The organism is Helicobacter saguini (assembly GCF_000762875.2).
GTDB lineage: Bacteria > Campylobacterota > Campylobacteria > Campylobacterales > Helicobacteraceae > Helicobacter_A > Helicobacter_A saguini.
On the sequence record NZ_JRMP02000020.1, the window covers coordinates 1 to 46,333 of the forward strand.

The window sequence follows — 46,333 nt, forward strand, 5'->3', positions numbered from 1 at the left end:
TTAAATTTATCGGAAATAATAATATAACTACAGAGATGAGTATTAACAACATACATATCAAGCAATCTAATATAAACTTGCCAAAGCTAAATTTATTCATAATTTATCCTTTTGATTATTAAAGTGCTTGTTAATATATATCATTTTTTCTGTCTATGGTTTGAATAATCGTTAGTGAATAATTATTTTATTAAAATCTTTATGGGATTATTCAATAGTTTCTAAAGTACATAAAACTTCATATATGTTTTTATCAATTAACATAATATACAGCATTATAGGGAATAGTTTTGGATTCCAAGTATTATTGTGATACAGAATCCTTATTTACAATAAAAAATAGATGGAAGGATGAATTGTAGTCATAGCTCAAAAATATTTCATTTCATAAAATCAACAAAACTTAATATAAAATCCAACAAAAACTTATATAATTTCATTTAATTTTAAAAAGGATTTGTGCGATGGATTTACTAGATTCTGTATTAAATGGTAAGATTTTTGAAAATTTTGATATTGCAAACGCCCAAGATAGCGACTTTGAGCGACTTTCTAAAGAGTTAGCCAAACTTTATGATTACGACATTTTTACGCTTGGGGATGCAGCAGATTCTATAAGGCGAAAAATGTATCAAAACAAGGTTTTTTTTAATATGAATCGCCACATAAATCCTACGAATATTTGTGCGGATACATGCAAATTTTGCGCATTTAGCGCTAGTCGTAAGAATCCAAATCCTTATGATATGAGCATTTCGCAAGTCGTTGCTGAGTGCGTGGATGCGTATTCTCGTGGGGCAAAGGAGGTGCATATTGTATCTGCGCATCATCCAGAGCATTCATATTCGCACAATTTGGAGATGTTTAAAGCGATAAAAAAGGCTGTCCCAAAGCTGCATGTAAAGGCGATGGGCGCGGCAGAAATTGATTATTTAACGCGGAAGTTTGAGTTGCCGCTGCAAAAGGTGCTAGATGATTTGGTTGAAAGCGGCGTAGATTCCCTGCCTGGTGGGGGTGCGGAGATTTTCCATCCTAGCGTTAGAAAGAAGCTCTGTCATGGCAAGGCGGACGCGGCGCGCTGGCTAGAAATCCACAAGGCGTGGCATAAAATGGGGCGGATGAGCAATGCTACGATGCTTTTTGGGCATATTGAGGAGCGTTGGCATAGAATCGAGCATATTTTGCGACTTCGTTTTGCGCAGACGTCTTTGGCTGCGGCGAATGCGAAAAGTGGTGGTTTTAACGCGTTTATACCGCTACTTTATCAGCGATACAATAACTTTTTGAAGGCAAAAGATGCGCCCACTGCGCAAGAGATTCTAAAAACGATTAGTATCGCTAGAATCTTGCTAGATAACATCCCGCATATTAAGGCGTATTGGGCGTCTTTGAGCTTTAATCTGGCGATTGTCGCACAAGAATTTGGCAGCGATGATATGGATGGCACGATTGAAAAGGAAAGTATCCAATCCGCCGCGGGCGCGAAAAGTCGCAATGGTGTAAGCAAGAGTGAAATGATAAGCCAAATACAAAACGCAGGTTTTATCCCGGTTGAACGCGATAGTTTGTATAATGAATTGCGTGTTTTTGAGAGCTATGAAGATTCTAAGAGTGAAGATTCTAAGGTGCAAGATAGAATCTTGGCGGTGTGAGATAGGATTTTAGTTTGTTGTATTATTCAAAAAGGAGAGAATATGCTAATAGTTTTTGACTTTGATTCTACGCTGTTAAATGGCGAGAGTATCGATATTTTGGCGAGGCGATATAAGGTTGAGGCGGCGGTGAGCTACATTACAAAGGAGGCGATGGAGGGCAAGCTTGACTTTTTTGAGAGTTTGACTAAGCGCGTGGCGTTTTTGGAGGATATGCCGCTTAGCCTTGTCAAAGAGAGTATTGAGAATGATTTTAAGCTTATGAATGGGGCGATTGAGTGTGTGAAAACGCTGCGAGACCGCGGGCATATCGTGGTTTGTTTTAGTGGCGGCTTTCGCATAATTACCGAGCATTTTAAGGATACGCTTGGGCTAAATGCTACTTTTAGTAACATTTTGCATTGCAAAGATTCTAAGCTCACAGGCAAGGTCGGCGGCGATATGATGTTTGGCGATTCAAAGGGCTATATGATGCAAAATTTGCAGGGCGTGCTAGGGCTTGATAGGACGCAATGTGCGGCAATAGGCGATGGCGCAAATGATATTTCGATGTTTAATCACGCCGATATTCGCATTGCCTTTTGTGCAAAAGAGATTCTAAAAAGCCACGCCACGCATTGCATTGATAAAAAGGATTTAAAAGAGGTGCTAAATATTGTGCCATAAAATTATATTGTTATACTAATTTTTAAAATCTAAAAAGGGGCAAGTATGTTTAGAATCTTTTTTATGTTGGTATTTTTTAGTGGTGTAATATTTGCAAATGCACAGCCAAAGTGCGCTGATAAGGCGACTTTAGATGAGCTAAGAGTGGAGTTTAGCAAAGCGGTGTCAAATGAGTTCGAGGAGGGAATGTATGCAGAAATGCAAGATAGCGAGGTCTCATTCCTTAAAGAGAGTTTTAACACAAAAGAGGGCAAAGCCGTGATAAAATCTAGTGAAAATCTTTTCACAAATGTGAAATTTAATAGAATCTTAACAGAGGGCAATATAGGGCAAAAAGTGCTTTGCAAGGCGACTTTAGCCGACTTTAGTGTATCTAGGGGCACACTTGAGAAAATCTTTATTTTCATAATGATTCAAGCGATGGAATATGAGCAAAAAGGCGCGTCAAAAAATAAAGAAATGCTAGAGGCAGGTAAAAGTATGATGAAGCCCTTTATAGACGAGGCAATGGATAGCCTAAAAGAATTAAAGGGCGAAGATATCCACTACAGCACTCAAAGAAGCGATGATGGCTACATTGTGGTTGAAATCCTTGATAAATAACTTTTTAGATTCTAAAGTTGCTAATTTGATAGTTTTATAGAATTTTTACTTGTTTTATAAATATCTTTATGGGGTAACAGAATCTAACTTCTCACTCAACTCAAAAAAACGCTCCATTTTAGAATCTAGCTCGTTTTTTGCAGATTCTAAATCTTTACTTAGGGCTTGAATGCCGTATTTTTCGTATTCTTTTGGGTTTGATAGTCTTTTTTCTAGCACTTTTATACTAGATTCTAAAATCTCTATTTCTTCTTCCAAATTTTCATATTCTAGCTTTTCTTTATAGCTTAATTTTCTAACTTTATTCTTAGAATCTTGCGAATTTTCTAACTTTTGCTCTTTTTTAAACTCGACTTTAGATTCCAAAATTTCATTTTCCACTTCTTTTAAATCACTTTTTGCACTCAAATATTCACTATATTTTGCATGTGTAATTATACAATTAGATTTTTCATTACTTTCCACCCCATTAGATTCTATAATTAATAACCTTTGAGCCAGCCTATCCACAAAATATCTATCATGACTTACAAAAATTATCGCGCACTCACTGCTATACAAATAATCCTCCAAAATATTCATCGTAGCGATGTCAAGGTCGTTTGTCGGCTCATCTAAAATCAGGCAATCATAGCTTTTGGAAAACAGCAATGCCAAAGCCACACGCGATTTCTCGCCACCACTAAGCATACCGATTTTCTTATCAAGGTCTTCTTTTGGGAATAAAAAGCTCTTCAAATACCCAAAAACATGCATATTTTTCCCACGCACATCGACCCTATCGCCGCCATTTGGGCAAAAAGTCTCAATCAAACTTTTAGAATCTTGCAGTATTTTTTTATGCTGGTCAAAGTAGCCTATCTTAATTTCACCGCATTTATAATTCCCAGAAATGCTAGTATTATAAGAATTTTGTGGCAAAATATTAGAATCTAGGCTTGTTTTTGGCAGATTTACTAGAAATTTTAAAAGACTGCTTTTCCCACCTCCATTTTTACCTACAATTCCTAACTTTTCTCCCTGTAAAATTCTAATATTTAGACTTTTTATAAGATTTTTTTCACCGATATTTAGCGAAAAATTCTCTAGCTCAAAAAGCATTTTTTTGGTGTTTTTTATAGAATCTTTTGGCATTTCACTCATGGTTTTTTCTAGCGTTTGGCTTACATTTCTTAGCAAACTAGGCATTTTTTTTACTTTTTCTCGCAACTGCATTAGCCTTTCTTTGCGTCCTTCATTTCTTTTTCGCCTTGCTGAAATGCCCTGCCTTAGCCACTTTTCTTCAACTTTTAGAATCTTTTTTAAACTCTCGCTTTCTTTTTGCATATTACTTAGCATTAGCTGTTTAGATTCTAAATATGATAAGTATCCACCTTGAAAGTTATGAATTTTAGAATTATCAATCTCAACAATCCGCTCCGCAATATTATCGATAAAATACCTATCATGGCTTATAAACACGATACTTGCGCGCATATTTTTAAGGTAATTTTCCAAAAATTCGACCATCTCAACATCCAAATGGTTTGTTGGCTCATCTAGCAAAATAATATCCGCGCTCTTAATTAGCAAACACGCAAGGGCGACTCGCTTTTGCTCCCCACCACTTAAAATCGCAATTTTTTTATCCAAAAAGTTAGATAAATTGAAACTTTGCGTGATAAAATCAACCTTAGATTCTATATCCCAGCCATCATGCCTATCGATATAATCATTGATTTCGCTATATTCTTTATTTAATAACTTATCATCAATAAAGTTAGGAATATTTGATATTTCTTGCAATCTAGTATGTGCTTTTTGTAAGTTATAAAGACTAGATTCTAAAATTTCTTTGACATTTTTATCAGGTGGAAAATCAATTTTTTGTCCCAAACTTAGAATCTCAATACCATTTTGCACAATTCTCTCTCCAGAATCTTGCATAAAAACATCATTAGATTCTATATTTTTTATAACTTTAGAATCTATTTTATTATATTTTTTAGAATCTTGTGTATTAAAATCGCTAGAATCTATTTTAGATTCTATAAAGTTAGTATTTTTAGAACTTTCACTAGGAAACTCAAAGTTATGATTTTTAGAATTTATAGAATCTAGATTAGAATCTTTAATGCTAGATTCTATAAAGTTATAATTTTTAGAATCTTCTCCTGCAATAATTCTTAAAAGCGTGCTTTTACCACTCCCATTTTTGCCGATAATTGCAATTTTCTCCCCCTTTTCAATATTTAAATTCACGCAATCAAGTATCACATTACTGCCAAAATGCTTACTTACATTCAATAACGATAACAACGCCATTTAAACCCTTAAATACATTATAGAATCTAGCCTATACAATATCCTCATTTCGTATCCTGCCTTTGTTGCGTTCGATTTGATATTGCTCTTGGGTGAAAATATTTAGAATCTCTCCCTCATTTATCTGCACTACGCGACTTGCTAACTCTATCGTGCTTGGGCGGTGGGCTACGATTATTAAGATTCTGTCTTTGCACATTTCTTGCAGAGTGTTTTTTAGTGCCTCTTCTGTTTGCTCATCTAGGGCACTTGTGGCTTCATCTAAAATTAAAATATCTGGGTTTTTATAGATTGCCCTTGCGATTGCAATTCTCTGCCTTTGTCCGCCGCTTAAATTTGTGCCAAATTCATCCAAAATCGTGTTTATTCCATTATCAAGCTGCAAGACAAAATCAAGTGCCTGTGCCTTTTTTAATGCCTCTATTACGCGTTCCTCATCAATTTCTAAACCATAAGCGACATTACTTGCAATGCTTCCTTGAAAGATAAAAATGCGTTGTGTAACGATAGAAATATTCGCACGCAAGCTAACCTGCGTCACATCCTTTATATCAATATCATTGATTAGAATCTTCCCGCTGCTAGGCTCATAAAGTCGTAGTATTAGATTCATTAAAGAGCTTTTGCCACTGCCGCTTTTGCCTATTACAGCGGTCACACTATTTCGCGCAAACTCTAAATTTATATTTTTCAAAGCGGTAAAATCATCATATTTTAACGTTACATCCTGCACTTTTATAGAATCTATGGGCGCTTTTAGCTCAATATTTCCATCTTTTATCTCTGGCTCTCTATCAATTATTTGGCTTAATCTTTCATTTGCAACAAGGGCTGGTTGAATCCCAGCAAAGCTACCATTGATTGATTTTATCGGCTTATACATTAATAGCATCGCAGTTAGTAGGGAGAAAAATTCGCCTGTAGTCATACGATTATGCAGCACCTCAATGCCCCCCACAATAATCACCAACGCCATACCTATCGCGCCAAAAAGCTCCATAAATGGCGAGGTCAGTAGCCCCACACGCGTAGATTTCCTACTTAGGCGAAATAGCTTGTCACTTCTTTCTTTATACGTGTTAAACTCTAGCTTTTCCCCACTACTAGCCTTTATAATCTCAATATTATTTAGAATCTCTAAGGTGCGAGAGCCCATATCCACGCCAACATCAAAGCTTTGATTAGCTAGTTTTCTTAGTTTTCTAGCGATGATTCTAATAGGAATGACAGATAACGGCATAATGCAAAGGGCAATAATTGCCACAATAGAGCCTTGATACACCACAACAGCGCCATACGCAATAGTCGTTAAACACACGCTAGTAAAGCTAATTAAATGCGAAGTAGCAAACATCGCGGCGGTATTAATATCGCCCATCCTAGCTAAGACCTCGCCACTGCGATTGCGATTAAAAAAATCAAGCTCAAAACTTAGAATCTTTTTTAGCATTAGCTGACTTACAAGGCGAGAAGTATTCGCGCGGATATAGTCCATATAGTAGCCTTGAATGTAGCCACCCAAGCCCTTTATAAAAAACACGCCAATTAAAGCAAGTGGCATAGCAAAAAGCATAAGCTCACTTTTAGCATTAAAAACCTTATCAATCAAAGGCTGCACCACCCACGCAGACCCGCCAGAGCCTACAGCTGAAAGCACCATACCGATAACAACCATAGTGTATTGAAACTTGTGCATTTTCACATAAGGGAAAAACCGCTTATACACGAGCTTTATATCTTTTCGAATGTTTAGTTTATCGCTTTCTACTTTTTGGAATGTCCCAGCCATTTCGCGTCCTTAAAATAAATTTTAGATTCTATCACATAAATGTTTGTATTGTGTTGATTTTACAAGGTTTTTAGGAAAGATTCTAAGGCGCTGAGTTCATCTTTGGTGAGATTCAAAGGCTTTATAAGTGGCGTGGTGTGCGGGATTAAAGGGTCGTTTTTATCAATTTCTTTTGGCAAAACAAAGGGAAAGCCCGCATTATACATATTTAGCACGCCAGCTAAATGCGGAAAGATTCCATTGTGCATATAGGGCGCGGACTTTGCGACTTGTATCAAGCTTGGCGTTTTAAATGCGCCGACATCGCTTGGGTCGCGCGTGATTTCATATCGCCCTAAATCCTGCAGTTTGCGACCATAGAAACTAAGCCCGATATTGTGAAACTTGCCATCGCTCAAAGCAGCGCCATAGTGGCAATTCATACAACGTCCGCTTGTGCGAAAAATGTGCAATCCATAGATTTCTTTATCGCTCAAAGCGTTTTTATTTCCTTGCAAAAAGGCGTTGAAACGCGTATTTTTGGGGGTCAAAGTCCGCTCAAAAGTAGCGATTGCTTTTGCAATATTTTCAGCATTTATCAAACTTTTTGCAGTGGATTCTAAGGTTTTATTTAGTGGCATTTTAGGCGTTAAAAAGGGCATAGAATCTATATTTGGATTTTGCATTAAGGTTATTTTTTGCGTGGCTTTTGTGATTACAGATTCTAAGTTTATAGAATCTAAATTTTTGTAGGCTAACTCGCCATTTTTTAAAGTTCTAGATTCTATAACTTTTTTAGAATCTAGCTCAAATAGAGTAGGGTAGTATTTTATGATGTTACTTTTTAACGCGCTATCGCCAAAGGCAAGGATAAAAAACGCGTAATATTGCGGCGTATTTTGCAGGGTTTCCACCATAGAATCTAAATCATTTGCCATCTCTAGCGGGTCTGTAATTGGCATTAGGGCTTGAGATTCTAAGCTATCAGCACGTCCATCCCAAAAAAGTGGCTCAAAAAAGCTGCTAAGGGCGATATTTGGCGAATTGCGTCTGCCTTTAGCGCGATTATGCCCAAAGCTAGTGGATAGCCCATCGCCAAAGGCTAGCTCGGCATTATGGCAACTTGCACACGCGATTTGCTGTGACTTTGAAAGGCGTCTCTCAAAAAATAAAAGCTTTCCTAACGCCGCTTTTTCTTGGCTAAAAGTGTTATCCTTGCTATTTTGCTGAATCTGTGGGCTTTGCGGCAGGGGCTGCATTTCTTGCCATTCTTGTTTGATGCTATCATCGATATTTGGGGCTTCCCATTTGCTAATATCTTGTGAGTAAATTTCGCGGTAATATGCGTAGTTTATTTGCTTTTTAGATTCTGCATTTTGGTTTGATTGTGCGGAATCTTGCGCGTTTAACGCACTTGATAGATAATAAAACCACGCGAATGTTACAAATATTAAAGTTATAAAAATACTAACTTTTTTATGTTTTAGAATCTGCATTATGATAATGTGCCTTAAAATAAATTTTAAAAGTAATTATATCATATTTTATAATTTTTTTTCTATAAAATTAGATTATTTGAATATTTTTGATTCAAAACTATTAAAGTATAAATCGTTAGCATTTTTTAAGCTAAGATTTATATTTCCTATTTTTATGCTTTGTGAAAAATCTCCTAAATTTAAGCCGACTTTGCCTATGCAGTAGCACTCTAAAGATTTTTGGCGCGCGATTTCTTTTATAATTCCTAGATTATGTGGGAAAACTTCGCATACGACTTGAGTGTGATTTTGCGAAAAAAGTGAAATAGATTCTATATTGCTAAAGATTATAAAATCTCTAATAATTTCATTTATTAGAATCTTTTCATTATTTTGCATATTAGATATAGAATTTAAAAGATTATAAGTTATAGAATCTGTAGCTTTAGTTTTATTTAAATTAGTATTAAAAATTGATTGTATAGAATCTATAAAGGTTGAATTTATAGAATCTTTGGAGTTAGGAATTTTAGAACTTTTTTTAGATTCTATATTTTTTTTGCGTTTTGTAGTTTGGCTTTGATTTGAAAGGGTAGAGTAGGGCGATTTGTTTTGTTTTGTGCTAGATATTTCGCTACGCTCAATATGACCAGATTGCATAAAGATTCTATAACTTTCATTTATAAAAATCTCAAATTCTTTTTCATCGAACTTTTGATAGATTCTAGTTATGATATTTTGAATTTGCCTTTTATACAAGTTTAGAATCTTAGAATAATCAGTATTTAAAATTTCTTTTAAATCCACAAACGCAGAAATGGGCTTATTTCCTAAAATCGCCATTTTTGCTAAAGCTATTGCAATGCCGCCCTGTCCTATATCTTTAGCGCTTAGTAATAGCTTAGTTTGCGTGCATTCCTTTAAAAAATCCCATAATTTCAATTCATTTTCTAAATTTAGATTCTGTAATTCACCGCTTAATTTATTATTTAGAATCTCTTGCAAGGTTGAACCGGCTAAATTTAGATTCTGTAAAAAGTTATCTTTTTTAGAATTTTTTACATTAATAAAGCTAGATTTTATATCTTTCCCAACAATGCAAATAAGCGTATTATTTCCTACAAAATGACTAGCAATTGCGTTGCTATAATCTTCCAAAATGCCGACATTTACAATCGTTGGGGTAGGGTAGATTGCGTTATTTCCTGTTTGATTGTAAAGCGAGACATTGCCGCTAATTACAGGCGTTTTTAGGGCTTCACAGGCTTCTTTTATCCCTTCGCAAGATTCTTTAAACTGCCACATTACCTGCGGATTTTCTGGACTGCCAAAGTTTAGACAATCACTTATTGCAAGGGGTTTTGCGCCACTTAATGCGACATTTCGACCACTCATAGCCACCGCGATTCTTGCGCCCTCTCTTGGATTTAGAAAGCAGTATTTTGGGTCGCATTTTACGCTCATTGACAAGGCTTTGGAACTTGCGTAATTTTTAAGGCTAATAATGCTTGCATCGCCCATGCCACCGCCCTTTATCGTGCTTGACTTGATTGTAGAATCATATTGTGAGTAAATCCATTCTTTATCGCAAATATTTAACGAGCTTAAAATATCCTTAAAAATGGCGTTTAGAATCTCTTTATTTTGCAATGCGTTTTGAATTTCTAGTTTTTTTGGAGTTTCGAAATTTGTAACTTTTTTAGAATTTTTGATTTGTTTTTTGTGGATTACCACGTCTAAAGACTTAGATTCTAAATTAGCTAATATTTCAAGTAAAAACTTATTATTTATAGAATCTAATTTATTTATATCAATATCAATTTGTAACTTTTTTATAGAATCTAAATATGCTGGTTTTTCCACAGGTCGATTTAAAATAGGAGCAGATTCTACAATGGGCGCAATGGGTAGCTTTGAAATCACGCTATTTTCCCACATTAAAACCATATCATTAGAATCCACAACTTCGCCGATTACTTCGCACTCTAAGTTATAGAATCTAAATATTTCTTTTATGCGATTTTCGCTCCCCTTTTTAGCGCATATTAGCATTCGCTCTTGGCTCTCGCTTAGCATTAGCTCATAGGCATTCATTCCCTTTTCGCGCATCGGCACTTTATCAAGGTGCAAAATCATACCACTTTTGCTACGAGATGCCATCTCAAAGCTAGAGCTTGTAAGCCCGGCTGCGCCCATATCTTGAATACCTACGATTAGATTTTCAGCAAAGATTTGCAAACAGGCTTCAAGTAGTAATTTTTCAGTAAAAGGGTCGCCGATTTGCACTGCTGGACGTAAATCTTTTGGGTGTTTAGATTCTATATTTTCAGTAACTTTTTTAGAATCTAAGTTAGGATTTTTAGAATTTTGGCTTTTAGATTCTATAACTTTAGAATCTAGATTTTTCGCTTCGTTTAAAATGACGTCGCTTTTTTTAGAATCTTTTTTAGATTCCACGCCTTTAGAATCTCCAAAGCTATCGCTACTCATAACCGCGCCGCCTAGCCCATCTCGCCCACTTTTACTACCTACATAAATAATAAGATTGCCTACACCACTTGCTTTTCCCTTAAAAATTTGCTCGTGTTTGACAATGCCAAGGCTAAACGCATTTACCAAAATGTTGCCATTGTAGCAGGGATTAAAGATTGTTTGACCGCCGATAGTTGGGATTCCCATACAATTACCATAATGAGAAATACCGCTAACAACGCCTTTTAGCAAATGCTTTTGCAAGGATTTTAGTTTGGAAACTTTTTTATGAGATTCTATAATCGAAGAATTTTGCAAGTTATGATTTTTAGAACTTTTTATAGAATCTGCCTGTTTAGATTCTAAATTTTTACCAGCACTAACTTTAGAATTTTTAGAGTTATAAATTTTAGAACTTTTAGAATCTTTTCCCACGCCAAAACTAGCATTATTTTTAGAAGCATTATTTTTAGAAGCATTATTTTTAGAATCTAAAATATCACCAAAACACAAATAATTTAAATTTGCGATAGGATTAGCCCCCATTGTAAAAATATCGCGTAAAATGCCGCCTACACCGGTTGCCGCGCCCGCATTTGGCTCAATGAAACTAGGATGATTATGCGACTCTATTTTAAAAACGGCGGCTAGTTTTTCCCCACGCCCATTACTGCCAACATCAATAATGCCGGCATTTTCCCCCGGACCCTGCAGCACCCACGCCGCATTAGTTGGAAAATCACGCAAATAAATCTTGCTAGACTTATAACTACAATGCTCACTCCACATCGCAGAAAAGATTCCAACATCCACCAGATTTGGCTCTCTGCCTAAGATGTTTTTTATTTTTTCATAATCTTTAAAATCTAATTTGTGTTTTTTCAACACAGATTCTAAACTCTCACTTTTTATTTCAAAATTAGATTCCATACTTTCGCCTTTACATTAATATTAGATTCTATAGAATCTTAACGCCTTTTTAGCATTACTCTTAGCTTTTCATGGCTTATCGCTTCGCCATTTTCTAGCTCTTTCCTTGCCTTTATCCACGCCCTTTTATTTGCTTTTGTAAATTTTGTATCATCAAGTGTTCTAACTTTCACATTTGCTAATCTCGCCATTGCCCTTATTGCTTTAATTAGCTCTTTATTATCTGTTTCTAAACTAACTATCATTTTTTGCCTTTACATTAATGTATAGAATCTAGATTCTATATTTTCGCTTAGCTCATTGCCTAAATGCCCACCCACCACCCCTTTTTGATAAGTGGATAGAATCTAGATTTTACAATCTCGCATACTTTTTCTTAAACTCGCTTAAGCTTATCGCTTCGCCATTTTCTAGCTCTTTTCTCGCCTTTATCCACGCCCTTTTATTCGCCGCTGTGAATGCCGTGTCGCTATTTTTTTTCATTTTCACCTTTGTATTTGTCGCCTTTGCTATCGCCTTTAAAGCCGTGATAAATTCTTTATTATCCGTTTCTATCGTAAATATCATTTTTTTACCCTTTTTTTGTGGATTTATCTTTTTTGTATATTACTTACATCACTTCACACCGATTTCGTTATATTCTCTATATTTATCACAGCCGAATTGATAGCCATAATCGCAGGCTTTGCCGAAGTATTCTTTTGCTTTTTCGTGGTTGCCTTTGACATCGGTGCGGTTTTGGTATAGCACGCCCAAATTGTAGCAACCAAGCGCTTCCTTGCCGCTGCACGCCCTGCCATAGTAGTCATCCTCGTGCTTGAAACTCTGCCGCACGCCCTCGCCATTGCCATACATCACGCCTAGCTCGTAGCAGGACGCGCTATTTTTGAGCTTACAGGATTTTTCATAAAACTCTTTTGCCTTGAAAAAATCGCGCAAATAAAAATAATACGTATCGCCCGCACTCCCGCAGCCACGCACATCGCCCTCCTCGCACAAACGCTCAAAATAATCAATTGCCTCATCATATCGCCCAGCAATCATATAGATAATGCCTATCGTGCTGCATTGCGGTCCATAGCAGTTAATTGCGGAAGCCAAGCCATTTTCAATTAGATAATTGCACGCATTTGCGTTATTTTGCATACAAAAGTTGTAGGTGTATTTCCACTCTTGCTCAGTTAGTGCGCCAAAAAGTGGCTCAACCTGCGGTCGCTGCGTGGTTTGCGCATAAGAAAATAGCGTGAAAATAAGGGCAAAAATATAATATTTTAGATATTTCAAAACGCACTCCTTTTTAATACGAAATGATACACAAATATCGGTATTTTGTCTATTATATTTAAAGCTCTTTGTATTCATTTTTAAAGAATGCAATAGTAAAATTTTACATTTATAAAAGCACAATATACAACCTAAAACTTTTTCTTATTCACATCCTCTAGAATCTTGTTTGCGACAGAATCTACGGCGGTGCTAATGTCTTGGCTGTGGTTTGCTATTTCCACATTTTTTTGCGTGATGGTTTCTAGTTGTGATATGGCTTCGTTTATTTGAGCGATACCTGCGGCTTGTTCCTTAATAGATTCAGCCATATCATTGATACTTTGCACTAAGATATTAGTATTCGCTTCAATTTCGCCAAGTGACTTTTGCGTTCGCTCGGCTAATTTTCGCACTTCATCAGCTACGACTGCAAAGCCACGACCATGTTCGCCAGCACGCGCTGCTTCAATTGCCGCATTTAAGGCTAGTAAATTCGTTTGGTCAGCAATATCGCGGATTATACCGATAACATTTTTAATATCCTCACTTTGCCCTATCACTTCACCAGTCCTGCCACTTACGCTCTGCATAGATGACGTAATTTGCTCTACCGCCGTAGCCGTCTGCTCCAAAGAACTAGCTTGTGTATTTGTAGATTCACTTAACGTTTTTACCGCTTCCTCTAAATCCTTACTTTTAGATTCTAACTCAGTGGCAAAACTAGCGCTCGTTTTAAGCATAGCCCTAATTTCTTTCCCCAAAGTGTTTGTAACCAAATCCACACGCCCGCTTGCATTTTGTATCTCAGTGCTAAAGTCAAGCTTAATATAGCTATCAAACACGCGATTTATCTCATGCAAATCACGCCCGATAGCCGTGCATAGCAGCTCTAGCAGCTCATTTACAGAATCTTTCAAACGATTTAAATTTGGATTACTCCCACTTAAATCAATTCGCTTCGTAGCACTCCCAGCCTTAGCCGCATCGATAGCCTGCAGGGCATTTACCACGAGCGCGTTATCCTGCTCTATATGCTCTTTTGTGCGAGTGATATTGCGATTTATCGCCTCTGCCATATCGCCGATTTCATCCTTGCTAGTGATAGTTACTAATTTTGGCGCTTCTTTACTCTCATAATTTAGATATTTAAAGAATCCTAAAAGTAGATTCTTAATCTGCGTCACAGGCGCAATCGCCCATTTGATAAACACAAAAATCACCGCCGCGCCGATAAGTAGCGAAATGATTGCCACAAGAAGTGAAGAGAATAAATTGTCATTCAAAGCGTCTGTATAGTCGTGCTGCTCGGCAGTTGAGACTATCGTCCAGCCAAAAGGCATTTGTTTATAGTAGCCGATTTTCATATAGCCATTTGAGCTAAGGTAGTCGATTCGCCCTTCTTTACTTTCCTTTAGCTTTGCTTGCAGGGCTTGTTCCACACTTGTTAGCGGTTTATTATCGCCGACATTGATTAGATTCTTATTTTCGTGGCTTACGATTTTACCGGTATCATCGGCGATAAAGGTCGTTAAACTTGGTAGCTGCGGGCGTTTAAAGGCATTCAAACGCTCTTGAAACACCTCCACATCGCTATCAAACGCCACAACGCCCACAAACTTCCCATTTTCCATAAGCGGCGCAGTAGCAGTCGCCACAATCTTGCCATCAGTAGCGCCCCCAACCGCCTTATACACGCTAATGGCAATGTCATTTGAGCCCACACTCTTAGTTTTCACATACCACGGACGCGTGCGTAAATCGGTGCTAAATTTATCCCAGTCATTAAGATTTGTATTATTCCCGCTAGGCATAAGCCCACGTCCATCATCATACACGACAAAAATTAGCGGATAGCCCGTTAGCTGCATCGCCTGATTTAAAAAAGCTCTTTGCGTTAAAATATCATCGCGCGGAATTTGTAGTATGTTTTTAGCAATGGCGTGCAAATGCTCCTTTGCCTCAAGCCCCATGCTGATATTTATCGTGTTATAACTAGCAGCCAACGCCACTTGCTGTATGCCTGTGTAAAGGTCGTTAATTTCAATCGTATTTTTTTTATAATTAAAAAAGCTAACACTTGCAATAATCACCACAAAAATGGCAGTGACGCAAATCACAAGCTTACTACCAAGGGACATATTTTTGAACATAACAGGCTCCTTTTTTATTTTATTTAGAATCTTTTTTATAATCCTATACGAAAAAAATAATAAAGTTGTAATTTTACTTTTTTATTTCTTATTTTTTGCTTATAATTAATATAAAAATTAAAAATTTTGAAAAATCTTTAAATAATATGCTTAATGATAATGCATTTATGCAAAATTCTTATTAAATTTGTATTTAAAAAATCAAAATTTAATATACTAGAGTTACATTAGTAGTAGTTATGTTTTTACTAATTAGTATTCATTATCGTTATTTTATGATATAATTCCGACTTTTATTTGTTGATTTAGACATAAGAAACGCAAGAAAGATTCTAAGAATTATAGAATCTAAATAAGAAGATTCTAAGGAGATTTTGATGTTTAAAAACAAGTCGATGTGGATGAAAGTGCATACCTACCTTAGTTTATTTTTTTTACCTGCCGCGCTCATTTATGCTTTCACAGGCGCGCTTTGGATACTGAATGTGCGCGCTGATGCGGGGGCGAATATCACTGAGTTTCAGGTGCAAGATGTGCAAAAGGGCAAGGAGCAGGAGCTGATTTTAAGCGAGCTAGCCAAACGCGACCTTGAAATCCCTACAAACACGCACCTACGCGAGCAACGTGGCAACCTAACAATGGGCAATATCGCCTATAGCGTGACCTTGCAAAAGGACAAAAATGGCGAGTATAAAATCCGCGTGGTTGAGCGTAGTTTGTATGGAATCTTGCTGCTTATGCACTTAAGTAAGGGCAGTTTTTGGTTTGATATTATTGCGATTGGCTTTGCGTTGTCACTTATTATTTTTTATTTTAGCGGACTTATTATGACTTCTTTTTGCAAAAGAAAAAGAAAACCTGCGTTAATTACATTCTTTGCAGGACTTTTTATCACATCTTTGATGGTTTATTTGAGTGTGGTGATGTAGATTATTTAATATTATAACATTCAAGATTTATGATAATATTATCAACAAAATCTTAAGAAAAACTTACAATTTTTATATCTTTATATTTACATAAAATCGATAAAATTAAAAATTTTATTTGCGGATTAAGAATGGATTTAGAATCTAAAGGGTAGAATCTAGATTCTAAAGTTATGAAATTTGTAAGTTTAGATTCTAAAAGTAAGGGGTTAAAGAAATGTCAAAATGGCTTTTAAAAATGAAAAATCTAAAAAATAAAATTGCAATCTTTTTAGCGAGTATATTGACCTTAGCAAACGCCACACACGCGGCGCCAAATGATACTAGCGACTTTTTTTTAAACGCAAATATGCAAGAAGCAAACCTAGCACAAAAGGAAGCAAAGGCGACTGAACTGCAACTTGAATCTGTCTTGCGGGCAAATACCCAAAGTGGCAAGACCCTAAGCGAGCTACTAAAATCTGCTGAAAATAACTACTCACTGCAAGGGCAAAAGCTCCTTGATACACAGGCACAACGCGATTATTTGGTATCCCAACTTGCCTTTATCCCGACCCTTGATGGCAAGTATAATTTCTCAAAAACATCCACAAGTGCGAATTTCGGCTATCAAAGTCAAAATTTTCAACTTGCGTTTAACTGGACGCTTGACTATGCTACTTATGAAGCGATGCGAGAAAAGGGCGCGACTGCCAAAAAGGCAAATTATGACACGCAATATGCCCGTCAAAGCGTGTATTTGCAGGTAGTCCAGCAGTATTACACTTATTTTAATAATGAATCAAGTCTCATTACACTCCAGCAAAAGTTAGCCCAGATTCAAAGCGATGTGGATAGAGTGCAAAAGCTTTACGACCAAGGGCTTCGCACCATTGCGGATTTGGAGTCGCTAAAATCGCAGGCGGCTACGACAAAATATGAGATTGACAATGCGACGTTGGCGTTGATTCAAAGCAAACTTATGCTTGAGTATCTCACAAATGAAAAGATTGATGGGCTAAAACGCACGAATATGCAAGACCCAAGCCTTGAGCTGAATGATAGGAGCGATATAAAGTCCCTAGAGTTTCAAATAAAGGCACTGAAGCACCAAAACGCCCAGCTGCACTACTATCCTAGCTTTACGCTGCAGGATACTTACACTTATAATGCGCAGGTGCCAGACTTTGTAACGCAGATGATGGCACAAGGCGGTGGGAGTGCGGGGCTACTTGCGAATTATGCCACGCATAACAATGTTTTTGGTATGAATGTGACTTATCAAATCTTTGCAAAAATCGGGCTTAGCGTGCAAAAGCAGAGCTTTCGCCTTGCCACAATCGCAAATGAGAAAAATCTAGCCTATAAAAAAGCCGAGCAAAAAAAGGACGAAGAGCTTTACAGAAAGGCAATCGAAGTGGCGAAAAATCAAATAAATAGCGCAAAAGCGTCATTAATTTCGGCAAATCTATCCTATGATAATATGAAAAAGCGATATGACGCAAATTTGGTAACTTTCACTGAATATCTAACCGCACTAAGCACAAAATATGACGCTGAATCTACATTTATACAAGCGTTAAACAACTACGAGATTCAAAAAGCAAACTACATTTTTTACAGCGGACAAGATATTGAAAAGTATGTGAAGTAAAGGATAATTATGGAATCTAAAAGTATAAAGAGAAAAGATTCTAAAAATACGAAGTCTAAAGATTCTAAAGTTATAGAATCTGCAAAATTACAGAATCTAGATTCTAAACGTATCAAAGATTCTAAGTTAGTTTCTAAAGATTCTAAGGGCAAGAAAGATTCTAAAACAGATTCTAAAAAAGAAAAAGATTTACATAAAAATTTGCGTGTGGATATGCTATTTGCAAAAATTCATCGATGTAAAGTGACAGAGGCAAACTTAAATTATGTCGGCAGTATTAGCATAGATTCTAAGCTAATGGACGCCGCAGGGATAATGGAGGGAATGAAAGTTGATGTCGTAAATATCAATAATGGCGAGAGATTTACCACCTATGCAATCCCTGCAAAAGCAAATAGTGGAGTTATTTGCATAAATGGCGCAGCGGCGCGAAAAGCCCATAGCGGCGATATTGTCATAATAATTGCTTATGCAAATATGAAATTGAAAGCGGCGAAAAATTTCAAGCCAAAAATCGTGTTTGTAGATTCCAACAATCGCATAGTTACAAAAGGAGAAGTTGATGTTTGACCCAAAAGATTTGCAAAACCTGCTAGGCAGCGTGCAAGACCAGCTAAAAGAGTATGATGAAAAGGCAAAGCAAAAGATTATCACAAGCAAGAGCGGCGGTGGGCTAATTGATGTGAAATTTAATGGGGTGGGCGAACTTGTCGATATTAATATTGATGATGAGCTGTTAAGCGATAAGGCTGCGTTGCAGATTCTATTAATTAGCGCGATAAATGAGGGCTACAAGCAGATTGAGGAAGAAAAAAAAGATGATTTATTCGAGCAGGTGAAAAATCTAAATCCTTTTAAATTTCAATAATGGAGTTTGATATGTTAGAATTTAATTTTATAAAAGTTATGAAATACAGAATCTTAAGTGTTATTTTACCTTTAATTTTTGCAACTTTTGCAAATGCCGCCGATGATTTAAATAACGCAAATGATTTAGAGAGCGAGTTTAATAAGCTGAACTCAACTAAGATTCCAAGCACGATACAAGCCCCAGAGGAAAATGTGGTAAATAGCAAGAATGTCGAGGTGCGCGAGAAAGATGGAATGCTGCAAAGTAGCGAGCAAGAAGTAATCGACTTGTATGGCAATACGCAGGTGCAAGAAAAGGTTGATTTTAGCCATTGTGCGACTTTTTACAAACAAGCAAGTGTGAATCTTGGCAATAATTTATATGCGATTCGCCTTAAAAATGGCGCTGTAGTCGGCTATAATCCTACCAGACCTGTGGTTAAAGGCTTGGCAAAATATGACCCATTTGTCGGGCTTTTTGAAATTCGTGAAAGTATCGGCTCAAAATATGCGTATGAAATGGCTGATATTGATGATTATGCCCTTAGTCAAGAGCTTGCTAGCACGGGTATTAAAGGGGCTAAAGTAGGGCGATTTGAGGAGCATCAAAAAGGCTTTTTAATACCAGCGAAATTTTCAGTGCCAACGCAAAAAAATGGCGTAATTAGCAACATTTGCTATAGAATCTATGGGCTAAGTGTCGGTGGAAATGGCTTTATTGAAAAGCGTTATATTGATAGATTTTTGAGCCAGGATAAGCCTTATTATGGCGATATAGGCGTGCGTTTTCAAGAGGTGGATACTGAAAATGCGACATTTGTTGTCCAGTTTGCCGACCCATTTTTCCCTAATAATCCTTTTAAGAGAGGCGATGTGCTAATTTCGATAAATGATTCCGCGCCAAAGGACTGGGGCGATTTGGAGTGGAAAATTGCGAATTTAGAGCAGGGCGAGGAGGCAGATATTAAGATTAGACGCGGTGAAGTGCTAAAAAATATGGTGGTGAAAGTTGGTCGCCGATATGGTGGGATGCTGCTGCCTGATAGCTTTTTAGAGCGGTTTAACTTTGATATTTCAAGTGATTTTGTGGTGCAGAAGTCGCCTAGCCAGGGCGCATTTTCAAAATTGCGTAAAGGCGATAAGATTTTATTTATAAATAACATTGACTTGCGGCAGCTACGTGTGGCAAATACTGCGCAAAAAAATGAGCTACTGCGTGAGCTTTTTACGCGTTTGCAAAATAATCAAGTGGATTACAGAGAGGCGCAAAAATCGCACAAAAACGCCAAAAAGAAATATGGTAGCAAGGATATACTAGAGCAGTTTCAAAGCAAAGATTCTACGCAAAATCGGCAAAATAGCTTTTATCGCAAGATGAGCGAAAATATGGATGAGTTTATCAATGCTGAGAGCAATAAACGTGGGCAAATGCCGTCTTTGACCCCTGATACAAGTGGGCAAAATGACTTGCATTCATTTAGCGGCGATGGAATCTTGCGTGATAGCGGCACGCAAAGTATGCGAACCATTTATGATATGTATGACGCAGGCAGCGAAGTAGTCAAACCTAAAAAGGATAAAATAAAAAACTATGATGAGCTAGAAGAATACGGCGGCAATATCAACTTTTTAATTGATAGACAGGGCTTCCAATTCCGCGTCCCACTAGAGTAGTTATGAAATCAAATATATTTTCTAAACAAGATTCTACACAAAAATAAAGTATAATTAATATTTAATCTTATTTTTGCTGAATTTTTTGTGGAAGCAATAAAGTTAGGGAATTTAGAATAATGTTAAGAAAAAATATTGATATTTGTATGTTTTTTGTTATTGTTATTTTGTTTAGTAGTTGTGCTAAGATTCCAAGTGAAGAAACTCTACTTAATAAAACTAATGTGCCAAATAGTTTTAGAAATGCTAAGTTTTTATTAGAATCTAATATGGAATCTAGTTTGCAAAACTCGCAAGATAAAATATTACAAAAAGCAGATTCTATAAATAAAGCGAGTTTAGATTCTAAAGATTCTATAAATTTAACACAAATTACAGAATCTAAAACTACAAAAGATTCTAACTTAGCAAATTTGCAAGAAATATCTAGTAAAGATTCTAAAAATACTAATAATATAGAATCTAAAAACGCAACAGAAGATTCCATAAAAGTTATAGAATCTAAAACTAAAGATTCTAAAGAAACGTCGGCAAATGCGACAAAAGATAAACTAGATTCTAAAGATTTTAAAAATACAGAATCTAAAACAAAAGATTCTAAAACCACAAAAGACAAAATAAAAAACAAAAACACCTACACCGACACATTTTTCTCCATTTTTGACGACCCGATTTTAGTCGATTTAACAAACAAAGCACTAAAATCAAACACAAACCTGCTAACGCTAGAATCCGCCATAAGACAAGCAAGAGCCACCGCCAAAATCAACACCGCAGCGATGTTTCCACGCGTTACTGCTGGGGCAAACTACAATTATAGCGATAACAACTACCGCAGCATCCAAACCAACACGATTAACCAAAATAGTGCAAATGCGTCCCTTACATTTAGCTGGGAACTCGACATTTTGGGCAAACTAAACGCGCTGCGAATGGCAAGCGACCAAAATACGCTAAGTGCGCTGCAAAATCTAAGTCAGGCTCAAGTCGTGCTAATCGGCGATGTGGCTAGCTTCTATTTCACCATTCGCCAGCTTAGCGAGGCGATTGCCCTAAACCGCGAGATTACCGCGAATTTGCAAGAGATTTACGAGCTAACGCAAAGTCGCTATGATTTGGGCTTAATCGGGCTAGATTCCCTTGCCACCACGAAAAGCAACTATCTAAATCAAAAAAATACGACACTAAATTTGGAAAGCACTTTGGAGCAAAATATTAACGCGTTACTTGTGCTGCTAAATGCCCATGAGCTAGGCTTTTCGCTTGATTCTAGCTATGAGTTTAACGCGCCTTCCTTGCCTAGCATTACCGCCCTGCCAGCTGATATAATTTTCAATCGCCCCGATGTGCGAAGTAGCGTGTATAGCCTAAATGCGAGCATTTATCAGCGTTATAATAAGAAAATGGCGCTTTTTCCTAGCCTTAGTTTGAGTAGCAATTTGGGGCAGATTCTAATGAGTCCTACGCGCGCTGTAGGCGACCTTGCTTGGCAAATCGCGGGTAACCTTTCTATGCCGCTAATCAATCGCTATAGCATAACGCAGGATTATATCATTAGTAAGGAAGCCACAAAACAGGCGTTTTACACCCTGCAAAACACGATAAACACGGCACTTGGCGAAATCGAAAATGCGATGAAAAATATGGAAGTGACTGCCTTAAGCCGCGATAATACCGCGCAAAGCTATGATGTGAATAAAAGCACTTATGAGATTATGGAATCGCAATATAATCAAAAGCTAATTGATGATATTTCAAAGCTAGAGTATGCGAATACTTACTTGCGCGCACGCGTTTCGCTATTGTCTGCGCATTTGAGTGAAAATCAAGCCGCAATTGCGTTGTATAAAGCATTTGGCGGGGATTTTAATCCTAGCGTTTTTGCAGATTCTAACTTGCAGACCACCGCCGTGCCAAAGGAAGTTGATAGTGAAATGGAGGACATCGCCGATGGCGTATGATACCATTTTTATATAATGTGTTAAATATAATTCCATACTTCGTTTAATATTTTTACAACTTTTCCACACATTCAAGGACTTTTTGAGCGTGCCCTTTAGCCCGAACATTGTAAAAAGATTCTAAAATCTTGCCATTTTTAATGATAAAAGTGCTGCGAATTATGCCCTGCACTTCCTTACCATACATCATTTTTTTGCCAAAAGCGTGATATTTGCTAGCCACAGCCCTTTTTTCATCGCTTAGTAAAATAATGTTTAGGTTTTTAGATTCTATAAATTTTTTATGCGTGCTAGTTTTATCAGGGCTAATGCCGATAATTACGCAATCTAAGCGTTCAAATTCCGCTTTTAACGCACTAAATTCTTGTGCTTCAGTTGTGCAACCACTCGTATTATCCTTAGGATAAAAATACAAAATAATCGTTTTTTCCCCCAAATCACGCAAGGAAATTTCGACATTATCTTCATTAGGCAAACTAAAATCTGGGGCTACATCGCCTTTTTTAAGTTTAGATTCCATAAAACTCCAAAAATTAAAAGAAATTAAGTATAAAAATTATAAAAATACTAATTTACGGGTGTAATCATACCTTCGGCAATCTCACACAATGCAATATCGCAAGGGTCCATTCTCTTTAAATACTCCTTAGAATACGACAGCAAGGGCGTAGCACCATTATTAAGCTCTTTTACCCGCGCAAAAACAAGCACTGAAAGCCTATATCTATCGTTGTCGGTTTGTGCTAAAGCCTTTGAGATTACTTGCTCTATTCGTAACATTTTAGCTCCTTTTGTAAAATTTTAAGGTTATTTTAAGTTAAATATGCAATTTTGTTTAAACTGATAATTATAGCAAAAAAATTGTTTAGAATCTACTATTTTGTGTCAAAAAATTTTTGATTTAAAGAATAAAATAAGGCGTCAGCGGTGAGGTAGTAGCCTTGTGGGGTTAGATGGACATCTTTTTTGCTTAGATTATTTTTTATCCAAATGTCTTTTGTGGTTTTTATGGAATCTTGCATAGCGTTTTTATTTCCAACAGGGACGTTTTTAGCGTTTTTGGCTGTGTTTTTAGTGCTTTTTGAGTTAGTGTTTTTAGAATTTTTTGCCTTATTTTGTTCTTGTTTTTCTAACTCTTTATCTAATTCATCTTTGGCAGAAGATTCTATAAATTCACTCATATTAAATAGTAGCGTGTGTTCTTTTCTTGCTAGTTTAATAACGGCGGCATTTACCGCTTTGTTATTTCTTGTTTCCACATATTTTTTCTTTTCCATTTTCAAAACAGGCGGCGGGGCGACTAAAATAAATACGCACTCTTTATTATATTCACGCAAAAGTGCGATAAAATCGGCATAGTTTTTTATAAATTTCTCTTCATTAAACACATCATACATCGCATCATTTGAGCCATAACTAAGAATGATAATGTCATAATCTAAAATATCTAATTCACTTTTTAAAATCTCTTTATCCCACTTAAGCCAAATATCGCTACGCACGCCATTTAAGCCGATTGATTCTACGATATTATTGTCATTATTTTTGTAAAAAAAGTAGCCACCAAGCATTGCATTTTCACTTAATGCAGTGATATTTATAGGGAAATTTAGCTCTAAAAGTTGCATTTCCCATTTATTTATTTCCTTTGTTTGCAAAATAAATGAATTTTTAGAATCTTGCACTAAAAAAGCTGGATTTTTGCTGTCATTTTTGTAGATAATTTGTGTAATAAATGTGTCATTTTTGATATTTGATTTAGGATTTATATCTAGTTTTATAAATGAGTTAGATTCCGTATTTTTCGAGCTTTTAGCACTCTTAGCGGCTTCATTTATCTCATTTATTTTTGGATATGCGATTACTCCACCTAAAGGAAAATTTAGCATTTCTAAATTTGGTAAATTTTTTAATTGACTTAAAGGCATTCTAACATCTAAAATATTAAAATTTTTTGCTTCATAATTTAAAATTAAGCTTTGATGAGATATCGGCTGGAGCGGATATGTAAAGCCTAGTGCGTTAATATTTCCTAGCAAATTTCTAAATTCATTTGCGATAAAATCACTAGCGATATGAGAGTCGCCAAAGATTCTAATTTTTAGATTTTTTTTACTTTTCCATTTAGTCGCAACTTTTTTTAGAATCTCTTTATTTCTTTTATCGCTAAAATCATGCAAAATTGCTTTTTCTAGATAGCTTTTATATTGTGGATTTTTATAAAGAAATGAGTTTTCTTGCACCTTAAAACTCTCGCAATTTAGGGCGTTTAAGCTTAATATTAAAAATACTAAAAATATCTTTCTAATTGCCATTTCTTACTCCTTTAAATTTACTCAATATTATTAAAAAATGGATGATTTTTTAGGGCATCTTTGCTTATATTTTCATCATTTTTTTCTAAATTTTCATTAGATTCTATATTTTTTATTTCTTTTATTTCTTTTTTAGATTTTTTTTGCTCTTTTTGCTCTAAATTCTCTAAATTTATAGAATCTTTTTGCTTATTTTTATTTAAATTTTCATTAGATTCTATGTTTTTTAAATCAGATTCTATATTTTTTAAATCAGTTTGATTTTGCTCAACATGACTATTTTCATTAGAATCTTTAGAATCTTGCAAGATAGAATCTTTAGAATCTGTCCCTAATTTTTTATTACGATTTATTATAGATTCTATAAGTTTATCTTTATCTTTACTTTCAATATTTATAATTTCTGGCTTAGAATCTTGTGAGCTAGATTCTATAATTTCTAAATGTGAAAAAAGCGAATCACTTAAAATTTTCGCACCACTTTTTGTAAAGTGAATATTGTCATCAGCCCTTACCTGCACGCTTTTCCCACTAGAATCTTTAAGAAATTTCACATATTTAGAATCTTGCAAAATATTCTCACTTGAAATAAAAATCCCCCCATTTTCACGCACTTTCTCCCTAAAAATCTCATTTAAAACTTTCAGCTTATTATTTAGGCTTTCTTTTTTTACCGCAGGGACTTCAAACCACATCAGCGCCGCATTATTGCCCTTCGCCACATCGATAATTTCTTGCACGCGCGACCCATACACATCAATCCAGCCAGCCGAGCCAAACTTATGCGTGCCGCTATCCCAAATATCCCAGCCATCATTCATACCCAAACACACGACCAGCACGGCAATCTGCGGGTTTTGCTTAAAGGCATTTTTGGCTTCCTTTATCCAGTTAAAACTTTTCAAAAGCACAAGCCCGGTGCTTTGTTTTGCGATATTTTTGACCTTAAATCCAGCGTTTCGCAAGTCCTTATTTAACGCAAATCCTATGCCCTGCATTAATGAATCACCGATTAGCAAAAAATTTGCGCCTTTTTTTATATATAACTTATCATTTTTTATTTCCCAACCTTTAGAACTTTTTTGATTAAAAGTATTAAAATTAGTAACTTTGTTAGAATCTAAGTTAGCAGATTCTATCTTAGAATCTTCTTTAGATTCTATATTATTTTCCGCGATAGAATCTTCTTTGATTTCTATATTAGAATCTTGCGAAATTTCTAAGTTATTTTCCAAAATATTATTAGATTCAGTATTTTTAGATTCTATAGAATCTTCTTTAAATGTTTCACTTACATTAGAATCTAAATTGCTAGAATCTATATCTTTAGAATCTACTTTAGAATCTAGCTCACCAGATTCTACCCCCAAAGTTGAATCTTTATCAAGTAAGAAGATTCTATACTTTTCAAGCTCATTAGTTACATTATTTGCAATATTGAATATAGAATCAGTTTCATTTATACTAATTTCATAATGATATTGTTGTGCTACAAAATTCACCAAACTTTTATAAAAAAAGTAGCTTAAAATCAGCATACAAACAACGCAAATATATACAAATTTTACAAATTTCATATCCTACAAACCCTTTATACACCGCGATTTTGGCGAGTCGAAAAGCGAGTTGAAAACCGACTTTAAAACAGATTCTAAAACAATAGCAAACATTAAAACCCCGCATAAATAAAATTTGGTATCCCACTAGGAGAAAAGCCGATAATTAAAATTAGAAAAAAACTAAAAATAAATGGCTGAATAATAAATGGAATCTTAGTTAGGAATATACTAATTTTTCGCTCAATATCTTTCAAAAATGGATATAGTAAAAAAGCTAAAATTAGGATTAATAGAATTGTTACTTCATTATCACTAACTGGCATTGCGACATTAAAATAAAAAGATTCTAAATAAAAAATCGCATCACTAAAGCTCTCAAAATAAAAAAACACCCACGCAAACATCACAAAATTTATTGTTAAAAAGCTAGATAAATAAGGCAGCGAAATGCTAAATTTATAGAATCTAAAAATGTTAAAAACCACGAGTCCTACGCCATGCAAAAGCCCCCAAATAAGAAAATTTAGGCTATTTCCATGCCAGATACCAGAGATTGCAAAAGAAATTAGAATAAAAACCTGCGTTAAAAAAAAACCACGTTTATTGCCACCTAGCGGAATGTAGATAAAATCGCGGATAAAATGCGAGAGAGTAATGTGCCATCGCCCCCAAAAATCGCGGATATTTCGCGCCGCATAAGGCATATTAAAATTTTGCGGCAGATGAAAGCCAAGCATCAAAGCAAACGCGCTAACCAAATCCACATAGCCGCTAAAATCGCAATACAGCCGCAGTCCATAAGCATAGATTCCAAGCAGGAGCGAGATGACGCTAAAATCGGCTGGATTTTGCAAAATATTATCACTAAAGCCCTGTAAATAGGACGCAAAAAGCACCTTTTTTGTCAGTCCAAAAATGATTAGCACAAAAATTAGCTCCATTTTGGAGAAGATTCTATACTCGTGCAGCTGTGTGAAAAAAAAGCTAGATTTCATAATAGGACCTGAAATAAATGTTGGGAAAAATGAAAGATATGTGGCTAAATCTTTCAAATTTTCTAACTTTCTATTTTTATAAACTTCGCTTAAATAAGTGATAGATGCAAAAGTGTAAAAACTAATGCCAAGCGGAAAAATGATAAAATCCGCTAGGAAATCTAAACCAACAAAGGCAAAAATGGCAATCACAGAATCTTTTATGCTAGAAAAATACTTAAAAAAACTCAAAATTAACACCAAAATGCTAACGCAAAAAAGCAAAATAATGCCATAATCAAAGCGATAAAGTAAGCGCGAAAAAAGATAAATCACAAGCGTGTAAAGCCCGACTACAAGGGCAAAGTAAGGGTTTATCCATATTAAAATCACATAATTAAAAATTAAAATACTGCTATTTTGCGCTTTCACTCCATAATGTCGAAAAATCCACCAGTAAGCGCACACAAAAATAAGCAAAACAATAGCAAACTCTGGAGAAAAATAAATCAAAACCACGCCTAAAATGAAGTTAAAAAACAAAGGATTATAGTTTAAAAATGTTAAAGTTTAGAATCTTTAAAAACCTAATAAACTAAATAAATTTAAAAAAGTTATAAAATATTTAAATTAATCTAAACTCTTTTATTATAATTGCTAGATATTTTTACACACATAAAGGATAGTTAATGAAAGTTATTGATGATAATAAATATAATGTGGGGGGGGGGGGTAATCCTATTTTAGAATCTAAAATAGATTCTAGAAAAATCATAATTGCTGGAAATGGTCCTAGTGTAAAAGAGATTGACTACAAAAGAATGCCACTTGATTGCGATATATATCGCTGCTCTCAATTTTACTTTGAAGATAAATATTATTTAGGGAAAAAGATTAAGGGTGTAAACAGCGTACCTTTCGCAGTGTATAATCAATTTTACAATCTATGCCTTTTACTTCAAAACAAAGAGTATTTTTTCGAAGAGTTAATTATGACAGGGATGCCAGAAGAGTTTAAGTCTTTAGATGATTTTAAACGAGATTACCCAAATGCAATAATTGGTTATAAGTTACTAGAAAGAATACCTGCTTATTTTAATTATATAAATTTTTATGAATTATATTTTGGGCAAAGGCCAACTAGTGCAGTGCAGTTATGTGCTATAGCAGTAGCTAGAGGCTATAAAGAGATTTATGTAGTAGGTATTGATTTTTATGAGAAGGGGCAATATTCATATTTTTACGATTTTGACAAGACAAATTTAGGGCAGTTTTTACCAAAATATGATATTACAGAAAGAGAATGTCACAATAAAACTTTAGATATAAATGCTTTAGTATTTTTGCAAGAACATTACAATGTTAATATATATTCTTTGTGTCCAAATAGTCCTTTTAGTAAGTATTTTCCATTAGCACCTAATATAGATTCTAACTTCGTGGTAGAATCCAAGAGTGAACACAATCAAACAGATATTATTATACCTAACTTACAACATGTTAAAAGCAATAAAAATAGGTTTAAAGAAATAAATTCTTTAAAACATGGTTGGCGAAATAACATCTATTATAAAATCTTTAAAGATTTATTTAGATTACCAAGCGATGTAAAAAACTACCTAAAAGCTAAGAAAATATGAGATTTTAAGGAGCAAATATGATTGCAAAATATGGTAAAAAATTTGATAACAAAGCGATAAAAAGGACGCCAAAATGGCTACAAGATTCTATGAAAAACTCTAAAAAAATTGCAAAAAGCTTTGCAAATAAAGAGCGTAAAAATCTTACAAAATGCCCTATGTGTGAGAGTAATAAGGCTAGATTCTATGTGAATATCTATGATTTTAAATATGTAGAATGTCAAAACTGCCAAAATATATATTTACAAAATCCTATTTTAAACACAAGTGAGCTATACACAAATGATGGCAAGGATAGCCATTATAGTGGCGTTTATCTTAGTGATTCTATCTTTTTTAATCGTGTTAAAAATATTATTTTTCCTAAGATTAAGTTTATAGATTCTGTGGTTAAGGCTGAGTCCGCTTTGCTGCAAAGCAAAGCGGAAAAATTTTTAGAATCTAAAATGTGGCTAGATATAGGCTCTGGCGGTGGCGATTGTCTTTATTGTGCTAAGTCTTTGGGGTATAAGATTAGTGGGTTTGAATCTGATTTGCAAGCACTAAATTTTTCAAATGCAAAATTAGATTCTAAAAATATAGAATCTAATCCTGTAAAACAAGGCTTTTTAGATATTTTTAACTGCGATAAAGATTTGCTAGATTCTATACAAAAAGCAGATGTGGTTTCATTTTTTAATGTTTTAGAGCATTTAGATTATCCAAGACAAACAATAGAGTTTTTTGCTAAAAATATGAAAAAAGATTCTTTTTTGGTGCTTGAAGTGCCTAAACATAAAAGTTTAGCTAGCTTTGCAAATCTCAATGCACCAAATCGAGTTTATCGCCATTTTATCGCACCATTTCATTTGAATATTTTTTCGCTTAAATCTTTAGAGATTGCATATTCAAATAATGCGGATTTTATGGATGATAATGCCGCTGTTGCTACGGGGGGGGGGGGTAATGCCTACTCTAACTCATAAAGGCTTTAATCTTGTAGGGAAATGGGAGTATGGACAAGGCTTTATGGATATAATCCACGCCTTCCCTAGATTCTATAAAGATAAGGAAATATACGAAAAGCTAAGTAGCATCTCAAATGAGATTCAAAAAATCATTGATAAAGCTGGCTTAGGCGACTTTTTATTAATTGTATTAAAAAAGGAGTGATTTATAGAATCTAGATTTTATAGTCATTGCGAGCGAAGTGAAGCAATCCATACCTTTAACATAGATTGCCACGAATTGACTTCGTCAATTCTCTCAATGACATTTTTATAGAATCTAGATTCTATAAACTTTATAATTAAAGGAAAAATATGCAAATAGAAATTGAAAATTTAATTATTTCAAATGATACGCCACCATTGATTGTCCCAGAAATTGGCATTAATCATAATGGTAGCTTAGAAATAGCAAAACTTATGGTAGATGCTGCCAAAAGGGCAGGGGCAAAAATCATAAAACATCAAACGCACATTATAGAAGATGAAATGAGTAGCGAAGCCAAAAAAGTAATCCCGGGAAATGCAGATATAAGCATATATGAAATAATGAAAAAATGCGCTCTAAACTACAAAGATGAACTAGCCTTAAAAGAATATACAGAATCTAAAGGCTTGGTATATCTTAGTACCCCATTTTCAAGGGCTGCGGCAAATAGATTGCAAGATATGAATGTATCCGCCTTTAAAATCGGTAGTGGAGAGTGCAATAACTATCCATTGCTAAAACATATCGCAAGTTTTAAAAAGCCTATAATCCTTAGCACAGGTATGAATAATTTAGAATCTATTAGCAAAGCAGTAAAGATTCTAAAAGATAATGAAATACCTTTCGTGCTACTTCACACTACAAATCTTTATCCTACACCTAAAAACTTAGTGCGTTTAAATGCGATGCTAAGACTAAAAGAATTTAGCCCACTTTATGGCTTAAGCGACCACACAACTGATAACTTAGCCGCACTAGGTGCGGTAGCTTTAGGAGCATGTGTAATCGAGCGACACTTTACAGATTCTATGGATAGAAAAGGACCTGATATTATTTGCTCAAATGATGAAAACACACTAAAAGATTTAATACAAAAAAGCCAAGAAATGTTTATTATGCGTGGTAGCAGTATAGAATCTAAAGAAGCTGCTAAAGAAGAGCAAGTAACAATAGACTTTGCATTCGCAAGTATCGTAAGCATAAAGGATATAAAAAAGGGCGAGATTCTAAGCACGGAAAATATTTGGGTAAAGCGACCGGGAAAAGGTGGAATAAGTGCGGAGTATTATGAAAGTTTGCTAGGTAAAAAAGCTACAAAAGATATAAACCAAGATAGGCAGTTAAAATATGACGACTTTGAGTAAAAGAAAAAAAATAGTGTTTGTAAGCGGGACAAGGGCTGATTTTTCTAAGATGAAAAGCCTTATGAAAAAGGTAGAAGATTCTAAAGATTTTGAAGCAATCATTTTTGCGACAGGAATGCACTTAAGCAAAAACTTTGGCTTAACCGTGCGAGAAATAGAAAAAAGTGGCTTTCAAAACATATATCGCTTTATAAACCACGATAAATATTATCAAATGGATTTAGCCCTATCAAGCACTATTGATGGTTTTTCTAAATTTATAAATGAATATGAGCCTGATTTAATTGTAGTGCATGGCGATAGAATTGAGCCTTTGGCTGCTGCTATTGTAGGAGCGTTAAATAATATTTTAGTCGCACATATTGAAGGGGGAGAAGTAAGTGGGACAATAGATGATAGCTTGCGTCACTCTATATCAAAGCTAGCACATATTCATTTAGTAAATGATTCTAACGCGCAAAAAAGGCTTTTGCAGCTAGGGGAAAATAAAGATTCTATATTTATTATAGGTTCGCCTGATTTAGACATTCTAGCGCATAATGATATTAGTTTGGATGCGGCAAAAAAGTATTATGATATTGACTTTAGCGATTATGCTATCGCTATTTTTCATCCCGTGACAACGGAGCTAGATAGTTTAGAATCTCAAATTAATGAATTTGTAACCGCCTTGATTGAAAGCAAGCAAAACTATATTGTGATTTATCCAAATAATGATTTGGGTTTTAATATTATTTTAAATGCTTATAAAAGGCTTGAAAATAACGCACATTTTAAGCTTTTTCCATCATTGCGATTTGAATATTTTATTACGCTTTTAAAGCATTGCAAATTTATCATAGGAAACTCAAGCTGCATTCTTAAAGAAGCAGTATTTTTTGGAGTGCATGGTATAAATGTCGGCACAAGGCAAAATAATAGAGCAGGGATAAATAATAAAAATATCACAAATGTAGGTGCTAAAAGCAAAGAGATTCTAAACGCCATAAAAAATATAGAATCTATAGAATCTAAACACACAGATTCTGCACATAATACGCAAAATACAGAGCGAAGCGACACCAGATTCTATAATCTGCTAGAACAAGGCAACATATTTAACATTAGCAAACAAAAGACTTTTAGAGATATTTTTTAATGAAATGAGTTACTAATTTTTAAGAAATAAAATGGTATTATTTCAAAATATTAAGTTTATATAAACTTAAATGAAGCAGTGGTGTAAAGAATCTAGAGGCAATAAAAATAGAGAAGTGAAATGCAAGATAATAGTTACAGGCAGAATGTTGCGGCGATTGTGCTTAGTGATAAGTATCCTAATGTGTGCGAGTTTTTTTTGGGGGAGCGGCATGATTTGAAGGGCATTTGGCAGTTTCCGCAAGGGGGCATTGATGATGGGGAAAGTCCGCAGGATGCGTTATTGCGTGAGCTTGGTGAAGAAATTGGCACAAGCGAAGTCGAAGTCCTAGCAAGCCTGCCGCAATGGCTAAGTTATGACTTTCCACCAGGTGTAAAAGAGCGGATGAAGCCTTACGTGGGGCAGAATCAAAAGTATTTTTTGGTGAAATTAAAAAAAGATTCAAGTGTGAATATACAGACGGCTGAGCCTGAGTTTTGTCGGTATGAGTTTGTCGATTATGAGCAGCTTTTGGAGCGGATAAATCATTTTAAAAAGGGCGTTTATATGAAGGCGTTGAGCTATTTTCGTAAAGAAGGGTATATATAGAATCTAGAATTTTAAAGGTAAAAAGCTATGAAATTTGAAATATCATTTTGGAGAAAGTTATGCTAATAGTGCAGAAATATGGCGGGACTAGCATGGGCGGCGTGGAGCGGATAAAAAATGTCGCCAAAAAAGTTATTGCTTCGTTAAACTATGAAGATTCTAATATTTTGGAATCTAAATTAGAAAATTCGCAATGTTTAGATTCTAAAGATTCTAAAAATGCTAAGTTTATAGAATCTAATATTATAGAATCTAAGGGCGATAAAGATTCTAAAATAGATTCTAAGTTAGAATCTAAAAATGCTAAAAATTCTAAAGTAGATTCTAAAAAAGATTCTAAAAGCCGAAAAGATTCTAAAAATTCTAAAATTAACAATAAAGATTCTAATAAAGTTATAGAATCTAGTAGAAAAGATTCTAAAAATAACGCACAAAATATAGAATCTAAACACAAAGATTCTAAAAATCACGTAGATATTTCGCATTCGCTCAATATGACAAACACTAGCGATAAAAAAAATAAAAATTCCCTTGTAGTCGTGGTTTCCGCCATGAGCGGCGTAACAGATGAGATTCTAGAATGGGCGAAATTTTTCACCCCCTTGCCAAATGAACGCGACTTAGATATGGCATTAAGCAGCGGAGAGCAAATTAGTGGCGCACTTTTAAGCATTGCCCTTAACTCGATGGGACACAAAAGTATTTGTCTTAATGGGCGTCAGGCGAAAATCTATACAGATTCTAATCACACAAAGGCGCGCATTCAGCACATTGACACAAGCCATATAAAAGAGCTGCTAGAGCAGGGCTACATTGTCGTGGTAACGGGCTTTCAGGGGCTAAATGACAAGGGCGATATTACGACTTTGGGGCGCGGTGGGAGCGATTTGTCCGCTGTGGCACTTGCAGGGGCGTTGAATGCCCAAGCTTGCGAGATTTATAGCGATGTGGATGGGATTTATACAACCGACCCGCGTATAGAATCTAAGGCACGCAAAATCGAGCAAATTAGCTATGATGAGATGCTAGAACTTGCCAGCATGGGCGCAAAGGTGCTATTAAATCGCTCTGTGGAGCTTGCAAAAAAGTGGAATGTCCCCATTTTTGCGCGTAGCACTTTTAGCGATGGCAAAGGCACACTAATCACAAGGGAGGATAAAATTATGGAAAAGCCTGTTGTAAGCGGCATTGCGTTAGATAAAAATCAGGCGCGCGTAAGCCTTAGCGGTATCAAGGATAAGCCCGGCATCGCAGCCGAGCTATTTAGCAAGCTGGCAAATGCGAATGTGAATGTGGATATGATAGTGCAGACTATCGGGCGTGATGGCAAGACGGACTTGGACTTTACCGTGCCAAAAAATGAGCTTGAAAAGGCGAAATTGACCTTGAATGAGTTTAGTCAAAATGCGGATTTTATCGATTTTGATAATGAAGTAGCAATCGTCTCAATTGTCGGCGTGGGTATGAAAAGCCACAGCGGCGTAGCGGCAAAAGCCTTTGAATCTTTGGCAAAAGATAATATAAATATAAGAATGATTAGCACGAGTGAGATTAAAATATCCATTCTAATTGATTTAAAATACGCCGAGCTAAGTGTCCGCACACTTCACAGCGCGTATAATTTGGATAGATTCTAGAATTACTTTAATTTATGTGGTTTTTGACCTTGCAAATCACTTTAGCGATTTATAGCTTACTAAACCAAAATATACAATACAGAATATTTAACACATTAGATGAGAAATTTTAGAATATTAACTTAAAAAATATCAAAGATTCTAGAATTTAAATTCTAGAGCCAAAAATACTTACAAAGTATATGATAGCAAGGGACTAAACATTAGTCCTCAAGCTAACTTTTGGAGTGAACTACTTGGCTTCTGCTGGAGTGCTCTCAGCTGCTGGAGCGGTTTCTGCTGGAGTATCAGTGTGTCCCTCATGTCCTGCATCAGTAGCTGGTGCATCAGTAGTTGGTGCTTCCGCTGGAGCGGCTGGTGCTGCTGCTTCCGCTGGCTTCTCTGTTTTTGTCTCTTCTTTTTTAGCTTCCTTTTTGTCATCACACGCTACAAACAAACCTGCTAAACTCAAAGAAAGAGCTAATGCTAAAAACTTCTTCATGGTAAAAACTCCTTAAGGAAAAATTAAAATAGCTTGAATGATACCATAAATTAGGTAATTTTCATAAAAAAATAAGTTTTTTTTGTATTTTTTGATACATTTAATTCTAAAATATCATTATATATTTAAAATGAAATTACTATCTTTCCTTTTGTGTTTCACTATAAAGTTTTCGCAAAGTTTCCATGTCGTAATTGCGGATTTTAGATTCTGTGATTTCTATGTATTTATCGATATTTTGTGGCGTTAAAATGTGCAAATTATTAGCGATAGATTCTATCTCATAATCATTCATCCACGAGTTAAAATGCGTCAAATCGTGGTAATTCCCCAAATTATCAGGGAAATCCATATCATCAAATCCATAAACTTTCATATTTTCTAACTTACTAGCCTTTAAAACTAGCATTTTTAAAACTTCTCCCCATTCATAAAAATCCTCCACCTCATCCATCAGCCGATAAGTCAAACGCGTGTGCGGCGGCAAAACAAGATAGAATCTAGTCGCTGGATACGCCCTTGCAAGGCAAAAAATATATTTTTCCAAATAATCATTGTGCCGCTTTATTTTTGCCGCGTCAAACTCGCGTTTCTTAAGCACAAATGGATACTTCTCGTAATCAAGCAATTTTGGCATAATCCTGTCATTTTTATTTCGCTTAAGCCACTCTTTTGCACCTTGTAACGCGTCAATTTTAGGCTCAGGACTTCGCGCATACTGCCGATTTAAATGCGTCTTAGAATCACCTATGCAATCGCTTGACTTGCTCCAAGTAATCGCACACCACACAAATCGTGGATTTAAGTAAAGTTTAATGTTATTTGCCGCGCTCTCATCGTAAAGATACGCGATTTTTTCGCTGCTGCCGAGTGCGACATAAAACCACTCAATTGAAATTAGCGTGGCTTTTAAGCCCTTTTTACGCAAAGCGTAGTCTAAAATCGTGCTTTTTTCAGGCAGCCCTAGCCCACCAGTGCTTATATTTAGCCACTTCCCACCAAGTAGAGAATCCGCTAGAGCCTCCGAGCTTTTAAACAAAAAGGAACTGCCTAGCATAAGCGAGTCAAAGTCGTAATAATCAATAATGCCCTTTGCCTGAGCCCTGTTATTTGCGGCACTAAAGAAGGTTGGCTCACGCCAAAAAGGCTTATGCCACACCTGCATAGGGTCGTAAAGATAGAGCAAAGTCGCAATAATGGCAAAAAATGGGAGTGGAAAAAGTAAGATAATAAGAATGAAATTTCTGTATTTTTGTGGGGTAAAAGTTATGGAATTTGGAAGTTTTTTAGAATCTTTATTATTCGTCATTGACGGACTTTGCGTAGCAAAATCGTGGCAATCTATATTTGAATTTTTAGAATTTTGCGAAGTAGATTCCATATTTTTTGCATTAAAATTGTTGTTAGATTCCATATTTTTCCTTAAAAATTAAAGTAGATAAATTCGCTATATGGATTTATAATCATAACGATTAAAGGTATCCAAAATAACGCCATAGTCGCAATAGTTGTTTTTTTATTTGGCTTAAAATCACGCGTAAAATCTACACTATTTTTAACACACAAACACAAAATAAACGCCAGCACGATATAAATCAGCGTCTCATTTCGCCCTTGCATATTGACTAAGAAATGCGGGATAAGCCGCGCTTTGCTTGAAATCTCTGGCGTGTTGATATAAAACATACTTTTGATTAGCTCAGTCGCACTTGTGAGATTTTCCGCACGGAAAAATATCCAGGTTATGTTTATAAAGTTAAATGTGATAAACCAGCATAGAATCTTGTATATTTTAGATTCTAAAAAGGCTTGTAATTTTGGGCTTTTGGGCGTTTTATTTTGTAGGGTGGTGGGCGTTTGCTTAGATTCTATATTCTCACTTAAAAGGGCGGTGGGTGGGTGATTAGGAAAATTAGATTCTGTGTTTTCTTTAAAATCCATTTTAGAATTTTGTAAATTAGAATCTACTTTATTTATTTTAGATTCTATTTTAGAATCTTGCGACTTAGATTCTATAGAATCTGTCAAATAATTTACATTTATTTTAGAATCTTTCAACTTTATTCCAAAAAAAGATTCTAAAAAATATCGATAGATTCTATGAATGCACATTGCAAGTCCGTGTAAAATACCCCAAATTACAAAACCAAGTCCTGCGCCATGCCACAAACCACTGATAAACGCCACGATAAACAAATTCCGCAAAGTTAAGATTCTATTTAACACAGAATCTGTGTGAAAATCCGCTTTTTTCGCAGTCTTTTCATTCTTACAAATGGGTGGTTGGGTGGGAATAGATTGCAAAGACTGCGAAAAAAGCGGATTTTCAGTTGCGTTATTTGTGTGATTTTGCGAGTTAGAATCTTTGTTCTGCACCTTAGAATCTTGCCTAAAATTACGATTACCACCAAGCGGAATGTAGATATAATCACGCAAAAAGCGACCTAAAGTAATGTGCCATCGCCGCCAAAACTCAGCGATATTTAGCGACTTATAAGGCGAGGCAAAGTTAATCGGCAAGGCGATATTAAAAAGCAGCCCAAGACCGATAGCCATATCGCAATAGCCGCTAAAATCAAAATAAAGCTGAAAAGTGTAAGAGAACGAAATCGCCCAAGATTCAAAGATATTCAAAGTCACACCAGAATCAAGTGCGGCATAACCAGCATTCGCCCATTTAGCGAATGTATCGGCAATAAAGACCTTTTTAAACAAGCCGATACTGAAAATAAAAAGCCCACGTGCGATGTTATCATACTTTAGAATCTTATTGCGTAATTGCGAAAATTGCGGCATCATCTCTGCGTGATGCAAAATAGGACCAGCAATCAAATGCGGGAAAAATGTCACAAAAAGTGCGTAATTTATGATATTTCGCTCCACTGCCCTACCCTCATAACAATCCACTAAATACGCAATTTGCGTTATTGTAAAAAAGCTAATCCCTAAGGGCAGTGCTATGTGTAATAACGCCGCATTTGTGTGAAACAAAGCATTAAAAGATTCTATAAAAAAGTCCATATATTTAAAGTAGCAAAGCAGGCTTATATTAAAAATCAAAGCAATGATAAGCAAGATTCTACCGCTATTGTTTTTTATTTTTTGGGAGTTTTTAGAATCTTTAGAATCTATTTTTTTATTTTCATATAGCAAATGTGCCTTATCTCCCTGCGTTTCACTAGAAGGGTGGGCTGGGTGGGAAATGTGTAATGCAGGGGGATAAGGCACATTTGCGTTTTTAGAATCTAGATTCTTAGAATCTTGTGAAATTTGTAAAGTAGATTCTATATTTTTAGAATCTAAAGTTAGATTCCCCCCCCCCCCCCGTTTAGATTAGCACGTGTGCGTAAAATAAGCCCAGAAATAAAATAATTAAAACTTATAGAAATTAGCAAAAGTGCAACATTTTTATACTCCCACCACGCATAAAAAACTATACTTGCTAAAGCCAAAAAGCCCGTAGCAAACGCATATTTCTTATAATGATTCAAAGCAAAATAAACACAAAAAGTAATCGGTAAAAATATAAAAATAAATTGATAAGAATTAAAAAGCATATTTTTCCTTAAATTAAATAATCTTTAAACATAATAAAGTAATCAACAAACAAAATACTATCAAAAATTTGATAATTTTAAAATCTTGTTTTTGCATAATTCACTCCAAAAGCCCAAAAGTAAAACCCTGCTTTATCCAGCTATCTATAAGCTGCTCTAAGCCCACACGTGTGCTGCTTTGCGGCTTATTAAAATGATAGATTAAAATATCGCCATTTTTTACTTTCGCCCCGATTTTTAGAATCTTTTGTAGCCCAAAAGTTGCTCCACCATCGCCCACCACACTAAATCCAGCGATTTTATAGCCCATATCTCGTGCAATATCCATTGCCACATCATCATAAAAGGCAGTGCCAGAGCGGAAATATCGCGGTTTCTTGCCACTAAGACGCGTCATAATCTTGTCATTTTCATTGATTTCATCAAAGACTTCTTGGATATTTTTCGTGCCTTGAATGCCATAAATTCGCGCGCCATTCACGCTTAAAGGCTTGTGTGTTGTGCCGTGATTTTGCAGGGAAAATAGCGGATTTTTCGCAAGTTTAAGAAAGTCGCTTTCATGCTTTTTTATCCAACGCGCATTAATAAAAAGCGTGGCTTTTATATTATTTTGTATCAAAAAATCAATCAACTTAGAATCATACTCGCCACCGCAGGCATCAAGGGTTAGATATATAATTTTTTGTGATAAATTATTATGATTTTTAGAATCTAGATTCTGTGTAGGGTTATGATTATTGATAGAATCTTGTGGGGAAAATTTAGATTCTAAAGCTGGGTTTTTTGTATTAGAATCTTGGTTAGAATCTTTAGAATCTAGATTTTTAAAATCTTGTAAAATCTTAGAATCTTGTCTTTTAGAATCTTTAAAATCTTGCTCTAAATCAGCGGCGGTATTTATGCTCCCTTGCGGATTTTCAGCCCAAATCTTTGGCTTTTTATCCTTATATTTTTGCATTATAGAATCTAGCAAAATTTTATCATTTTTCTCTCGCTCTTTAGAATCTATATTGATAGAATCTATATTAATAGAATCTTGCCTTTTTTCTAACTTTTCTACATTTTTATTAGTATTTTTAGAATCAATCTCCTGCTTTTTATAATTATAATAAAGTGCGTAAATCAAAAAAATAAAACAAAACACGCACGTCAAAGCTAAAGTATGCAATGGCTTCATTTATTACCTTTTATTTTGTTTGGATTATATAATTTATTATTTAAGAATTATATGTATGTTATAAATTTAGTTGTGTATGCAGATAAATGTAGTCTCCATATTTTGCCTTTTATCATATCTTTATATAATGGCAATTGTCAGCTTAGTCAATGGACGTTTTTAAAGGGATTCTAAATCTTATTTTGAAACTCATCATATAGATTCTAGCAAAGGCAATCATTTTAAAAATCTCCTAGTGGTTAGCCCAAATATTCACGCACAATTTACCTACGCACATCTAAAACAAGAATTTGATAGTAATGTCGCTTTTTATATATTTTAAATCATTGATAGCTTGGAAAATATAGAATTTGTTAAATATCGATAGTTACGTAATTTGTAAGCATATTTGTGTAGTAGTTTTTATTGTAATGGTTTTTATATTTTATTACATTTATAATTCCACTAAAATTCTATCCATTTATCATTTTTTCATAGAATCTAAAAAAAAGATTCTAACAAAGGATTAAAATGAAATATTTTCTAAGCTCTATTATTATTGCGGTGGTGGGGCTACTTATCGCGTTTTTTATTGGGAGTTATCAGGCGATTTATATTTGTGCGATTTTGTCTGTGCTTGAAGTGAGTCTAAGCTTTGATAATGCCGTGGTGAACGCAAAAGTGCTAAACACAATGGAGCCAAAATGGCAGGATAGATTTATCATTTGGGGCATTCCTATTGCGGTGTTTGGGATGCGGTTTGTCTTTCCTATTTTGATAGTGGCTATTGCCGCGCGTATGGGGATTTTGGAGACTTTGCACTTGGCTATTTATGAGCCTGAAAATTATCATAAGGCGTTGGAGACTACGCGATTTGAGATTTATGCCTTTGGTGGGGCGTTTTTGCTTATGGTGTTTTTGCATTTTTTCTTTGAAAGTGAGAAAGAAGTGCATTGGCTTTCGTTTTTAGAAGATAATGTGATTATGCGTGCTTTGCGGAAATTTCCTAACATTTCATTTATGATTGCGATTACTTTTGGCATTATTTTGCTTTATATCACGCGAAATTATGTGATTGGAATGGCGTATTTTAGCGCACTCGCACTCTATTTGCTAATTCATTCAGCCGATAAGTTAATGAGTAGTGAAAATGGCGTGCGAAGCGGTGTTATGGGCTTTTTGTATCTTGAGATTTTGGATGCGAGTTTTAGCTTTGATGGTGTGATTGGCGCGTTTGCATTGAGCGAAAATATTTTTATTATTATGATAGGGCTTGGCATTGGCGCGATGTTTGTGCGAAGTCTCACGCTTTATTTCGTGCATAAAAAGACGCTCCAAAGCCTTATTTACTTAGAGCATGGCGCGCATTATGCAATAGGCGTTTTGGCTGCGATTATGTTTATTAAGATTTTTAGCGAAGTTAGCGAAATTATCACAGGGCTTGTTGGTATGGGCTTTATAACTGCTGCGTTTATTAGTTCGAAGATGGTGAAAAATAAACAATAAAACACATTTACCAATCGTTATTAATAGATATTTTATATAACTATATTGAAATACGGATAAAGGCGCGGATTAAAGTGTAGTTATTACCACCATAGAAGTTAATCGCTGGAGAGCTATTATACACACCGATACCGCTAATGCCGACCTTTCCTGTCATATATGTGCGATAGATTCCATCAGCGCCCCTTTGTCGCCATATAGGAAAATTCGCCTGCCCTTTAACCTCAAAGCTAACCACATTTCCATTTGGCATAAAAGTGCCTCGCACCCCAGCCTCCACCTCAAAGATATGATTCCAGTTTAGCTCACTTGCCGCATAAATGCTAACCGCATTACTCCAAAACATACCGACATTATACTCAAAAGGCGTGTTATGCCCATAATAGTCAATTAGCTCCGCACCAGCCCCGCTAACGCCGATGATACCGACCTTCCCCTCAATCAAATCATACCATTTGATTCCTTGCTCTAGCCAGGCAATACCGCTCATATTTTGATTAGTGCGACCAGCCAAAGCGGCTAGTTCAAACTTATGATTCAAACCAACGGGTAAAATCGTAGGATAATATTTCGAATATCCAGCGATATGCAGCCGCGTGTGTGCGGACAAATTCGGCATAAAATTATAATCAATGCTAGTCTTCATCCCAAAAGTCGTAAAATACCCTGTCGCATAAACATACGGCTCTAAGTCAATGTGATAAGGCAGATAGAATCTAGCTCGCATAAGGTAAGTCCCAAAGCTACTTAAATCACTCCTAAACGCCGTCACATACTCATTTAGCACCATAGCGCTACCATAGCTAGCAGTAAGATTCAATGAAGCAAGCTGCCCTATATCATAGCTAACACCAAAGCCTTGCGAATAATATGTATTCCACTCCTCATTTGCCTTGTAACGCCCAGCCACAGCCTGCAAGCCTAGCTTATCATTCTTATAATCTACAAAGGCTGAATTTAGCAAAAATATCTGCTTTACATCATCATAAGTCTCAGCACTCTGCCCACGAATAGTAAGAAGCGGACCTGCTAAAATAAGCCCTAAGCCGCCGCTTACGCCATTAAATCGCCCCGTTTGATAATACGCTAGAAAGCTACCATCAAGATAGGTCAAGTCATCGCCAAAAGCCTGTTGATAAAAAAGCATAGCAGATAGCTCGTGTGCTGCCTCGCCCCAGAAGACGTCATAAGCGGTTTGGGCTGGGCTTTTCTCTACAAAGACACTTGGGGCTATCGCCCTTAGATTCTCACCTAGCCCCACAATGCCTATACAAAACGCGAATATGAGTGATTTTACTCTCAATCGTGCAAACATAAGATTCCTTATTATTTGGATATTTTGCTAACATTCACATAAAAAAGCTAATTTCATTCCTTAAATTTACTTTTGGGATTTTTGGTAAGAAAAGTTTTTGGTTTAGATTCTGTGTTTATATAGAATCTAGAAAAGATATCAAAACAAAATTAGATTCTATAAAATTACAAAATAACTTTTTTTAGATATAATTCAAAATTTTATAAATAATTTTATATAAACTTAGCATAAAGAGAAGTATATGAGAAAATTAATTGTAGTTTGTTTAATATTTTGCCTTATAAAATTAGCCGCTAGGGAGCAAACCATCTCGCCGCTGCCTGTCCCAACGCAAGAAGTAATAAGCCTTTCAGTTAAAAAATGCTCCAAAGGCTGCCTTAAAAAATTGATTGAAGAGGATTATTTTTTTAGCTTTCTAAGCGAGTTTAACGACATAAAAGATTCTAATTTAGAATCTATTTTTAATGAATTAGCAAGCAAATTTGACATTTACACGCCGCCTACTAGCAGCCTTGCAACACTTGAGATAGATTCTAAAAGTGGCGTTAGGGTCGCACTCCTTATGCCGCAAAAAAGCATTGGGCGATATTCTGTGACTAGCGCTGACTCGCTACTTTTGTATCTTATTTCGCGAGGCGATGACTTTGAGTTTGGCGCATTTGATTCTATAAATGAGGATGTGGATAACCTTAAAAACGCCTATAATGCGGCAAGCAGCGCTGGGTTTAATGTGATTATTGCGATTTTAACGCCAAAGGGCGTGACAAATTTGCTTTCTAGCACGGATATTACCACGCCGCTATTTATCCCGAGTGTGAATAAGAAGCAAGCAGGCGAGTTTAGCGAGAGTAAAAATGTCTTTTTTGGGGGCATTGACTATGATAAGCAGCTAGATATGATTGTGAGCGTGGCGGAGGGCAAGGGGGCGAATGTCATTAGCCTAAATGATGATGGTAGCATTGGCAAAATGCTTGGCAATTCGCTAAAAACAAAGTCAAAAAGAATTATTTTTAATATGAATATAGATACTAAAACTTCGAATAATTTTAAGGAAATAGTTCCAAAATTTAGAAGTAATATAAAAAGTTCTATCGTTGTGCTAAACACTTCGGTGATAAAATCTGGGCTAATTGTCCCACAAATTGGCAATACAAACACAATGCCTATTGCCTTTCTATCAACGCAGATAAACTACAATCCATCCTTGCTAAATCTTATGCCAAAAGAGGACGCGGAAAAAATGTTTGTGATTAGTGCGATAAATCCTAGTATTGATTCTAAGATTTTGGCGTTTGGGGAGCTTATGAGTGCGGATGTGCTGTATGATTGGGTCAATTATGCGACTGCATTAAGCCTTGATGTTTTTTTATCAAAAAGTAGCAAGAGACACAAACGCTTTTTTGAAGAGAATCTAAATGGCAATCAAGTCGAATATAATGATAGATTCTATGGCGCAAAAGATTTCCACTTTGTGCCTGTGAAGTTGAAGTAGATTCCACGCATCAAATATAGTTCATGGGAAGTTTGTTAATAATTATACACGTTAAGGAATAAAGTGAAACAGAAAGCAAAAATAAACATAGTAGATTGGTGGAAAAGCCTTAGTGACGCGGACTTTTATGATAATTATTTTATAAAACTTTTAAGTCAAAAATACGAAGTTATCCGCTCAAATAACCCCGATTTTTTATTTTTTAGCCACGGCGGAAATAGCCATCTTGACTACAAATGCGTGCGGATTTTTTTCACAGGCGAGAATATTCGGGCTGATTACAACATCGCTGATTATAGCATTGACTTTGATTTTATGGAGTTTGGCGATAGACATTTGCGGCTGCCGCTACCTTTTTGTGAGTATAAATATGATTTTGGTGCGAGATTTAGTGATAAAAGAAGCGAATTTTGTAGCTTTTTAGTGAGTAACAGCAATCGTTTTGCTACTTTTCGTAACACTTTTTTCCACAAATTAAGCAAGTATAAAAAGGTAGATTCTGGTGGAAAATACGCAAATAACATTAATTACCGCGTGGAAAATAAGGTTGAATGGCTAAAAAAATACAAATTTAATATATGTTTTGAAAATTCTAGCTATCCGGGATATTTGACTGAGAAAATCTTTGATGCGTTTGCGGCTGGGTGTGTGCCGATATATTGGGGCGATACGAGTTTGCGTTGTTATAAAATGCCAGATTCTATAACTTTAGATTCTAACAAGTTAGAAAATATAGAATCTAATACTGCGTTTTTATCTAAAAATCATAATAATATTTTAGAATCTAATTGCAATTACCCCCCCCCCCCGTTTTAAACGTCAAAAGTGAAATAAATATGCAAATTCCGCGTATAAATCCGCAAGATTTAGAATACATTTTAAACCCAAAGGCGTTTATAAACGCGCATGATTTTCCTACTTTGGATGACTTGGTAGATGAGGTAAAACGCCTTGATAGCGATACTTTGGCGTATAAACAAATGCGCGAACAAGATATTTTCCTAAATAATTTTGAGCCTTATAAATATTATGCAAATAAGACTTTTGCGTTTTTAGATTCTATAATTTCACAAGGGCGTGAATGTGCCTTGCGACGTGGCGTTGGCGCGAAGCTTTATGGGCATGAACGCGATTTGCGTTACGCAAAAATCGTAAATAACGCATACAAAAAAATCTTTTACAAACCGCGAAATACTTTCCGCTCCTTCCGTAGCGGAATTAAAAATATATTTAAAAAATAATTTTAGATTCTATGTTTCCACATTTTTGCTACATTTCTAAACACTATTTTTTGTTACTTTTTATTGCAAAAGTTAGTTTTTCTTATATGATATATAAGGGTTTTTAGAATCTAGATTCTATAAAGTCAACTTTTAAGCAAGGATTTGAGGGCGTTTGAGTGGTTGTGTTTTGCCACATTTGCCACAGCTACGACAGATTTTGCCACAGGTTATAGCAAATTTAGCCTACTAAAATCCTATTTCTATACAAATAGGAGCTTAAAGATGAAAAGCAATTTTAGCATAGATTTAGAGCTTTTATCTAGTCTATCGATAAGTAAAAGTGAAGCCATAGTTTTAGATATGCTGGATTACATAAACAAAAATCCACATTTTCCTGCGTTTAAAGTTAGCAATGTTAGTTTAAGTGAGCTTTTGCAAATTTCCCAAAGTCATTTATATAGAATCTTAAAAAAGCTAATTGATAAAGAATTAGTTTATAAAGAATTTAATATCACAAATTTTAGCATTCCAAAGGCTTTTTATCCGCAAATTAAAGAGTTTCTAAGTGATTATATAGCTAAAAGTAGCGAGATAAAACTAAAGCCTACAACGCTTAAAAAGCTAGATTCTAAGACTATAAACGAATTGATTGAATATATTAGTAATTTTAATTATTTGATACTGCCAAAGGCTAAACAAGACTTTATAAATAACTTAGAATCTATGATAGAAAATGATAGCTTAAGTGTGAATTTAAGGCTATGCAAGGCTAATAGCGAGTTAGTAATAGCTAATCCTAGCGAATTAGATTCTATGAAACTTCAGGCTTTAAAGTATGTAAAAGAGTTTTTTAATCTGCTATTAGTTAGAATAAATGTAACTAAAAAAGGCTTAATACAACAAATTAAAGAAGTTTATAAAGATAAACTACTAGATTTTATAACCACAAACGTTATTTAGCAAAAAGATTCTAAAGCTTTAAAAGAATTTGAATCGTTTGCAAATGAACTGCTAGAGTTTGCGAAACTTGATTCTAAAGAAAACATAGAATCTAAAAATGTAGTTTGTAAATAATAAA

Annotated in this window: 40 protein-coding genes and 2 pseudogenes; 21 read left to right on the top strand and 21 right to left on the bottom strand. The window is 35.3% G+C overall.

Translation table 11 applies throughout. The features are described 5' to 3' along the window. The first annotated feature begins 464 nt into the window (after positions 1 to 464). Genes mqnE through LS64_RS10220 form a run of 3 tightly spaced genes read left to right on the top strand, consistent with a single transcriptional unit; the run spans position 465 to position 2,921 of the window. Positions 465 to 1,652, top strand: a complete 1,188-nt coding sequence (mqnE, locus tag LS64_RS10210; RefSeq protein WP_052062703.1) for an aminofutalosine synthase MqnE — start codon at positions 465 to 467, stop codon at positions 1,650 to 1,652. Positions 1,653 to 1,694: 42 nt separating this feature from the next. Continuing rightward, entirely contained in the window at positions 1,695 to 2,318 is a 624-nt protein-coding gene (gene serB, locus LS64_RS10215; RefSeq protein ID WP_034573761.1) for a phosphoserine phosphatase SerB, read from the top strand. A 45-nt stretch (positions 2,319 to 2,363) separates the two neighbouring features. Then, positions 2,364 to 2,921, top strand: a complete 558-nt coding sequence (locus LS64_RS10220) for a hypothetical protein (RefSeq protein ID WP_034573763.1) — start codon at positions 2,364 to 2,366, stop codon at positions 2,919 to 2,921. Between the two features lie 66 nt (positions 2,922 to 2,987). On the opposite strand, the gene LS64_RS10225 is transcribed toward LS64_RS10220, so the two are convergent. From LS64_RS10225 to LS64_RS10260, 10 genes and pseudogenes are all read right to left on the bottom strand, one after another. Next, positions 2,988 to 5,225, bottom strand: a complete 2,238-nt coding sequence (locus LS64_RS10225) for an ABC-F family ATP-binding cassette domain-containing protein (protein ID WP_034573766.1) — start codon at positions 5,223 to 5,225, stop codon at positions 2,988 to 2,990. A gap of 31 nt (positions 5,226 to 5,256) precedes the next feature. Continuing rightward, the gene (locus LS64_RS10230) at positions 5,257 to 7,014 is read right to left on the bottom strand and encodes an ABC transporter ATP-binding protein (protein ID WP_052062704.1); all 1,758 of its coding nucleotides are present in this window, start codon (positions 7,012 to 7,014) and stop codon (positions 5,257 to 5,259) included. A gap of 59 nt (positions 7,015 to 7,073) precedes the next feature. Continuing rightward, positions 7,074 to 8,489: a cytochrome-c peroxidase gene (locus LS64_RS10235; RefSeq protein WP_052062705.1), complete on the bottom strand. Its 1,416-nt coding sequence runs from the start codon at positions 8,487 to 8,489 to the stop codon at positions 7,074 to 7,076. 75 nt (positions 8,490 to 8,564) lie between these two features. After that, positions 8,565 to 9,992 carry an AIR synthase related protein gene (locus tag LS64_RS13840; RefSeq protein ID WP_337190600.1) on the bottom strand — a complete coding sequence of 476 codons (1,428 nt, stop codon included), beginning with the start codon at positions 9,990 to 9,992 and terminating at the stop codon, positions 8,565 to 8,567. Positions 9,993 to 10,250: 258 nt separating this feature from the next. Further along, positions 10,251 to 11,204 (bottom strand): annotated as a pseudogene (locus tag LS64_RS13845) (AIR synthase-related protein); the annotation flags it as partial. A 222-nt stretch (positions 11,205 to 11,426) separates the two neighbouring features. Next, positions 11,427 to 11,873 (bottom strand): annotated as a pseudogene (locus tag LS64_RS13850) (AIR synthase related protein); the annotation flags it as partial. 38 nt (positions 11,874 to 11,911) lie between these two features. Continuing rightward, complete coding sequence (locus LS64_RS10245) at positions 11,912 to 12,118, bottom strand: hypothetical protein (RefSeq protein WP_034573769.1); 207 nt, start codon at positions 12,116 to 12,118, stop codon at positions 11,912 to 11,914. Between the two features lie 109 nt (positions 12,119 to 12,227). Next, positions 12,228 to 12,440 carry a hypothetical protein gene (locus tag LS64_RS10250; protein ID WP_118949298.1) on the bottom strand — a complete coding sequence of 71 codons (213 nt, stop codon included), beginning with the start codon at positions 12,438 to 12,440 and terminating at the stop codon, positions 12,228 to 12,230. Positions 12,441 to 12,488: 48 nt separating this feature from the next. Further along, complete coding sequence (locus tag LS64_RS10255; RefSeq protein ID WP_052062731.1) at positions 12,489 to 13,157, bottom strand: tetratricopeptide repeat protein; 669 nt, start codon at positions 13,155 to 13,157, stop codon at positions 12,489 to 12,491. Between the two features lie 131 nt (positions 13,158 to 13,288). Next, positions 13,289 to 15,289, bottom strand: coding sequence for a methyl-accepting chemotaxis protein (locus LS64_RS10260; RefSeq protein ID WP_034573922.1), 2,001 nt, complete (start codon positions 15,287 to 15,289; stop codon positions 13,289 to 13,291). Positions 15,290 to 15,666: 377 nt separating this feature from the next. On the opposite strand from LS64_RS10260, the gene LS64_RS10265 reads away from it, so the two are divergent. The 6 genes from LS64_RS10265 to LS64_RS10290 all read left to right on the top strand — a co-directional run bounded on the left by LS64_RS10265 (position 15,667) and on the right by LS64_RS10290 (position 22,335). Beyond that, the gene (locus LS64_RS10265; RefSeq protein ID WP_034573924.1) at positions 15,667 to 16,218 is read left to right on the top strand and encodes a PepSY domain-containing protein; all 552 of its coding nucleotides are present in this window, start codon (positions 15,667 to 15,669) and stop codon (positions 16,216 to 16,218) included. A 217-nt stretch (positions 16,219 to 16,435) separates the two neighbouring features. After that, positions 16,436 to 17,851, top strand: coding sequence for a TolC family protein (locus LS64_RS10270; protein WP_052062732.1), 1,416 nt, complete (start codon positions 16,436 to 16,438; stop codon positions 17,849 to 17,851). Positions 17,852 to 18,052: 201 nt separating this feature from the next. Beyond that, positions 18,053 to 18,421: an aspartate 1-decarboxylase gene (panD, locus tag LS64_RS10275; RefSeq protein WP_034575170.1), complete on the top strand. Its 369-nt coding sequence runs from the start codon at positions 18,053 to 18,055 to the stop codon at positions 18,419 to 18,421. After that, positions 18,414 to 18,719, top strand: a complete 306-nt coding sequence (locus tag LS64_RS10280) for a YbaB/EbfC family nucleoid-associated protein (protein WP_034573926.1) — start codon at positions 18,414 to 18,416, stop codon at positions 18,717 to 18,719. The genes panD and LS64_RS10280 overlap by 8 nt, the downstream gene beginning before the upstream one ends. Positions 18,720 to 18,730: 11 nt before the next feature. After that, entirely contained in the window at positions 18,731 to 20,374 is a 1,644-nt protein-coding gene (locus LS64_RS10285; protein ID WP_237416261.1) for a DUF7488 domain-containing protein, read from the top strand. A gap of 119 nt (positions 20,375 to 20,493) precedes the next feature. Continuing rightward, a complete protein-coding gene (locus tag LS64_RS10290; protein WP_237416260.1) occupies positions 20,494 to 22,335 on the top strand; it encodes a TolC family protein in 1,842 nt (613 codons plus the stop codon). A gap of 52 nt (positions 22,336 to 22,387) precedes the next feature. Here the strand turns inward: LS64_RS10290 and LS64_RS10295 are convergent, their stop codons facing one another. The 5 genes from LS64_RS10295 to LS64_RS10315 all read right to left on the bottom strand — a co-directional run bounded on the left by LS64_RS10295 (position 22,388) and on the right by LS64_RS10315 (position 27,696). After that, positions 22,388 to 22,855 carry a peroxiredoxin gene (locus LS64_RS10295; protein WP_034571262.1) on the bottom strand — a complete coding sequence of 156 codons (468 nt, stop codon included), beginning with the start codon at positions 22,853 to 22,855 and terminating at the stop codon, positions 22,388 to 22,390. Positions 22,856 to 22,902: 47 nt separating this feature from the next. After that, the gene (locus LS64_RS10300) at positions 22,903 to 23,115 is read right to left on the bottom strand and encodes a DNA-directed RNA polymerase subunit omega (RefSeq protein ID WP_034571265.1); all 213 of its coding nucleotides are present in this window, start codon (positions 23,113 to 23,115) and stop codon (positions 22,903 to 22,905) included. Between the two features lie 95 nt (positions 23,116 to 23,210). Continuing rightward, entirely contained in the window at positions 23,211 to 24,650 is a 1,440-nt protein-coding gene (locus LS64_RS10305; protein ID WP_052062435.1) for a GDSL-type esterase/lipase family protein, read from the bottom strand. Positions 24,651 to 24,667: 17 nt separating this feature from the next. After that, positions 24,668 to 26,227 carry an SGNH/GDSL hydrolase family protein gene (locus tag LS64_RS10310; RefSeq protein WP_052062436.1) on the bottom strand — a complete coding sequence of 520 codons (1,560 nt, stop codon included), beginning with the start codon at positions 26,225 to 26,227 and terminating at the stop codon, positions 24,668 to 24,670. 92 nt (positions 26,228 to 26,319) lie between these two features. Then, positions 26,320 to 27,696 carry an MBOAT family O-acyltransferase gene (locus LS64_RS10315; protein ID WP_034571268.1) on the bottom strand — a complete coding sequence of 459 codons (1,377 nt, stop codon included), beginning with the start codon at positions 27,694 to 27,696 and terminating at the stop codon, positions 26,320 to 26,322. 176 nt (positions 27,697 to 27,872) lie between these two features. Between LS64_RS10315 and LS64_RS10320 the strand changes: the two genes are divergently transcribed. From LS64_RS10320 to LS64_RS10350, 7 genes are all read left to right on the top strand, one after another. Next, on the top strand, positions 27,873 to 28,823 hold the full coding sequence (locus LS64_RS10320) for an alpha-2,3-sialyltransferase (protein ID WP_118988444.1): 951 nt from the start codon (positions 27,873 to 27,875) through the stop codon (positions 28,821 to 28,823). A 17-nt stretch (positions 28,824 to 28,840) separates the two neighbouring features. Continuing rightward, entirely contained in the window at positions 28,841 to 29,788 is a 948-nt protein-coding gene (locus LS64_RS10325; protein ID WP_118962084.1) for a class I SAM-dependent methyltransferase, read from the top strand. Continuing rightward, on the top strand, positions 29,739 to 29,975 hold the full coding sequence (locus LS64_RS10330) for a hypothetical protein (protein WP_138127333.1): 237 nt from the start codon (positions 29,739 to 29,741) through the stop codon (positions 29,973 to 29,975). Before LS64_RS10325 ends, LS64_RS10330 begins: the two co-directional genes overlap by 50 nt. Before the next feature lie 149 nt (positions 29,976 to 30,124). After that, a complete protein-coding gene (gene neuB / locus LS64_RS10335; RefSeq protein ID WP_034571909.1) occupies positions 30,125 to 31,162 on the top strand; it encodes an N-acetylneuraminate synthase in 1,038 nt (345 codons plus the stop codon). Further along, positions 31,146 to 32,300, top strand: a complete 1,155-nt coding sequence (gene neuC, locus LS64_RS10340) for a UDP-N-acetylglucosamine 2-epimerase (RefSeq protein WP_118949291.1) — start codon at positions 31,146 to 31,148, stop codon at positions 32,298 to 32,300. The genes neuB and neuC overlap by 17 nt, the downstream gene beginning before the upstream one ends. Before the next feature lie 120 nt (positions 32,301 to 32,420). Next, a complete protein-coding gene (locus LS64_RS10345) occupies positions 32,421 to 32,888 on the top strand; it encodes an RNA pyrophosphohydrolase (RefSeq protein ID WP_034571759.1) in 468 nt (155 codons plus the stop codon). 437 nt (positions 32,889 to 33,325) lie between these two features. Then, a complete protein-coding gene (locus LS64_RS10350; protein ID WP_474095417.1) occupies positions 33,326 to 34,525 on the top strand; it encodes an aspartate kinase in 1,200 nt (399 codons plus the stop codon). Between the two features lie 232 nt (positions 34,526 to 34,757). Here the strand turns inward: LS64_RS10350 and LS64_RS10355 are convergent, their stop codons facing one another. The 5 genes from LS64_RS10355 to LS64_RS10380 form a co-directional block, all read right to left on the bottom strand. Continuing rightward, complete coding sequence (locus LS64_RS10355) at positions 34,758 to 34,976, bottom strand: hypothetical protein (RefSeq protein ID WP_202392296.1); 219 nt, start codon at positions 34,974 to 34,976, stop codon at positions 34,758 to 34,760. A gap of 169 nt (positions 34,977 to 35,145) precedes the next feature. Then, the gene (locus LS64_RS10360) at positions 35,146 to 36,420 is read right to left on the bottom strand and encodes a hypothetical protein (RefSeq protein ID WP_034571716.1); all 1,275 of its coding nucleotides are present in this window, start codon (positions 36,418 to 36,420) and stop codon (positions 35,146 to 35,148) included. An 8-nt stretch (positions 36,421 to 36,428) separates the two neighbouring features. Then, positions 36,429 to 38,234, bottom strand: a complete 1,806-nt coding sequence (locus LS64_RS13405) for an MBOAT family O-acyltransferase (protein WP_238699484.1) — start codon at positions 38,232 to 38,234, stop codon at positions 36,429 to 36,431. A 77-nt stretch (positions 38,235 to 38,311) separates the two neighbouring features. Then, entirely contained in the window at positions 38,312 to 38,563 is a 252-nt protein-coding gene (locus LS64_RS10375; RefSeq protein WP_118962083.1) for a hypothetical protein, read from the bottom strand. Between the two features lie 100 nt (positions 38,564 to 38,663). Beyond that, a complete protein-coding gene (locus LS64_RS10380) occupies positions 38,664 to 39,740 on the bottom strand; it encodes a polysaccharide deacetylase family protein (protein ID WP_052062702.1) in 1,077 nt (358 codons plus the stop codon). 510 nt (positions 39,741 to 40,250) lie between these two features. On the opposite strand from LS64_RS10380, the gene LS64_RS10385 reads away from it, so the two are divergent. Next, positions 40,251 to 41,225: a DUF475 domain-containing protein gene (locus LS64_RS10385; RefSeq protein WP_034573739.1), complete on the top strand. Its 975-nt coding sequence runs from the start codon at positions 40,251 to 40,253 to the stop codon at positions 41,223 to 41,225. Between the two features lie 40 nt (positions 41,226 to 41,265). On the opposite strand, the gene LS64_RS10390 is transcribed toward LS64_RS10385, so the two are convergent. Beyond that, positions 41,266 to 42,540: an outer membrane family protein gene (locus LS64_RS10390; protein WP_118949290.1), complete on the bottom strand. Its 1,275-nt coding sequence runs from the start codon at positions 42,538 to 42,540 to the stop codon at positions 41,266 to 41,268. A 241-nt stretch (positions 42,541 to 42,781) separates the two neighbouring features. Between LS64_RS10390 and LS64_RS10395 the strand changes: the two genes are divergently transcribed. The 4 genes from LS64_RS10395 to LS64_RS10410 all read left to right on the top strand — a co-directional run bounded on the left by LS64_RS10395 (position 42,782) and on the right by LS64_RS10410 (position 46,215). Beyond that, entirely contained in the window at positions 42,782 to 44,032 is a 1,251-nt protein-coding gene (locus tag LS64_RS10395) for a hypothetical protein (RefSeq protein ID WP_034573741.1), read from the top strand. Positions 44,033 to 44,095: 63 nt separating this feature from the next. Continuing rightward, positions 44,096 to 44,848 (top strand): glycosyltransferase family 10 domain-containing protein, encoded by a 753-nt coding sequence (locus LS64_RS10400; protein WP_118949289.1) that lies wholly within the window; start codon positions 44,096 to 44,098, stop codon positions 44,846 to 44,848. 20 nt (positions 44,849 to 44,868) lie between these two features. After that, positions 44,869 to 45,273, top strand: coding sequence for a glycosyltransferase family 10 fucosyltransferase (locus LS64_RS10405; RefSeq protein WP_118949288.1), 405 nt, complete (start codon positions 44,869 to 44,871; stop codon positions 45,271 to 45,273). A 264-nt stretch (positions 45,274 to 45,537) separates the two neighbouring features. After that, positions 45,538 to 46,215, top strand: a complete 678-nt coding sequence (locus LS64_RS10410) for a hypothetical protein (RefSeq protein ID WP_138127335.1) — start codon at positions 45,538 to 45,540, stop codon at positions 46,213 to 46,215. Positions 46,216 to 46,333 lie beyond the last annotated feature (118 nt).

Excerpts from the sequence above, each read along its gene's own strand:
- mqnE (WP_052062703.1), top strand. The coding sequence starts at position 465 with ATGGATTTACTAGATTCTGTATTAAATGGTAAGATTTTTGAAAATTTT.
- serB (WP_034573761.1), top strand. The coding sequence starts at position 1,695 with ATGCTAATAGTTTTTGACTTTGATTCTACGCTGTTAAATGGCGAGAGT.
- LS64_RS10220 (WP_034573763.1), top strand. The coding sequence starts at position 2,364 with ATGTTTAGAATCTTTTTTATGTTGGTATTTTTTAGTGGTGTAATATTT.
- LS64_RS10225 (WP_034573766.1), bottom strand. The coding sequence starts at position 5,225 with ATGGCGTTGTTATCGTTATTGAATGTAAGTAAGCATTTTGGCAGTAAT.
- LS64_RS10230 (WP_052062704.1), bottom strand. The coding sequence starts at position 7,014 with ATGGCTGGGACATTCCAAAAAGTAGAAAGCGATAAACTAAACATTCGA.
- LS64_RS10235 (WP_052062705.1), bottom strand. The coding sequence starts at position 8,489 with ATGCAGATTCTAAAACATAAAAAAGTTAGTATTTTTATAACTTTAATA.
- LS64_RS13840 (WP_337190600.1), bottom strand. The coding sequence starts at position 9,992 with ATGGGCGATGCAAGCATTATTAGCCTTAAAAATTACGCAAGTTCCAAA.
- LS64_RS10245 (WP_034573769.1), bottom strand. The coding sequence starts at position 12,118 with ATGATAGTTAGTTTAGAAACAGATAATAAAGAGCTAATTAAAGCAATA.
- LS64_RS10250 (WP_118949298.1), bottom strand. The coding sequence starts at position 12,440 with ATGATATTTACGATAGAAACGGATAATAAAGAATTTATCACGGCTTTA.
- LS64_RS10260 (WP_034573922.1), bottom strand. The coding sequence starts at position 15,289 with ATGTTCAAAAATATGTCCCTTGGTAGTAAGCTTGTGATTTGCGTCACT.
- LS64_RS10265 (WP_034573924.1), top strand. The coding sequence starts at position 15,667 with ATGTTTAAAAACAAGTCGATGTGGATGAAAGTGCATACCTACCTTAGT.
- LS64_RS10270 (WP_052062732.1), top strand. The coding sequence starts at position 16,436 with ATGTCAAAATGGCTTTTAAAAATGAAAAATCTAAAAAATAAAATTGCA.
- LS64_RS10280 (WP_034573926.1), top strand. The coding sequence starts at position 18,414 with ATGTTTGACCCAAAAGATTTGCAAAACCTGCTAGGCAGCGTGCAAGAC.
- LS64_RS10285 (WP_237416261.1), top strand. The coding sequence starts at position 18,731 with ATGTTAGAATTTAATTTTATAAAAGTTATGAAATACAGAATCTTAAGT.
- LS64_RS10290 (WP_237416260.1), top strand. The coding sequence starts at position 20,494 with ATGTTAAGAAAAAATATTGATATTTGTATGTTTTTTGTTATTGTTATT.
- LS64_RS10295 (WP_034571262.1), bottom strand. The coding sequence starts at position 22,855 with ATGGAATCTAAACTTAAAAAAGGCGATGTAGCCCCAGATTTTAGTTTG.
- LS64_RS10300 (WP_034571265.1), bottom strand. The coding sequence starts at position 23,115 with ATGTTACGAATAGAGCAAGTAATCTCAAAGGCTTTAGCACAAACCGAC.
- LS64_RS10305 (WP_052062435.1), bottom strand. The coding sequence starts at position 24,650 with ATGGCAATTAGAAAGATATTTTTAGTATTTTTAATATTAAGCTTAAAC.
- LS64_RS10310 (WP_052062436.1), bottom strand. The coding sequence starts at position 26,227 with ATGAAATTTGTAAAATTTGTATATATTTGCGTTGTTTGTATGCTGATT.
- LS64_RS10320 (WP_118988444.1), top strand. The coding sequence starts at position 27,873 with ATGAAAGTTATTGATGATAATAAATATAATGTGGGGGGGGGGGGTAAT.
- LS64_RS10325 (WP_118962084.1), top strand. The coding sequence starts at position 28,841 with ATGATTGCAAAATATGGTAAAAAATTTGATAACAAAGCGATAAAAAGG.
- LS64_RS10330 (WP_138127333.1), top strand. The coding sequence starts at position 29,739 with ATGCCGCTGTTGCTACGGGGGGGGGGGGTAATGCCTACTCTAACTCAT.
- neuB (WP_034571909.1), top strand. The coding sequence starts at position 30,125 with ATGCAAATAGAAATTGAAAATTTAATTATTTCAAATGATACGCCACCA.
- neuC (WP_118949291.1), top strand. The coding sequence starts at position 31,146 with ATGACGACTTTGAGTAAAAGAAAAAAAATAGTGTTTGTAAGCGGGACA.
- LS64_RS10345 (WP_034571759.1), top strand. The coding sequence starts at position 32,421 with ATGCAAGATAATAGTTACAGGCAGAATGTTGCGGCGATTGTGCTTAGT.
- LS64_RS10360 (WP_034571716.1), bottom strand. The coding sequence starts at position 36,420 with ATGGAATCTAACAACAATTTTAATGCAAAAAATATGGAATCTACTTCG.
- LS64_RS10375 (WP_118962083.1), bottom strand. The coding sequence starts at position 38,563 with ATGCTTTTTAATTCTTATCAATTTATTTTTATATTTTTACCGATTACT.
- LS64_RS10380 (WP_052062702.1), bottom strand. The coding sequence starts at position 39,740 with ATGAAGCCATTGCATACTTTAGCTTTGACGTGCGTGTTTTGTTTTATT.
- LS64_RS10385 (WP_034573739.1), top strand. The coding sequence starts at position 40,251 with ATGAAATATTTTCTAAGCTCTATTATTATTGCGGTGGTGGGGCTACTT.
- LS64_RS10390 (WP_118949290.1), bottom strand. The coding sequence starts at position 42,540 with ATGTTTGCACGATTGAGAGTAAAATCACTCATATTCGCGTTTTGTATA.
- LS64_RS10395 (WP_034573741.1), top strand. The coding sequence starts at position 42,782 with ATGAGAAAATTAATTGTAGTTTGTTTAATATTTTGCCTTATAAAATTA.
- LS64_RS10405 (WP_118949288.1), top strand. The coding sequence starts at position 44,869 with ATGCAAATTCCGCGTATAAATCCGCAAGATTTAGAATACATTTTAAAC.
- LS64_RS10410 (WP_138127335.1), top strand. The coding sequence starts at position 45,538 with ATGAAAAGCAATTTTAGCATAGATTTAGAGCTTTTATCTAGTCTATCG.